54 protein-coding genes (2 of these 54 cut by a window edge) are annotated in these 57,049 nt (G+C 65.5%); 36 read left to right on the top strand and 18 right to left on the bottom strand.

The genetic code is table 11. The annotated features are described in order from the left end of the window. The 12 genes from HK353_RS09905 to HK353_RS09850 form a co-directional block, all read left to right on the top strand. Nucleotides 1-443, top strand: the 3' portion of a protein-coding gene (locus HK353_RS09905; RefSeq protein ID WP_342589880.1) for a hypothetical protein. It extends 742 nt beyond the left edge of the window; the window shows 443 of its 1,185 coding nt (coding positions 743-1,185); its start codon lies beyond the left edge, outside the window; it ends in the stop codon at nucleotides 441-443. A 182-nt stretch (nucleotides 444-625) separates the two neighbouring features. Continuing rightward, nucleotides 626-3,673: a Na+/H+ antiporter subunit A gene (locus tag HK353_RS09900; RefSeq protein WP_173155752.1), complete on the top strand. Its 3,048-nt coding sequence runs from the start codon at nucleotides 626-628 to the stop codon at nucleotides 3,671-3,673. Next, complete coding sequence (locus HK353_RS09895; protein WP_101546657.1) at nucleotides 3,670-4,305, top strand: Na(+)/H(+) antiporter subunit C; 636 nt, start codon at nucleotides 3,670-3,672, stop codon at nucleotides 4,303-4,305. Before HK353_RS09900 ends, HK353_RS09895 begins: the two co-directional genes overlap by 4 nt. After that, complete coding sequence (locus HK353_RS09890) at nucleotides 4,302-5,885, top strand: Na+/H+ antiporter subunit D (RefSeq protein WP_173155692.1); 1,584 nt, start codon at nucleotides 4,302-4,304, stop codon at nucleotides 5,883-5,885. Before HK353_RS09895 ends, HK353_RS09890 begins: the two co-directional genes overlap by 4 nt. After that, nucleotides 5,882-6,613, top strand: coding sequence for a Na+/H+ antiporter subunit E (locus HK353_RS09885; protein ID WP_245395908.1), 732 nt, complete (start codon nucleotides 5,882-5,884; stop codon nucleotides 6,611-6,613). Before HK353_RS09890 ends, HK353_RS09885 begins: the two co-directional genes overlap by 4 nt. Next, nucleotides 6,610-7,149: an MrpF/PhaF family protein gene (locus HK353_RS09880; RefSeq protein ID WP_173155690.1), complete on the top strand. Its 540-nt coding sequence runs from the start codon at nucleotides 6,610-6,612 to the stop codon at nucleotides 7,147-7,149. Before HK353_RS09885 ends, HK353_RS09880 begins: the two co-directional genes overlap by 4 nt. Further along, the gene (gene mnhG / locus HK353_RS09875; protein WP_101546653.1) at nucleotides 7,139-7,534 is read left to right on the top strand and encodes a monovalent cation/H(+) antiporter subunit G; all 396 of its coding nucleotides are present in this window, start codon (nucleotides 7,139-7,141) and stop codon (nucleotides 7,532-7,534) included. The genes HK353_RS09880 and mnhG overlap by 11 nt, the downstream gene beginning before the upstream one ends. Then, nucleotides 7,524-8,276, top strand: coding sequence for a response regulator transcription factor (locus HK353_RS09870; protein WP_173155688.1), 753 nt, complete (start codon nucleotides 7,524-7,526; stop codon nucleotides 8,274-8,276). The genes mnhG and HK353_RS09870 overlap by 11 nt, the downstream gene beginning before the upstream one ends. Next, on the top strand, nucleotides 8,273-9,748 hold the full coding sequence (locus HK353_RS09865; protein WP_173155686.1) for a sensor histidine kinase: 1,476 nt from the start codon (nucleotides 8,273-8,275) through the stop codon (nucleotides 9,746-9,748). The genes HK353_RS09870 and HK353_RS09865 overlap by 4 nt, the downstream gene beginning before the upstream one ends. After that, nucleotides 9,745-10,560, top strand: a complete 816-nt coding sequence (locus HK353_RS09860) for a hypothetical protein (RefSeq protein ID WP_342589879.1) — start codon at nucleotides 9,745-9,747, stop codon at nucleotides 10,558-10,560. Before HK353_RS09865 ends, HK353_RS09860 begins: the two co-directional genes overlap by 4 nt. A gap of 269 nt (nucleotides 10,561-10,829) precedes the next feature. Beyond that, a complete protein-coding gene (locus tag HK353_RS09855; RefSeq protein WP_173155684.1) occupies nucleotides 10,830-12,845 on the top strand; it encodes a S9 family peptidase in 2,016 nt (671 codons plus the stop codon). A gap of 29 nt (nucleotides 12,846-12,874) precedes the next feature. Continuing rightward, the gene (locus HK353_RS09850) at nucleotides 12,875-14,116 is read left to right on the top strand and encodes an N-acetylglucosamine-6-phosphate deacetylase (protein WP_173155682.1); all 1,242 of its coding nucleotides are present in this window, start codon (nucleotides 12,875-12,877) and stop codon (nucleotides 14,114-14,116) included. Nucleotides 14,117-14,193: 77 nt separating this feature from the next. Here HK353_RS09850 and HK353_RS09845 read toward each other — a convergent pair whose 3' ends face one another. After that, a complete protein-coding gene (locus tag HK353_RS09845; RefSeq protein ID WP_173155680.1) occupies nucleotides 14,194-15,864 on the bottom strand; it encodes an HNH endonuclease signature motif containing protein in 1,671 nt (556 codons plus the stop codon). Between the two features lie 229 nt (nucleotides 15,865-16,093). Here HK353_RS09845 and HK353_RS09840 point away from each other — a divergent pair, with 229 nt between their 5' ends. The 4 genes from HK353_RS09840 to HK353_RS09825 all read left to right on the top strand — a co-directional run bounded on the left by HK353_RS09840 (nucleotide 16,094) and on the right by HK353_RS09825 (nucleotide 19,625). Continuing rightward, complete coding sequence (locus tag HK353_RS09840) at nucleotides 16,094-16,576, top strand: isochorismatase family protein (RefSeq protein WP_173155678.1); 483 nt, start codon at nucleotides 16,094-16,096, stop codon at nucleotides 16,574-16,576. A 67-nt stretch (nucleotides 16,577-16,643) separates the two neighbouring features. Continuing rightward, entirely contained in the window at nucleotides 16,644-17,339 is a 696-nt protein-coding gene (locus HK353_RS09835; RefSeq protein WP_173155676.1) for a hypothetical protein, read from the top strand. Nucleotides 17,340-17,656: 317 nt separating this feature from the next. Beyond that, nucleotides 17,657-18,325 (top strand): copper chaperone PCu(A)C, encoded by a 669-nt coding sequence (locus HK353_RS09830; protein WP_173155674.1) that lies wholly within the window; start codon nucleotides 17,657-17,659, stop codon nucleotides 18,323-18,325. Next, nucleotides 18,315-19,625 carry a Dyp-type peroxidase gene (locus HK353_RS09825; RefSeq protein ID WP_342589878.1) on the top strand — a complete coding sequence of 437 codons (1,311 nt, stop codon included), beginning with the start codon at nucleotides 18,315-18,317 and terminating at the stop codon, nucleotides 19,623-19,625. Before HK353_RS09830 ends, HK353_RS09825 begins: the two co-directional genes overlap by 11 nt. 82 nt (nucleotides 19,626-19,707) lie before the next feature. Here HK353_RS09825 and HK353_RS09820 read toward each other — a convergent pair whose 3' ends face one another. From HK353_RS09820 to HK353_RS09800, 5 genes are all read right to left on the bottom strand, one after another. Next, nucleotides 19,708-20,307: a methylated-DNA--[protein]-cysteine S-methyltransferase gene (locus tag HK353_RS09820; protein ID WP_173155670.1), complete on the bottom strand. Its 600-nt coding sequence runs from the start codon at nucleotides 20,305-20,307 to the stop codon at nucleotides 19,708-19,710. 201 nt (nucleotides 20,308-20,508) lie between these two features. Continuing rightward, nucleotides 20,509-21,414, bottom strand: coding sequence for a glycine betaine ABC transporter substrate-binding protein (locus tag HK353_RS09815; protein ID WP_173155668.1), 906 nt, complete (start codon nucleotides 21,412-21,414; stop codon nucleotides 20,509-20,511). A 53-nt stretch (nucleotides 21,415-21,467) separates the two neighbouring features. Continuing rightward, nucleotides 21,468-22,367: an ABC transporter permease gene (locus HK353_RS09810; RefSeq protein ID WP_173155666.1), complete on the bottom strand. Its 900-nt coding sequence runs from the start codon at nucleotides 22,365-22,367 to the stop codon at nucleotides 21,468-21,470. Continuing rightward, entirely contained in the window at nucleotides 22,367-23,677 is a 1,311-nt protein-coding gene (locus HK353_RS09805) for a betaine/proline/choline family ABC transporter ATP-binding protein (RefSeq protein WP_173155664.1), read from the bottom strand. Before HK353_RS09805 ends, HK353_RS09810 begins: the two co-directional genes overlap by 1 nt. 351 nt (nucleotides 23,678-24,028) lie before the next feature. Then, on the bottom strand, nucleotides 24,029-24,829 hold the full coding sequence (locus HK353_RS09800; protein ID WP_173155746.1) for an alpha/beta fold hydrolase: 801 nt from the start codon (nucleotides 24,827-24,829) through the stop codon (nucleotides 24,029-24,031). A 55-nt stretch (nucleotides 24,830-24,884) separates the two neighbouring features. Between HK353_RS09800 and HK353_RS09795 the strand changes: the two genes are divergently transcribed. After that, entirely contained in the window at nucleotides 24,885-25,778 is an 894-nt protein-coding gene (locus HK353_RS09795) for a type I 3-dehydroquinate dehydratase (RefSeq protein ID WP_173155662.1), read from the top strand. An 83-nt stretch (nucleotides 25,779-25,861) separates the two neighbouring features. On the opposite strand, the gene HK353_RS09790 is transcribed toward HK353_RS09795, so the two are convergent. Beyond that, a complete protein-coding gene (locus HK353_RS09790) occupies nucleotides 25,862-26,161 on the bottom strand; it encodes a DUF4235 domain-containing protein (RefSeq protein ID WP_173155660.1) in 300 nt (99 codons plus the stop codon). Between the two features lie 247 nt (nucleotides 26,162-26,408). Here HK353_RS09790 and HK353_RS09785 point away from each other — a divergent pair, with 247 nt between their 5' ends. Continuing rightward, a complete protein-coding gene (locus HK353_RS09785; protein WP_139468999.1) occupies nucleotides 26,409-26,609 on the top strand; it encodes a hypothetical protein in 201 nt (66 codons plus the stop codon). 107 nt (nucleotides 26,610-26,716) lie between these two features. On the opposite strand, the gene HK353_RS09780 is transcribed toward HK353_RS09785, so the two are convergent. Continuing rightward, nucleotides 26,717-27,604 (bottom strand): aminotransferase class IV, encoded by an 888-nt coding sequence (locus tag HK353_RS09780; RefSeq protein WP_173155658.1) that lies wholly within the window; start codon nucleotides 27,602-27,604, stop codon nucleotides 26,717-26,719. Continuing rightward, nucleotides 27,601-28,704 (bottom strand): VIT1/CCC1 transporter family protein, encoded by a 1,104-nt coding sequence (locus HK353_RS09775; protein WP_342589877.1) that lies wholly within the window; start codon nucleotides 28,702-28,704, stop codon nucleotides 27,601-27,603. Before HK353_RS09775 ends, HK353_RS09780 begins: the two co-directional genes overlap by 4 nt. Nucleotides 28,705-29,184: 480 nt before the next feature. On the opposite strand from HK353_RS09775, the gene HK353_RS09770 reads away from it, so the two are divergent. From HK353_RS09770 to HK353_RS09750, 5 genes are all read left to right on the top strand, one after another. Further along, nucleotides 29,185-31,323, top strand: coding sequence for a M28 family peptidase (locus tag HK353_RS09770; RefSeq protein ID WP_173155656.1), 2,139 nt, complete (start codon nucleotides 29,185-29,187; stop codon nucleotides 31,321-31,323). 237 nt (nucleotides 31,324-31,560) lie between these two features. Next, the gene (locus HK353_RS09765) at nucleotides 31,561-32,022 is read left to right on the top strand and encodes a DUF3817 domain-containing protein (protein WP_173155654.1); all 462 of its coding nucleotides are present in this window, start codon (nucleotides 31,561-31,563) and stop codon (nucleotides 32,020-32,022) included. Nucleotides 32,023-32,218: 196 nt separating this feature from the next. Continuing rightward, nucleotides 32,219-34,009, top strand: a complete 1,791-nt coding sequence (locus tag HK353_RS09760) for a flotillin family protein (RefSeq protein ID WP_173155652.1) — start codon at nucleotides 32,219-32,221, stop codon at nucleotides 34,007-34,009. 18 nt (nucleotides 34,010-34,027) lie between these two features. Continuing rightward, nucleotides 34,028-34,210: a hypothetical protein gene (locus HK353_RS09755; RefSeq protein ID WP_173155650.1), complete on the top strand. Its 183-nt coding sequence runs from the start codon at nucleotides 34,028-34,030 to the stop codon at nucleotides 34,208-34,210. 82 nt (nucleotides 34,211-34,292) lie between these two features. Further along, complete coding sequence (locus tag HK353_RS09750; protein ID WP_173155648.1) at nucleotides 34,293-35,201, top strand: cation diffusion facilitator family transporter; 909 nt, start codon at nucleotides 34,293-34,295, stop codon at nucleotides 35,199-35,201. 107 nt (nucleotides 35,202-35,308) lie between these two features. Here the strand turns inward: HK353_RS09750 and menC are convergent, their stop codons facing one another. Continuing rightward, nucleotides 35,309-36,433: an o-succinylbenzoate synthase gene (gene menC / locus HK353_RS09745; protein WP_173155646.1), complete on the bottom strand. Its 1,125-nt coding sequence runs from the start codon at nucleotides 36,431-36,433 to the stop codon at nucleotides 35,309-35,311. Between the two features lie 166 nt (nucleotides 36,434-36,599). On the opposite strand from menC, the gene HK353_RS09740 reads away from it, so the two are divergent. Next, on the top strand, nucleotides 36,600-37,118 hold the full coding sequence (locus HK353_RS09740; protein WP_173155644.1) for a GNAT family N-acetyltransferase: 519 nt from the start codon (nucleotides 36,600-36,602) through the stop codon (nucleotides 37,116-37,118). A gap of 122 nt (nucleotides 37,119-37,240) precedes the next feature. Beyond that, entirely contained in the window at nucleotides 37,241-38,251 is a 1,011-nt protein-coding gene (locus HK353_RS09735; RefSeq protein ID WP_342589876.1) for an FkbM family methyltransferase, read from the top strand. 170 nt (nucleotides 38,252-38,421) lie between these two features. Here the strand turns inward: HK353_RS09735 and HK353_RS09730 are convergent, their stop codons facing one another. Next, entirely contained in the window at nucleotides 38,422-39,594 is a 1,173-nt protein-coding gene (locus HK353_RS09730) for a M20 family metallopeptidase (RefSeq protein WP_173155642.1), read from the bottom strand. Nucleotides 39,595-39,698: 104 nt separating this feature from the next. On the opposite strand from HK353_RS09730, the gene HK353_RS09725 reads away from it, so the two are divergent. Further along, complete coding sequence (locus HK353_RS09725; RefSeq protein ID WP_173155640.1) at nucleotides 39,699-41,180, top strand: glutamate-cysteine ligase family protein; 1,482 nt, start codon at nucleotides 39,699-39,701, stop codon at nucleotides 41,178-41,180. A gap of 141 nt (nucleotides 41,181-41,321) precedes the next feature. Here the strand turns inward: HK353_RS09725 and HK353_RS09720 are convergent, their stop codons facing one another. Beyond that, complete coding sequence (locus HK353_RS09720; RefSeq protein WP_173155638.1) at nucleotides 41,322-41,627, bottom strand: cupin domain-containing protein; 306 nt, start codon at nucleotides 41,625-41,627, stop codon at nucleotides 41,322-41,324. 129 nt (nucleotides 41,628-41,756) lie between these two features. Between HK353_RS09720 and HK353_RS09715 the strand changes: the two genes are divergently transcribed. The 3 genes from HK353_RS09715 (at nucleotide 41,757) to HK353_RS09705 (ending at nucleotide 44,572) form a co-directional block, all read left to right on the top strand. After that, nucleotides 41,757-42,329 carry a peroxidase-related enzyme gene (locus tag HK353_RS09715; protein ID WP_217278373.1) on the top strand — a complete coding sequence of 191 codons (573 nt, stop codon included), beginning with the start codon at nucleotides 41,757-41,759 and terminating at the stop codon, nucleotides 42,327-42,329. 133 nt (nucleotides 42,330-42,462) lie between these two features. Further along, a complete protein-coding gene (locus tag HK353_RS09710; RefSeq protein ID WP_245395928.1) occupies nucleotides 42,463-43,596 on the top strand; it encodes a pyridoxal phosphate-dependent aminotransferase in 1,134 nt (377 codons plus the stop codon). A 40-nt stretch (nucleotides 43,597-43,636) separates the two neighbouring features. After that, nucleotides 43,637-44,572 carry a DMT family transporter gene (locus HK353_RS09705; protein WP_173155632.1) on the top strand — a complete coding sequence of 312 codons (936 nt, stop codon included), beginning with the start codon at nucleotides 43,637-43,639 and terminating at the stop codon, nucleotides 44,570-44,572. Between the two features lie 142 nt (nucleotides 44,573-44,714). Here the strand turns inward: HK353_RS09705 and HK353_RS09700 are convergent, their stop codons facing one another. Further along, a complete protein-coding gene (locus HK353_RS09700) occupies nucleotides 44,715-45,074 on the bottom strand; it encodes an ArsR/SmtB family transcription factor (RefSeq protein ID WP_101546621.1) in 360 nt (119 codons plus the stop codon). A gap of 100 nt (nucleotides 45,075-45,174) precedes the next feature. After that, nucleotides 45,175-45,762: a peptidoglycan-binding protein gene (locus HK353_RS09695; protein WP_217278372.1), complete on the bottom strand. Its 588-nt coding sequence runs from the start codon at nucleotides 45,760-45,762 to the stop codon at nucleotides 45,175-45,177. Between the two features lie 151 nt (nucleotides 45,763-45,913). Between HK353_RS09695 and HK353_RS09690 the strand changes: the two genes are divergently transcribed. The 5 genes from HK353_RS09690 to HK353_RS09670 all read left to right on the top strand — a co-directional run bounded on the left by HK353_RS09690 (nucleotide 45,914) and on the right by HK353_RS09670 (nucleotide 50,758). Beyond that, nucleotides 45,914-46,180: a hypothetical protein gene (locus HK353_RS09690; protein WP_173155630.1), complete on the top strand. Its 267-nt coding sequence runs from the start codon at nucleotides 45,914-45,916 to the stop codon at nucleotides 46,178-46,180. Between the two features lie 325 nt (nucleotides 46,181-46,505). Further along, the gene (locus HK353_RS09685) at nucleotides 46,506-47,141 is read left to right on the top strand and encodes a HEAT repeat domain-containing protein (protein WP_245395907.1); all 636 of its coding nucleotides are present in this window, start codon (nucleotides 46,506-46,508) and stop codon (nucleotides 47,139-47,141) included. Nucleotides 47,142-47,349: 208 nt separating this feature from the next. Next, nucleotides 47,350-48,447 carry a MerR family transcriptional regulator gene (locus HK353_RS09680; RefSeq protein WP_342589875.1) on the top strand — a complete coding sequence of 366 codons (1,098 nt, stop codon included), beginning with the start codon at nucleotides 47,350-47,352 and terminating at the stop codon, nucleotides 48,445-48,447. Between the two features lie 161 nt (nucleotides 48,448-48,608). Then, nucleotides 48,609-50,078 carry an LssY C-terminal domain-containing protein gene (locus tag HK353_RS09675; RefSeq protein ID WP_173155626.1) on the top strand — a complete coding sequence of 490 codons (1,470 nt, stop codon included), beginning with the start codon at nucleotides 48,609-48,611 and terminating at the stop codon, nucleotides 50,076-50,078. 155 nt (nucleotides 50,079-50,233) lie between these two features. Continuing rightward, nucleotides 50,234-50,758, top strand: a complete 525-nt coding sequence (locus tag HK353_RS09670; protein WP_173155624.1) for an SRPBCC family protein — start codon at nucleotides 50,234-50,236, stop codon at nucleotides 50,756-50,758. A gap of 69 nt (nucleotides 50,759-50,827) precedes the next feature. On the opposite strand, the gene HK353_RS17100 is transcribed toward HK353_RS09670, so the two are convergent. Further along, nucleotides 50,828-51,415, bottom strand: a complete 588-nt coding sequence (locus HK353_RS17100) for a MarR family winged helix-turn-helix transcriptional regulator (protein ID WP_245395906.1) — start codon at nucleotides 51,413-51,415, stop codon at nucleotides 50,828-50,830. An 85-nt stretch (nucleotides 51,416-51,500) separates the two neighbouring features. Between HK353_RS17100 and HK353_RS09660 the strand changes: the two genes are divergently transcribed. Next, entirely contained in the window at nucleotides 51,501-52,448 is a 948-nt protein-coding gene (locus HK353_RS09660) for a hypothetical protein (RefSeq protein ID WP_173155622.1), read from the top strand. 138 nt (nucleotides 52,449-52,586) lie between these two features. On the opposite strand, the gene HK353_RS09655 is transcribed toward HK353_RS09660, so the two are convergent. Next, nucleotides 52,587-54,536, bottom strand: a complete 1,950-nt coding sequence (locus HK353_RS09655; RefSeq protein ID WP_281063470.1) for an acetate--CoA ligase — start codon at nucleotides 54,534-54,536, stop codon at nucleotides 52,587-52,589. 104 nt (nucleotides 54,537-54,640) lie between these two features. Here HK353_RS09655 and HK353_RS09650 point away from each other — a divergent pair, with 104 nt between their 5' ends. Further along, on the top strand, nucleotides 54,641-55,990 hold the full coding sequence (locus tag HK353_RS09650; protein ID WP_173155618.1) for a hypothetical protein: 1,350 nt from the start codon (nucleotides 54,641-54,643) through the stop codon (nucleotides 55,988-55,990). Between the two features lie 12 nt (nucleotides 55,991-56,002). On the opposite strand, the gene HK353_RS09645 is transcribed toward HK353_RS09650, so the two are convergent. Further along, nucleotides 56,003-56,968, bottom strand: coding sequence for an NAD-dependent epimerase/dehydratase family protein (locus HK353_RS09645; RefSeq protein WP_173155616.1), 966 nt, complete (start codon nucleotides 56,966-56,968; stop codon nucleotides 56,003-56,005). A 62-nt stretch (nucleotides 56,969-57,030) separates the two neighbouring features. Beyond that, a protein-coding gene (locus HK353_RS09640) for an alpha/beta fold hydrolase (RefSeq protein WP_173155614.1) crosses the window boundary here: on the bottom strand, nucleotides 57,031-57,049 show its 3' end. Its footprint extends 2,810 nt past the window's final position; the window shows 19 of its 2,829 coding nt (coding positions 2,811-2,829); the start codon falls outside the window, past its right edge; its stop codon occupies nucleotides 57,031-57,033.

The raw sequence follows: 57,049 nt of genomic DNA, 5'->3' as shown, positions 1-57,049 counted from the left end.
TCGACCTCGTGCGCCGCCATGCGCCGCACGCCTTCCAGCAGTCCCTGCCCACCCCCGACGAGGATGTGCTGGCCCAAGCGAGCATCGACGATCCGCTCTTCGACCCTTCCTCCCCGGTCATCCTCGACGGCTATGCCCTGCTCGTCCCGCTCGGCGAGATCGATGAATCCGCCGGCAGCCTCGAGATCCGCGTGATGGAAGCCGAGTGGGTTCCGCCGATCGTCGCCGCCCACACCGACGCGCCGCAGATCGAATACCACGTGCACTGGATGGACACCGAGTCGAAGCGCTATCAGCCGAACCAGGGTCGACGCTTCCGGCGGATGCGCGGTCGGGTGGCCGAACTGACCGACGCCATCGGAGCCGAGCTGCTCGTCGGCTCGGACGGCATCGGTCTCGACGAGAACGGCTTCCTCGTGACCAGCAGACAGCTGCGCGCGTGACCAGCCGTCGGATGCACGTGTGACCAGCTTTCGGATACGCGCGTGATCGGTGTGGTGTCGGGGCAGAGCCTGTCTCAGCTCACACCCGGCAATTGGGGAAACGACACCTGTTCGTGCGAAAATTACCTGACGAACCTTTCTCACAAACAGGCATATGACGGAGGTGGCCGCCGGTGATAGTCATGACAGGGGCCTTCTTCGGGGCATCTGTCATCGCCTACCCTCTGGTTCGCCTGCTCGGTCGCAACGCTTTCTTCTTCCTTGCTCTCGTCCCCTTCGCGGGACTTCTGTGGAGCCTGTCGACGATCCCCGAGATCTTCGGCCCCGCCGCTCAGCCGGTCGTGGAGAATCTCGACTGGCTGCCGGAGCTCGGTCTCGCCGGGATCTTCCGCCTCGACGTACTCTCCTGGATCATGACGCTGCTGGTGACCGGGGTCGGCGCCCTCGTCTTCGTCTACTGTGCACGCTACTTCTCGCCCGACGAGCCGGGACTGGCCCGGTTCGCGGGAATCTTCATGGCCTTCGCCGGAATGATGTACGGGCTCGTCATCGCCGACGAACTGCTCATGCTCTACCTGTTCTGGGAAGGCACGACTGTCTTCTCCTACCTGCTCATCGGGCACAGCCAGTCCCGCCGCCGCTCCAGGCAGGCGGCACTGCAGGCCCTCATCGTCACCACCGCAGGCGGGCTGGCCATGCTCGTGGGCATGACCCTGCTCATCACCGCCACCGGAACCGGGCAGATCTCGACCCTGGTCGACCGAGCCCAGTCGGGCATGGACACCGGCGGAATCATCATCTCCGCCGTCATCCTCATCCTCGTCGGCGCGATCTCGAAGTCCGCGCTCATGCCGTTCCACTTCTGGCTGCCCGGCGCCATGGCCGCACCCACTCCGGTGAGCGCCTATCTGCACGCCGCGGCCATGGTGAAGGCGGGAATCTACCTCGTCCTGCGCCTGGCGCCGGGCTACAACAACATCCCCGGCTGGTCCGAGGTGCTGCTCACCCTGGGTCTGCTGACGATGTTCATCGGCGGTTGGCAGGCGCTGAAGCAGACCGACCTCAAACTGCTGCTGGCCTTCGGCACGGTCTCGCAGCTCGGATTCCTCACCACTATGGCCTCGTTCGGCACTCCGGACATCACGAAGGCGGCCCTGGGTCTGCTCATCGCCCACGCCCTGTTCAAGTCGTGCCTGTTCCTGTGCGTCGGCATCATCGACCACCGTGCCGGCACCCGTGACCTGACGAAGCTCTCCGGCGGCTGGAGGGCCTTTCCCGTCGTCGCCGTGTGCGCGACGATCGCCGCCGCCTCGATGGCCGGGCTGCCCCCGCTGCTCGGCTTCGCCGCGAAGGAAGCCGCGTACTCGACCCTGCTGTCCTCACCGGACAAGGCCTCGGTCATCGCCTTCATCGGCATCATGATCGGCTCGATCCTCACCGTCGCCTACTCGGCTCGCTTCGTCTGGGGTGCGTTCTCCTCGAAGCCCGGCGTCGACGACATCGCCCGCCGCGACGAGAAGCTCACCCTCGTCGTCTCCCCGCTCATCCTCACCGCACTGACCCTGGCTCTCGGCCCGGGAGCCGGACTGCTCGACGGCTACTTCTCCGCGTGGACCTCCGGGCTGCCGGCCGTGGCCGAAGGCGATGGGCACTACCACCTCGCGCTGTGGCACGGATTCGAACCGGCGCTCGCCTTCACCGCCGTCACCGTCGCCGCAGGCCTGGCTCTGTTCATCTACCGCCGTCCCTTCGCGAAGGTGCAGGCGACGCTGCCGTCGGGCCTGGACTTCCACGAGCTCTACCGAATGCTCATCGGCTGGATGGAGGCCCTGGCGCTGTGGGTCACCGCCCGCACCCAGCGCGGTTCGCTGCCGTTCTACCAGGGCGTGGTCTACATCGTCCTCGTCGCCGGACTGGGACTGGCGATCATCACCAACGACACGTGGAACATCACGTTCCGGCTCTGGGACACCCCGCTGGACCTCATCGTCGCGGCCGTGCTCGTCATCGTCGCTATCGGTGCCACCCGGGCCAAGAAGCGGTTCACCGCCGTCGTCGTCACCGGCATCTCCGGCTACGCCATGGTCGCCTACTTCGCCTTCGTCGGCGCTCCCGACCTGGCCCTGACCCAGGTGCTCGTCGAAACCATCACGATCGTCGTCTTCGTCCTCGTCCTCCGCAGGCTGCCGGCCCGCATCGGCGAGTCCACCGGTCGACTCACCCCGGCCTGGCGGGCGATCATCGGCGGTGCCGTGGGCATCACCATGATGCTCGTGGTCCTCATCGCCACAGGTGTGCGCGTGGCCGATCCGATCTCCGTCGACTTCGGTCAGCTCGCCTACGAGCTCGGTCACGGCAAGAACATCGTCAACGTCACCCTCGTCGATATCCGGGCGTGGGACACGATGGGCGAGATCTCGGTCCTCGTGGCCGCCGGAACCGGCATCGCCGGCCTCATCTTCGTCCGTGGTCGTGAGGGCCACCTGCATCGGTTCGAGAGGAAGAGGGACGGCACCGAGGCGGCCGGCCGCATCCGCTTCCAACCCGTGGCCGAGGACGTCGTCGACCTTCACTACACCGGCCAGGGAGAGGGCCTGTCGCAGAAGCGGGCATCTTGGCTCATTGCCGGACGCACCCTGGCGCCGCGCAACCGGTCGATCATCCTCGAGGTCACGGCCCGCCTGATCTTCCACGCCGTCATCGTCTTCTCCGTCTACCTCCTCTTCGCCGGCCACAACGATCCGGGCGGCGGATTCGCCGGCGGCCTCGTCGCCGGGCTCGCGCTCGTCGTCCGCTATCTCGCCGGCGGCAAGTACGAACTCGCCGAGGCGGCCCCCTTCACTCCCTCGGGAATGCTGGGCACCGGTCTGGTGACCGCGATCCTCACCGTCGCCGGCGGGTGGATCTGGGGTGGGACGGTCTTCGAGTCCGTCTACATCGAGGGTGATCTGCCGGTGCTGGGCCACCTGTCCTTCGGTACGTCGACGTTCTTTGACATCGGCGTCTATCTCATCGTCGTCGGCCTCATGCTCGACATCCTCCGCTCCCTGGGAGCCGAGGTCGATCTGCACCAGGAGCGCGACGAGGCGATGCTGACCAATCGCATCCATGACAATGTGAACTTCTCCGAGGACATGGGCGCCACCGCCGAACACCGAGCGGTGTCCGAGATCATCGACCGGGTCAATGAACTCGACGTCGACAACGGCGCGGAAGGAGGCCGCCTATGAGCGTCTCCTTCGTCATGGTCCTGGCCATGGGCGTCCTCTTCGCCGGCGGCATCTACCTCATGCTCGAACGCTCCCTGACCCGCGTTCTGCTCGGCTTCATCCTGCTCGGCAACGGAGTGAATCTGCTCATCATCCTCACCGCCGGACGCGGCTCTCCGCCCCTGACGGACGGCAAGAACCTGTCGACCGAGGGCATGTCCGATCCGCTGCCGCATGCTCTCATCCTCACCGCGATCGTCATCACCTTCGCAGTGACGGCGTTTCTGCTGGCGATGATCTACCGCTCTTGGAGGCTCATGCGTGCCGATTCGCTGCAGGATGACGACACCGACCTCCAGGTGGCGATCACGAAGCTCATCGACTCCGAGGCGGAGGCGAGCACCGACTACGACGACACCGAGTTCGGTGACGAGGCGGAGTCACCGATCACCGGTGCCATCGACCTCGACGACGACGGCACGCCCGCAGAGCGGGAGGACCTCGCCGACGACATCGAGGACGCGTCGACCCCGGCCGAGGCCGATGCCATCGCCGAGGAGGCCGTGGACTCGCAGACGGAGGCGCACAGCGCCGAAGAGGCCGAGGTCACCGAAGAGGCCGAAGACGCGAAACGGCAGGGAGACGACGCATGATCGATCTTCTGCCCGTGCTCGTTCCCCTGCCCGTTCTGCTGCCGCTCATCGGCGCCGGAATCGCGCTCATCCTGTCGAAGCACACGCGGGCGCAGAACATCGTGTCGATCGCGATCCTGGTTGCGGTCATGGCTATCGCCACGATCATGCTCTTCGGAGTCGATGCGCATGGGCCGCAGGTCGTGGCGATCGGCGGATGGCAGCCGCCGGCGGGCATCGTGCTCGTCGCCGACCGGCTGTCGTCGCTCATGCTCATCGTGTCCTCGCTGGTCACACTGTGCGTGCTCGTCTACGCCCTGAGCCAGGACGCCAACGACGATTCGAACGAGACCCCGATTTCGGTGTTCAACCCCAGCTATCTGGTGCTGTGCGCGGGCATTGCGAACTCGTTCCTCGCCGGAGACCTGTTCAATCTCTATGTCGGCTTCGAGATGTTCCTCGTCGCCTCCTATGTGCTGCTCACCCTCGGTGCCACGGCGGAGCGGATCCGGGCGGGAGTCACCTATGTGATCATCTCGCTTGTGTCCTCGGTGATCTTCCTCGCCGCCATCGGCATCATCTACGCAGCGTGCGGCACAGTGAATATGGCGCAGATGTCCGAGAGGATCTCGGACCTGCCGGCGGATGTGCAGATGATCCTCCACGTCCTCCTGCTGCTGGGCTTCGGCATCAAGGCCGCGATCTTCCCGCTGTCCTTCTGGCTGCCCGACTCCTACCCGACGGCACCGGCCCCGGTGACGGCGGTCTTCGCGGGACTGCTGACGAAGGTCGGGATCTATGCGATCATCCGCACGGAGACCCTGCTGTTCGCCGAATCCTCCCTGCGGGTGCCGCTGCTCATCGCGGCCGGGCTGACGATGCTCGTGGGCATCTTCGGCGCCATCGCTCAGTCGGAGATCAAGAGGATCGTGTCCTTCACCCTGGTTTCGCATATCGGCTATATGCTCTTCGGCGTGGCCATGGGCACGAGTGTCGGCCTGTCTGCCGCGATCTACTACACGGTTCACCACATCATCGTCCAGACCGCGCTGTTCCTGGCCATCGGCCTCGTCGAAATGCGGGGCGGGTCCACCTCGACGAGATCGCTCGGCGGTCTCATGGTGCTCTCGCCGGTGATCACGATCATCTTCTTCATCCCCGCTCTCAACCTCTCCGGCATTCCGCCGTTCTCCGGGTTCATCGGCAAGGTCGCGCTCTTCCTCGCGGGCTTCGACGACCACGCGTGGCTGCCGACCGTCCTCATCGTCGCCGGCACCGTGACGAGTCTGCTGACCCTCTACGTCATCGGACGTACCTTCAACCTCGCATTCTGGCGTGATCCGGCGGATGTGGAGGAGCCGAACGAGGACCTCGTCGAGGAATTCACGGAGCGGAAGAAGACGCTGCTGGCGGGGAAGAAGTGGAAATCTCAGATCGGCGTTCCCCCTGCCATGGTGGCGGCCACCTCGGTGGTGGTGATCGCCTCCATCGTTCTCACCCTCGCCGCCGAACCTCTGTGGGACATGTCGAACCGGGCGGCCGAGAACCTCTCGACGCCGATCGACTACGTCACGAACGTGCTCGGAGGTGATGAGAGATGAGCCCCGACCGAGACCAGGGACAGACCCGAGCTGACGGCCGGGACCGGGACCACGGCCAAGACCGGGCAACGGCACAGGACCGGGCGATGGGCCAGGGCCGCGCAGTGGGCCAGGACCGGGCGATGGGCCCGGGCCGACCACCGGCGAACCGGTCGCGGATGAGCCGGGGCCGCGGATTCGTCCAGCAGCTCGTGCTGTTGGTCTCGCTGGTTCTGCTGTGGCTGATGCTGTGGGATTCGATCACTGTGGTCACCGTGGTCACCGGAATCGTGCTGGCCTACGTCATCACGCGCGTCTTCTACCTCCCGCCCGTTGTGCTCTCCGGACGGTTCAACGTCTGGCATGCGTTGGTGTTCGGTCTGTGGTTCCTCTATTCGGTTCTCAGCGCCTCCATCGAAGTCGCCTGGTATGCGTTCCGTCGCAAAGCGGTCGGCGCCGGGTCCGTCGTCGCCTGCGATCTGCGCACGAGCTCGGACCTCGTGCTCACCCTCATCGCCGATACCGCCAGTCTCATCCCCGGGTCGATCATCATCGACAGCGATCGTGCCATGGGCATGCTCTACCTGCACTACCTCGACTGCGATTCCGAGGAGAAGGTGCGCAAGGCGAAAGCGCAGGTCTACTACATCGAAGAGCTGCTCATCCGCACTCTCGGCTCGCACCGTGACCTCGCCGCCCTGCGGGCCAGACCGGATCCGCTGACCGAGACCGAGGGAGGCCGCTCATGAGTGAGATCGTCCTTCACTCCCTCGTCGTCGCCGGTTCGGTGCTGTTGGCCGCCTCGGTGGTCATAGCGCTCTTCCGGATCGTCCGCGGTCCGTCGATCCTCGACCGCATGATCGGCACCGACGTCGTGCTGGCGTCGATCATGTGCGGCCTCGGCGGGTATATGGCTCTGTCCGACCGGACGGATCTGCTGCCCGTGCTCATCGTGCTCGCGATGCTCGGCTTCGTCGGTTCGGTGAGCGTGTCGCGGTATGTGTCGAAGTCCGATTCGATGACTCCCGGCGCCGAGGCGGGGGCCCTGTCCGAGTTCAGTGCCTCTGACTGGCACATGCCCCGTGATGCGGACGAGCCGAGTCCAGGATCGACCTCTGTGTCCCAGGCTCGACCCAGCGATGACGTCACCGAGATCGCGGATCCCACCTACGACGCCCATGCCGACAGCGGCGGAGAGGGCGAGGGCACCGGACCCGACCCGGGACCCGATGACGCCGAGCACGTGTCGGATGGCGACGGGCAGGAGAGCAATCGTGGTTCTTGACATCATCTCGGCCGTGCTCATCTTCCTCGGCGCGGTCCTGTCCCTGGCCGCCGCGGTCGGTCTCGTCCGCTTCGGCGACCTTCTCTCGCGAATGCACGCGAGCGCGAAACCCCAGGTGCTGGGCCTGGTGCTCGTTGCCGTGGCGATTGCGATCCAGTTCCCGACTTGGGCGACGGTGACGACTCTGGCGATCATCATCTCCTTCCAGCTCGTGACGATTCCCGTCGCCACCCATATGGTCGGCCGCGCCGGCTATCGCACCAAGCACCTGCGTCGATCTATGCTGTACCGAGATGAACTCGCCGAGGCGGTCGACCGTGCCGAGGCCCGAGAGATCGCCTGGGAACGCCAGAGAGGAACCGGAACAGACCACCATGACGGCTGACAATCGCACCGAGCCCCAACCACTCGTCTTAGTCGCCGATGATGAGCCCGACGTCCTCGGAGCGGTCGTACCGTTCCTCGAGCGCTCCGGTTTCCGGGTGCTGCCCGCCAGCGACGGACTGCTCGCTCTCGACGAGATCCATCGTCACAAACCCGATGTGTGCGTCCTCGACGTGCTCATGCCCGGAGCCGACGGCCGGCAGGTGCTGCGCCGCCTGCGCCAGGAGGAGAACTGGGTTCCGGTCCTGCTGCTGACCCAGGTCGGCGAGGGTGTCGAGCGGGCGATGGCACTCGAAGAGGGTGCCGACGACTACCTCAACAAACCCTTCGATCCGCACGAACTCGTCGCGCGCATCCGTGCCGTGCTGCGCAGGACCCGCAATGACGGGCCGCCCTTGGCGACGGCACCGGTGCTCGTGTCCAGCTTCGGCCTGCGCGTCGACCGCGTGGGACGCCGAGCGTGGTTGGGGCAGCGTGAACTCGTCATCACTCCGAAGGGCTTCACCCTGCTCGAGTACCTCATGGTGCACAAGGACGAACTCATCGAACGCTCCCGCCTGCTCGAAGTGCTGTGGGGATTCGAAGAGGCCGTGGGCACCCGCGCCGTGGACTCCCGGGTCGCCGAGCTGCGTCGTGTGCTCGGCGAGGACGCCGCAGAACCGCGGTGGATCGCCACCGTGCAGGGACGCGGCTACCGTTTCGTCGGTGAGGTCCGCGGCGAGGACGGACAGAGCCGTCTATGACGAATTTCCTTGTCTTCGAGATCCAGGTCTGGCTGTTCCTGCTGCTGCTCGTCATCGTGCTCGGCGGTCTGGCCGCCGGTGCGTGGTTCGGCTGGCGGTATCTGAAGAGACGTGAGGCCGCGCTGCGGGAATCCATCGAGACGGCCGCGGCCGAGGATTCGATGACGAAGCGCAACCGGATGCTCATCCGACTCGACCATGAGCTGAAGAACCCGCTGACGGCGCTGCGCACCTCGGCGGCGAGCATCCGCGAGGTCGTCCGGGACGGCGGCACGCTGAGCGAGGTGGAGCCGGCCGCCAAGCAGGTCGACGTGTCCTCGCGCCGGGTCGCCCGACTGCTGGCCGATCTGCGCAAGCTCGCCGACGTCGAGACCCGCATCATCGAATACGCCCGCGTCGATCTCGATGCGCTCATCCACCAGGCCGTCGAGGATGCATCGACGGCGCCGGGGGCCGAGGATCGGATGATCGTGGCGACTGTCGCCCGTGCTCCGTGGCGGCTGCCCGATGTCGCCGGGGAGGAGGATCTGCTGCTCACCGCGATCCTCAACCTGCTGGGCAATGCCCTCAAATACTCGTCGCAGGCCGAAGTCGTCGAGCTGCGCGCGAATGAGCAGATCATCGACGGGCACCGCTGGGTCGTCGTCGAGGTTGCGGATACGGGCAGCGGCATCCCGCTGGCCGAACAGGAGAATGTCTGGGACGAGCTCTCCCGCGGTTCGCGTGTGCGCGCGGTCGCCGGTTCGGGCATGGGCCTCTCGCTCGTGCGTGCCATCGTCACCCGGCACGGCGGATCTGTGCAGCTCTTCAGTCAGGAGGGTGTGGGCACCTCGGTGCGCATGGTCCTCCCCGTCCTCGCCGATGCCGCACCCGTGACCGTTCCGCAGATGTCGGATCATATGGATCGGGTCGCCGCCGGTTCGCATGCGGTGCAGCCGGTGCAGCAGGCTGATCCGCGGCAGGCGCCCGGATTCCTGCCTCCGCGTCAGCCCAATGAGGCCGAACTGCAGGGACGGATCCTCGGCACTCCGCGGCGGACGTCGAAGCGTCGTCTCGAGCGGGTCGACGGGAACTTGGTCAACCGGCGGACGGGGGAATCCGTCTCCGGTGGATTCCCGCCGGATTCCGGTCAGCATTCGCAGTTCAAACCGCCGCTGCAGGCCCCGAACGGCGGAGGACAGAACCCGGGCTATGGCCAGCCGCCTGCTGGCAGCCAAGCGAACTCGGGCCCACAGCATCCCGGACAGCCTCCAGTCGGCAGCCAGCCGAACTCGGGTCAGCAGAACTTCGGTCAGCCCACAGCAGGCAGTCAACCCGCCAGCGGCCCCCACACCACCGGACAACCACCTGTCGGAAGCCAGCCCGGTTCCGGTCAGCAGATGCCTCGACACGGGTACGGACAGGCTCAGCCGAATCAGAACGGCCCGGAAGCGGGGTACCCGAACCGTCGCCAGCAAGGTGACCAGCAGTGAGATCAGTGATTGGGCTCACGGCATCGGATTCTTCCACCTGGGGGATCTTCGCTGGGAAGAAACCCGCGTCGGGGAGTTCTGACTCGGGCAGACCGGCGTCGGGAAACCCTGCCTCGGGCAGACCCGCCTCGGTGCGACGAGCCGCTGCTGCCGGCACTCTCGCCCTGACGGTCCTCCTCAGCGGATGCTCGGTCTTCCAGATCCGCACGGAGGACAAGTCTGCAGGGCCGGTGCGGATCGGCGTGCAGGAGACCGCCGGACCCGAACCCACGGGCAAGCCCACCGAAGCCGGAATCCCCGCGGGGATGACGAAGACGTCCGTGACGTTCGGCAGCAGCTGCCCGGTCGAAGTCAGCTTCGCAATCGGTGATGACTGGAGAGACAGCACCGGGAGCACCGAGCAGTTCCATGTCTTCAACCACGGCGAAGACACGACTCGCGGCGATACCATCCTCGTCAACTGCACCGACGAATACGGTGACAGTGCTCAGGAAGTCGTCGATCAGAAGAGGCGGTACAACTTCTCCGAACAGGACTCACAGGTGTTGGCCGAGCAGACGGGGTCTCTGGCCGCGGGCGAGTTCTGGAGCTATCAGGGTGAACTCGGTCCGACGGAGATCCTTGCTATCAACAACGAACCGACTTATGCCTTCGGGGTGCAGACGGGGTACAAGATTAACGGGCGCCTGGTGAATCTGTCCATCGAGATGCGCACACCGAAGACGAACACCGAAGTGGCAGAGGACTTCAAGAAGATGCTGCCTACGGTGACGATCGATGGTGAGAAGGTCCCGTCACCGAGCTTCCACTGACGTGCCAGTGAGCACCGAACGGCGTGGCGATCAGGCGCCCGGGAAGATAGTGCGCCCGCGAAGTTAATGCGCCCGCGATCCGGTCGACCGACTCGGTGACTCTGATCGGTCATCACAGGGGTCGGCCGCCTCGGTGACCCCGGTCGGTCATCACAGCGGCCGACCGCCTCGGTGACCCCGGTCGGTCATCACAGCGGCCGACCGCCTCGGCGATCCGGGGTTTCTCTGGATTTCACCCCGGAATCCGCGCTGGGATCTAGGATGGTAAGATGACGACCCACGACGCAGTGACCCGACTCCTCGACGCCCGCCGCCTGCAAGGCCTCTTGACGAATCAGAGCGGCTGCGTCGTCGCCCAGTACTCGTTCCTCAATTCCGAGGGGAATTCCTCCCTCAGCCACCTCGCCGACATCAGCGGTGAGACGCCCCGACGCATCACTCGGGGCGGTCAGTCCGTGGGACCGGCCGCGCTGAGCGAGAACGGCACGATCGTCTTCGCCTCAAAACGCAAGGGCGAGGACGGCAAGGATGCCGAATCTCCGAGCTTGTGGGCTCTGCCGGACAACGGTGAGGCCCGCAAGCTTGCCGATCACGAGGGCGGCTTCTCCCGCATCGAGGTCAAGGGCGAGACCATCATCGTCGAGTTCCCCGTCCATACATGGGCCGCCGACGAGAACGATCATCAGGAATTCAGCTCCGAACGCAGCGACGCGAAGGTCAGCGGAATCCTCCACACCGGTTTCCCCGTCCGCCGTTGGGACCATGATCTGGGTCCGGGTCGGCAGACGCTGGCCGTGGCCACCCTCGACGAGGCAGCCGCCGACTTTCCGGAAGTCAGTGACGAGCTGAGTGCCCCGGCGGGCTTGGGCTTCCGGTACCTGTCCCTGCCGTCTGGCCGACTTGTCGATTGGGCCGTCGACGATGGGGCCCGCTTCGCCCTCGTCCAGCTCGAGAAGCCGATCCCCGGTCAGCTCGAGGCCAGTGAGATCTGGCGCGTGGACCTCGACGGGGAACCCGAGCTGCACCGTCTGACGAAACCGGCTGCCGATCACAGCTTCAATATCGAGGCCATCAGCCCGGACGGGACGAAAGCACTGGTCACTCGCGTACAGAACTGGACTCCGCAGACCAATCTCGCGGCCGAACTCATGGTCCTCGATCTCGAAACCGCGGAACTGAATCCTGTGTGGCCGGATGGTGATTGCTGGTTCTCCCCGATCTGGGTGGACGGTTCGACCGTCGTGGCCACTGCGGATGATCACGGTCGCGGCAGCATCTTCATCGGTGACATCAATGATGCTCAGCCTCGGCGGCTCGTCGGGGGAGTCGATCAGAAGTATTCGTTCTCGGGGCTGGCTCTGCGCGAGGACACGGTCGTGGCGACCGCCTCGGCGATCGACGTCGCGCCGCTGCCGATCTCCGTCGACCTCGGAACCGGGGTCATCAGCGAGCTCGCGAATCCGGCGACGGTGCTCGAGGAAGAAGGCACCCTCACCGAGGTGGAGGTCCGTGCCGAGGACGGCACGCAGATCCGCGCGTGGCTGGTGCTCCCGGAGGGGGAGGGGCCGCATCCGCTTGCCGTATTCGCCCATGGCGGACCGTGGGGATCGTGGAATGCGTGGACCTACCGATGGAATCCGGGTCCCTTCGCTGCTGCCGGCTATGCGGTGCTGCTGCCCGACCCGGCGATCTCCACCGGCTACGGGCAGGCGATGATCGACCGCGGTCAGCAGCAGCTCGGCGGCACTCCCTTCACCGACATCATGGCTCTGACCGAGGCTGCAGGGGAGAGAGCGGACATCGATTCCGAACGCGTCGCCCTGGCCGGAGGGTCCTACGGCGGGTACATGGCCAACTGGGTGGCCGGGCACACCGGCAGCGCGTTCAAGTGCATCGTCACCCATGCCTCTCTGTGGAACACCACGTCGATGGGGCGGACGACGGATAATTCGTCGTGGGATCAGGCGATGCGGGAGCAGTCGGCGCAGTATTCGCCGCACCTGTTCGCTGATGACATCGAAGTGCCGATGCTCGTTATCCACGGTGACAAGGACTACCGGGTGCCGATCGGTCAGGGTCAGGAGCTGTGGCTGGACCTGCTCACTCGGGCGAAGACTCCGCTCGATGCCGATGGCGACACTCAGCATCGGTTCCTCTACTTCCCCGACGAGGGGCATTGGATCCTCGGCCGCGGAAACGCCGAGGTCTGGTACCGCACCGTGCTCGCGTTCCTCGATACGCATGTGCTCGGCATCGACGCGAATCGAGTCCGCACCCTGGGGTGAGGGTTGCTCAGAGCGATGGAAGGACCTTGATGACACAGACCGAACAGATCCCCGCCGAGGCGGTCATCCACAATGCGCGCATCCTCGACGGTGATCGGGCCACGTTCACCGAGGAGGGCGCGGACACCTGGATCGCGGTCGTCGAGGGAACGGTCACGGCACGGGGCCGCGGCGACGGCTGGAAGGACAGGACCGCCTCGGCGAGAGGTGAGGTCATCGACGCCGCCGGCGGATACGTGGCTCCCGCGTTCGTCGATATCCACTGTCACGGTGCGGGCGGTGCGAGCGCCGAGGACGGGAGCGAGGGGATCGATGCGATCCTCGACGCGCATCGGGCCCACGGCACCGGCAGGCTGGCTCTGTCCTACGTCTCGGACACGATTGAGGGGCTGTGTGAATCCTTGCGCGCGGGCGCCGGACTCGTCCGTGAGCGGGCCATGGTCATGGGTCTGCATGCCGAAGGCCCGTTTCTGTCCCCGGATTTCAAAGGTGCGCATGCGCCCGAAGTGCTCACATCGCCGACTCCGGAGGCGGTCGAAGCGATTCTCGAAGCGGCCGATGGAACTCTTGCCCAGATCACCATCGCGCCCGAACTTCCCGGTGCTCTCGATGCGATCGGTCGGTTCTCTGCGGCTGGGGCACGAGTGGCTGTCGGTCACACGGCTGCCGATTTTGCGCTGGCCGCGCAGGCCTTCGAGGCGGGAGCGAGCATCCTCACTCACGCGTTCAATGCGATGCCCGGTATCCATCACCGTGCTCCGGGGCCGGTTCTGGCCGCGGCTGAGGCCGGGCATGTCACCGTCGAACTCATCAATGACGGCGTCCATGTCGTCGCCCCGGTTGCGCGTATGCTTCACGAACTCGTGCCCGGGCGCCTTGCACTCATCACCGATGCAATGGCGGCGACCGGCCTGCACGATGGGAGCTATCACCTCGGTTCGCTCCCCGTCGAGGTCAAGGATTCGGTAGCGCGCCTGGTCACCGAGGACGGCACTCAGGGCGCCATTGCGGGATCGACGTTGACGATGGGCGAAGCTGTGAAGCGGGCTGTCGCCGAGGTGGGGCTCAGCCCGTTCGACGCTGTGCAGTCCGCGAGCCTCGTTCCACTGCGTGCGGTGGGCAGAGTGCCGGAGTCGGGTGATTCTCTGCAGGCGGCGGGCGGTGCCGCTGGTGCCGGCAGTCTGTTGGCTCCCGGAATGCCGGCTGACCTCCTGCTCCTCGATGAGGACATGAACATCCGGGCTCGCGGTTCTGAGGCTAAACCCGCCTGAACCGGGTTGAACCCGACCGGGTTGAACCCGGCTGAACTTGGAAAGTGGGCACAGCTGTCCCCTGAAAGTTGGGGCGGCTATTTGTCGAACAGGGAGTCGACGATGTCGTCCGCGATGAACCGGGCGTGGAGGATCGGCTTACGAGCCGGGTCCTTTGCGGCGGGCGGAATGTAGGCGGGTCGCCCGTCGAATAGCATCACCGTGTCCCAGTCGGTGCGGTCGAGCAGGTGGTGATGATAGCTGCACAGCAGCGCGAGATTGTTGATCTCCGTCTTTCCGCCGAGCGACCATGGAAACACATGGTTGGCATCGCACCAACCGGGAGGGGCGTCACAGCCGGGGAAGGTGCAACCTCGGTCACGGGCGGTGATCACTGCCAACTGTTTGCGATTGGCGAAGCGCTGCTCTGTGGCCACCTGCATCGTCTTGGCCCTGTCGCTCATGAGGTGGAAGAACAGCGAGCCGCTGAGGCCGTTTCTCATCAGTTCCTTGATGGGAATGGGATTGTCGGCGCCAGTGGTTCCGTGTCCTGTTCCTTTGGCCAGATCTTCGGCGGTGGCGTTGATGACGAGAGCATACGGCGCTCCTGCAGCCGTCCGCTGCTTGTCGATCGTCGTGACGAGGCCAGCGAATCGTTCGTAGATCCATTCGCGCGCCGAAGGCTGTTCGGCGCTGACGTCGACGAAATCGCCGTCCTCACGAACGCCGACGCCGGGTACGGCAGCCGAATTTCCGCTCGTGCGAGCTGCGTCGAGATCGGGTGCCGGAACTCGCTTCGCGTCATATCGGTCACCGGAGAGCACCGCATCGACGATCTCAAGCAGCTCCTTGTCAGGAAGCGGCGAGCTCGTTCCCTCAGAAGCAGCGGTTACGGTGTCGGGATTGCCCGCGGCCCTGATCCCAGGGGCGCCAGTCGCCGAGTCGGCACCGGTCTTGTCGTCTTCTCCCGCAGACTGGATTCGTGAGGTCAGCAGTCCGTTGAGAGTGCCGCCGGTGACGGGGTCGAGCAGTCCACGCAGCTCCCAGTCGCCGTTGGTCTTGGCACGCATGGACATGTTGTACGCAGAGCGGTCGGCCGAGTCGTTCGGCTCCGCGCCGTCCGGGTCGATATAGCCCATGAGCTTGCCGAAGATCTCGCGCAGATCCTTGAGACGGACCTTGGGCGCGTTGTCGACCAAGCGCGTCTCGACGTCGGTGCGGACCGTCTGACTGACCCACGTGGGCAGTTTGCGCATGCAGTCTTCGATGACAGACGCCTGGGCGGCGGAGATCGTGCCGGCATGGAGCGCATCTGCGACGACAGGGTAGAGAGGCGGCAGAGCCTGTCCGGCCATGTCGACCCGTCCGCCGAGGTTCTTGGCCATATCGGTGCGGCGATTCGCCTCGGCGCCGGTGAGGCTGAATCGGTTCTCGATGAGCGACTTCGTCGACTTGGCGCCGAAATCGCTGGGTGTTCCGACGCGTTCGCAGACGGAGAGTGCGAGCGTCGACAATGCATCGTTGATGCGTGTGATCGCCTCGACCCCATCGGCGAGCATGATGGCCTGGTCCGGTCCCATGGGGCGATCGAACGAGCGCAGCTCGTCTTTGAGGCTCATCAGCTGAGTGATCGAAGAGGTGACCTCGGGCGCAAAGCGGCTGAGATCTGCCCACTCCTCGTCGGCCAGCAGCGGGTGACCGCTGGTCTGCGGGGAGTTGTCGGCGTTCCGATCGGAATGATCGGAGCTGCGTTCGGGAGTGAGGGTCATGGAGATGAGTTCCGTTCACCAACATCGTTGTTGTTGGAATCCAGTGTACGCTCATAAAGTCTGGAATGCCATAGGTGATCTAAAAAAGTTTCGAACACAAATATGGTGTTCGCACCAGTTCGAGAAAGCTGACAAGCCTTTTTGAGTCCTTGCAGGTCAGGAGTGGTGTCGGCTGCGGTCGAGGTGATCCGGCTTCGAATGTGTCAGTCGGTCGTGGCACGATTGGAATATGGATGCCCTCCTCCTCATTGACACCGACGACGCCAGCTACCCCAGCGATGACGCCATGGAGACCCTCGGCGATATCGTCACCCGCACCCGCGCTGTGGGCGGTGTGCTCATCTTCGCGTCGACGAAGGCCGACCTCGCCGACACTCCCGATGAGGAGCTGAGCATCTTCGTTCCCGATGAAGAGGATCTTGTGCTCCGGTCCGAGAGTCCGGATGTGTTCGAAGGTGTCGATGATCTGGCCGCAGGCCTGCATGACCTCTCTGTCGACCGGGTCATCATCGCCGGCGCCGACGCCACCGCGGCGGGTACCCCCGGAGCCGTCTACGCCTCGGCGATGGCGGGTCTTGTGTGCAACTTCGACGTCGTCGTCCTCTCCGACTCCACCACTGACCCCGATGGCAACCTCGTCGCCTGGGGCGATGCTGCCGCTGATGCCGGTGCCATGGTCAAGAAGACCGCCGATACCTGGCTGCGGATGTAGGCTCAGTCGCCTTCCCGAAATTGTTCTACATTGAGTAGAATGTGGGAGCGAACTGAGAGGAGGGCCCATGACCGGATGGACGAAATCCGTACGTGCGCTCTTCGCTGCCCTCTTCACGACTCTCCTTGCGCTGCTCATGCACCTCGGTGCCGGTGGCGGCGTCTCGATTCCCGGCACTGTGGTCGTCTTCGTTCTCGTCCTCTGGGCGGCGATGATCGTCGCCGGCAGGCGCCTGGGCTACCTGACTCTGGCGGGCCTGCTCGGCCTCGGTCAGGTGCTCATGCACCTGACGATGAGCTGGTCCGCAGACACCTTCGCCCATGCAGGAGCCCACGCGGGAACCGCTCAATCCGGAAGCGGGCAGGCCGGAGCTGCAGGTACCGGTTCCACCTCCGCCGAGGCGGCCCTCCATGCCCACGCCGGACACATCGTCCCAGCCTCCGGCTCCCTTGACCTCGGTCCTGCCGCAACCGCGCTCGGACATGCGAGCCACGGGGCAACCTCGGTGGGGATGATCATCGCCCACGTCGTCGCCGTCCTCGTCACCGCCGTGATCCTCAAACGCGGTGAGGACATCGTCCTCAGCATTCTGCAGCTGGCCCTGGGCCCGGTGATCGGCGCACTGCGAGCCCTCGCCGAGGCGGCCGGAGTCCTGGCCGACGAACCGTTCCGCAAGCTCTGCGCTTCGTTCCGGGTGCCTCAGCCGGTCACCTCGGCGGTCGTCGGTCCGAACTACCGCCGCGGCCCGCCCGCGCTCGTCTGACGTCCCAATCGGCGTTTGCAGCGCCGACCCACACCTGGATTCCCGGGTGACCATCCACCTTCGGGCGGCCGCCCAGACAGCGGCGGGCCGCCCCTCGGTGACAGTCGAACACGTCCGCGCACACCGCTGCGCGCAGAGGACACGTGCCCGCACCCTGGCCAGCACATGCCCTGCGCACTTGCACTCGCACGAGTTGCGCGCAGGCAACCGTGACCGGCGCAAAGCCTCACGAAAGCGCTGCTGCCTGCGCCAGCAGGCGGCCGCGGCGCGCGCCGACATGTGCTCGACTGCACCTGAACGACGAAAGTGCAGACATCATGCGAAAGAACATCACCCTGGCCTTTGCCCTGCCCATTGCCGTCGCCATCGGCCTGGCAGGCTGCGGCCAAGACGACAGCAAGGCTGCCGGTTCGACACAGACCGACGGCGGCAGCTCCACCTCGACGGAATCCTCGGAGAGCGCAGTCGACGCCGAAGCGCTCAGCTTCGACGGCGCTTGGGTCAAGGCCGCCGACGACGGAATGACCGCAGTCTTCGGAAAGCTGCAGAACAACACAGACAAGGACATCAATCTCGTGGAAGCGAAATACCCGGACTCGGAGATGGTCGAGCTCCACGAGACCGAAAGCGACGGTTCGGGTGGAATGAAGATGCAGGAGAAGAAGGGCGGCTTCACCATCCCGGCCGGGGAGAGCCTGGACTTCGAGCCCGGCGGCGATCACATCATGATCATGGGCCTGAAGAAGGCCATCAAGCCGGGCGAGGAGATCAGCCTCGATCTCGTCACCGCCGACGGCGAGACCGTCGGGGTCACTGCCGTAGCGAAGGAGTACTCCGGAGCGCAGGAAGAATACGCGCCCGGGGAAGCCGAAGGCTCCAGCGACGACCACAGCGATCATGGTGAGCACGGCGACGACGGCGAGCACGCCGGTGCCGACAGCGACGATCACGAGGACCCCGATCACGGAGACCACGGTGACCACTGAGCCCGGTCGCACCGGCTTCAGCCGTCGAGGTCTCCTGACCTCGGCGGCCGCGGCCGGCGGCGCAGGACTCGTCGGCGCCACGACCCGGTTCGCACTCGGCCGCGGCACCGGCTCTCAGAACACGTCAGCCGATGACGGCGGGCCGCCTCGGCGAGATCTGGACGGCGCAAACGGGCCGCAGACCGAGCCGTTCTACGGCACTCATCAATCCGGGGTCGAGACCCCGCCGCAGGCCTATGCGCACTTCATCGCGTTCACGCTGAGGCCCGGGATCAAGGCCGCCGAGGCGGTGCGCTGGCTGCGCCTGCTCACCGCGGATGCGGCCGCGCTGACGCAGGGGCGGGCGCCGTTGGCCGATTCCGAATCCGAGCTCGCCGTCGACCCCGCCCGGCTGACGGTGACCTTCGGATTCGGTGCCGAGCTGGTGGCGCTCGCCGGAAAGAAGCACGTCCCGAACTGGCTGCAGCCTCTGGAGGCGTTCTCGATCGATCGCCTCGACGAGGATCGGTGCAAGGGCGACCTGCTCCTGCAGATCTGCGGCGACGACCCGCTGACCTTGGCACATGCCAGGCGCATGCTGTTCAAGGATTCGCGATCGTTCGCCGAGGTGGCCTGGCAGCGGGACGGATTCCGACGTGCCTACGGCAGCGCGGGGGAGGGGAGGACCCAGCGGAACCTCTTCGGTCAGCTCGACGGCACGGCGAATCCTGGACCCGGATCCGAGGACTTCGCGCGGATCATCTGGGGACAGGGCACCGAGACTGCTAACCCGGTGTTCTCCGCCCGCGGGGAGCCGCCGGCCGACCTCGGTGCGCATCTGCCGGTGTGGATGCGTGGGGGAACGACGCTGGTTCTGCGCGATATCGCGATGAACCTCGACACCTGGGATCAGGCCGACCGCCCGGCCCGGGAGTTCTCGGTCGGGCGGACCGTGGACAACGGGGCACCCCTGTCGGGGAAAGACGAGTTCGACGTCCCGGACTTCACCGCCGTCGATGAACGGGGGCTGACGACGATCTCTCAGGCCGCGCATATCGCTCGCGCCCGCGACGGACTGGGCCCGGAGGTGCAGATCCACCGGCGCACGTTCAACTACGAGACCGGCGCGGGCGGGGATTCCGGGCTGCTGTTCGCATCCTTCCAGGCCGATATCGAACGGCAGTTCCTGCCGATCCAGCGCCGCCTCGCCGAGGTGGACCTGCTCAACGAATGGACGACCCCGATCGGATCGACTGTGTGGGCGATACCGCCCGGAGCGAGCGAGGACGGGTACGTCGGGCAGGAGCTGTTCGACGCATGAGAGACCGGCTCGGCCGCCGGACCCATCTGAGCGGAGACGGCGGCCGCGTCGGTCGGGGGCGATTCGCAGACCGTGGGGCCGGTCAGAACAGCGGCTGCGGCAGGGCGTCTTCGAACTCGAGGAGGCGTCGCTTGGTCTCGAGCTCGTGCCCGGGCAGCCCGCCCGAATACCCGCCGAGCCCGCTACCTGCGACAACACGATGGCAGGGGACGATGATCGGGATCGGATTGAGTCCCATGATCCCACCGACAGCACGCGCCGGAATCCCGGTTCCGCTGGCTTCGGCGAGCTGTCCGTAGGTGACCGTGGTCCCTGCCGGGACCTCCTCGGCCAAGGTCGTCAACACGGTCCTCGCGACGTCCGAGATCTGACCGAAGTCCACGGGCAGATCGAAATCGCCGAGGCGACCGTCGAAGTACGCCCGCAACTGGGCGACCGCCTCGGTGAGGATCGGATCCGAGGCGGCGGCCGCCTCGGCGGGGAACTGGTCTGACCGTTCGGCCGCCTCGGCGGGGATCGAAACAGAGGGTCCCGAGGCGGCGGCCGCCTCGGCGGGGCTCGGATCGGCGGCGTCGCTCGCTTCCGAGGATCTGCGCCATTCGAGTCGGAGGATCGACCGGCCGTCGCTTGTCACAGTGAGGGGTCCGACGAAGGTGTCGACGGTTGCCGAATCGGTCGTCATGGGATGTCCTCCGTTCGGGCCCGCGCACCGATATTGGTGTCAACGGCGATTCTCAGCCGAGTCTACTCATACAGCTGTGCCCTCCCGACTCGGACGAGTCGGGAGGGCACAGCATTTCATGACCACACGCCGGGAAATGGGGAAGCCCACAGCTGAGGCGTCGATGTCGTCCTCAGTGCGGCTGCTGCCGCGGCGACAGAATCACTTCTCGTCAGGCAGCTCGCCTTCGTAGGCGTCGGGGTTGGCCTTCAGCCACTCGGCGATGGCCTTCTTGCCATCATCCTTGTACTTGTTGACGACCAGGTCCTCGAGGTCTCCGTACTGCTTGTCATCCATCTTGATCTTCCCGACGTAGTCAGCGGCATCGGAGAACTCTTCGCCGAAGCCCTTGGTCGCGGTGAAGTGGAGCTTCTCGGGATCACCCATCGCACCCTTCGGGTCCTCGAGGTCCTTGACCGGGTACTCGTTGTTGGCCCAGAACGGACGCCACAGGGTGACGACGATGTCCTTCTCCGCATCGGTCGCATTGCCGAGCTCGGTGAGCATGGCGGCGGTCGACGAGGTGACGAGTTCGTATTCGTCGTCAAGACCGTATTCGGGAATCATCGCCTTGGTGGCCTTCGTCAGACCGGCTCCGGGCTCGATTCCGATGATCTCTCCGCCGAAGTCCTTGCCCTTGCCCTTGAGGTCCTCGATCGAGTTGATGTCCTTCATGTACTTCGGGACGGCGATCGTGAGGACGGCGTTGTCGTAGTAGGCGCCGAGGTCTTCGAGGTCGTCACCGTATTCGTCGATGTACTGCTTGTGCGTGACCTCGGGCCACGAGGACGGATACATGTCGATATCGCCGTTGGCGACACCGGCGTAGAGGACGGCGGCGTCGTTGAAGGTCTCGGTCTCGACGTTGTAGCCCATCTTGCCCAGCTGGTCTTCGAGCAGGAGCGAGATGCTCTGACCGTCGGTCCAGCCGGTGACGTAGCCGAGTTTGATGTCGCCCTTGTCGCCGCCTTCGCCGCCGTCCTTCGATGCTTCCTGTGAGCAGCCGGTCAGGGCAAGGCCGAGGGCTGCGACTGCAGCGACGATCGGGGTGAGGAATCTTCTCTTCATTGTGTGTACCTTTTCTCTAGTGATCGACTATTCAGACTGTGTGGTCCATCGACTCAGGCCGCTGCGGCAGCTGCCTTGTTCTTCGCACTGCGACGACGCATGCTCGCCACGAGCGAGTTCGGGTAGTCCTTCGCGGTGCCCAGGGCCGCGGTGACGCGATCAAGGTAGACCGCGATGATCACCACGCCGAGTCCGGCCTCGACGCCGAGCGGCAGGTTCTGGGTGGCGATCGCTTCGACGACGTTCTTTCCGAGTCCATCGGCGCCGACCATGCCGGCGATGACGGCCATCGCCAGTGCGAGCATGATGACCTGGTTGATGCCGGCCATGATCGTCGGCGTGGCCAACGGCAGCTGGACTCCGCGGAGGATCTGACCAGGCGTCGCACCGAACGACTGTCCGGCTTCGACCGTCTCCGAATCGACTCCGCGGATGCCGAGCTCGGTGAAGCGCACACCTGGAGGCAGAGCAAAGATCACCGTTGCCACGAGACCGGGGACGACGCCGATGCCGAAGAAGGTGACGGCGGGAATGAGGTAGACGAAGGCCGGCATCGTCTGCATGAAGTCGAGGATCGGCTTGATGACTGCAGAGGCTCTGTTGCTGCGCGCGGCCAGAATGCCGACCGGGATGGCGATGATGATGGCGATGACGGCGGCGATGATGATCAGCGCCAAGGTCTGCATCGCGGCCACCCATTGGTCCATCGTCATGATGAAGAACATGGTGATGAGGGTGCCCACTGCCATCTGCCACGAGCGGAAGATCCAGCCGATGAGCGCCAACAGGATGATGATGACGAGCGGGTGGAGGTCGACGAGCACGTCGGTGAGGACTTCGATGAGGAAGTTGAACAGCCAGGTGACGAAGTCGAAGAACCACGCGACGTTGTCTTTCAGCCAGTCGAAGACAGTGTCGACCCAGGCTCCGATCGGAATTCTGATGTTCTCCATCAGCGCTCACCCCTTTCGCCAGCGGCCTGCGGTGCGACGGCATCATCACCTTCGGCGAGTACCTGGTCGATGATTCCGGTGTCGACCGGCTCGGGCCAGTCTTCGACAGCAGCCTCGGTGGAGGCCTCGTCATCGCCGTTCTGGTTGCCGAGGGCGGCGAGCAGGGTGGCACGAGGCACCACGCCGACGAGTTCGCCGTCAGCGTCGGTGACGGGCACCGGCAGAGGCATCTCCGCAGTCGGAAGGAAGAGATCGATGAGCAGGTCGTCCGGAGATGCGGGGTGGGCGACCGGTTTGATGATCTCGTCGAGAGTCGTGGCACCGGTGCGGATGTGTTCGATGCAGTCCCGGTCGCTGACGAGGCCGAGGAACTTCCTGTCCCTGTCAGTGACGTACACGCCGGAGGCGCCGTTGTCGCGCATCGTGCGCAGTGCGACTCGGGGGCCGTTCTGATTGCTCACGGTCTGCCGTGCCTTCTCCATGACGTTGTTGGCAGTCAGCACGCGGGCCCGGTCGACGTCGTGGACGAACTGTGCCACGTAGTCGTTGGCCGGGTCGGTGAGGATGTCCTCCGGGGTGCCGACCTGGACGATGCGTCCGTTGCGCATCACCGCGATCCGATCACCGAGGAACATCGCCTCATTGAGGTCGTGGGTGATGAAGATGATCGTTTTCTTCAGCTCTCGCTGCAGTTCGACGAGCTGTTCCTGCATCTCGCGCCGGATCAGCGGGTCGAGGGCGGAGAAGGCTTCGTCCATGAGGAGGATGTCGGTCTCCGCCGCAAGAGCGCGGGCCAGGCCGACGCGCTGCTGCATGCCGCCGGAGAGCTGTTCGGGGAACTTGTCGCCCCAGCCTTCGAGGCCGACGGCCTTGAGCCAGCGGTCGGCAGCCTTGTCCCGCTCCGCCTTCGCGACACCGCGGATCTCGAGCGCATAGGCGGCGTTGTCGCGGACGGTGCGGTGCGGGAGCAGCGCGAAGTGCTGGAACACCATCGAGATGTGTTCGCTGCGGACCTTGCGCAGTGCGGCCGAGTCGATCTTCGCGATGTCAGTGCCCAGCACCTCGACGGATCCGGCGGTGGGTGCCCAGAGTCCGTTGAGGGTGCGGATCAATGTCGACTTGCCTGAGCCTGAAAGGCCCATGACGACGAAGATCTCGCCGGCCTCGACTTCGAAGCTCGCGTCGATGACGGCGGCCGTTCCGAGTTTCGTCAGATCATCACGGTCGGCGCCCTCTTCGAGTCGTTTGACGACTTCGTTTTCACGCTTTCCGAAAACTTTGTAGACGTGTGACGCTTTGACAACGCTCACGTACTTCCTCCTTGCATTCTTGGCAGTCCGCAAGAACGAGAGGCTTCACCCCCGTTTGCACGGTTCGGTGCTCGCAGATCAGATCCGAATAGCTCAATTGCGCACGCGCCTCACCGCACACGGATATCTGATCCACCATTGTAGTTTTGTTCAGGGTTTTCGGCAGAGATTTTGTCCCCAGTCTCCGGCGCGTCATCCTTGACTGCCGCTCTGACCTGGGCAAACACAAGTTCGTGCGTTACTTGATTGTTATAATCATCGATTGGAGCATGTAGCTATGCCGTTAACGGATTTGCTACCGGATATGGGATTTTGATGCAGTAGGCGGCCTTGCCTTCAGGATTCCTGCCTTCAGGATTTCTGCAGCGATTCCGTGAGGAATCGGACCACGGCCGGAGTGACCACCTCGGCGAATTCTTCGAAGAATCCGTGTCGACCTTCCGGCAGAATCAGCAGCTGAGATCCGGGGAGGCGCTCGTGGAGGATCCGGGCATTCTCCACCGGGTTCATCCGATCGGCATCGCCGTGCATGATCAGCGTCGGGGCGGAGATCTCGGGCAGCCGGTCCCAGGCATTGTGATTGGCGCTCACGCGCAGATGGGCGGATGACTCGGCCGCCGTCATCGTGTCGTCGCCGAGCATCTTGCTGTACTCCGCCGATACCGTCCATGCGGGGGTGTAGAAGAGGTCGAAGAGGTACTGCGTGTGCTCGTCACCACGCAGCCTCGCCAGAGCTTGGCCGACCTCACGCGGACGCTTGACGGCATGCGGCCCGCCGGGCGAGGTGCACCCGAGGACCAGAGCGCTCACCCGCTCCGGATGGTTGAGTGCCAGCATCTGCGAGATCCGCCCGCCCATGGACGTGCCGTAGATCGCGGCCCGATCCGCGCCGAGGTGGTCGAGCACGTCCACGGCATCATCGGCGAAGCTCGCCGTCGACAGTTCCCCGAGCTCACCCCGGCTGCTTCCCGTTCCGCGATAGTCGAACGTGATCGTGCGGAAGTCCGGTTCGAAGTCCCCGCGCAGATCGTCCCACCACTCGTGCGAATTCGACTGGCCCTGCAGGAGGAGCAGTGCAGGAGCGTCCTCCGGCCCGCTGACCTGGATCTCGAGGGGGAAGCCATCGCGTGCGCTGATCCTGTCCACCTGCATCGTCTCCACCCGTGTCCTCCTGCCCGCGCGCCTGGTCACCGCCTACGCTTGAGAAATGAAATCCTTGCCGTTCCTCAATCCTGCCGCAGGATCGCCCGCGGTGCGCAATCCTGGGCGACCCGCCGTCATCGTGCCGACACAGGCAATCAATGCAGATGAGCTCACTGCCGAATGTGCCGCGGCCGCCGCGACAGGAATCGTCGACGCCGTCGAATGGCGCATCGATCCGCTGCTCGTCGTCGCCTCCGATCCGGCGCAGGGTGGGGTGCGCACGAGTGTGCACAGCCTCGCCGAGGCGGCCCTTCGTCTGCTTCCGAGTGCACTCACAGCGGGGCTGCCGATCCTCCTGACCGTCCGCACCGGATTCGAGGGCGGGCAGGTGGAGATCACCGAGGACGACTACACCGAGGTGGTGCGGGAACTCATCGCCGGGGTCACCGACGTCGAGGCGGCCGCCGGAACTGCTGCCGGCACCGGCCCCACCGGCACCGCCGCCTCGGGCGTTCCCGGCAGCGCATCATCGGGCGTTCCCGTCGCCATCGACGTTGAGATCGATCGGGCTGAATCGGGCTCCCTTATCGCCTCGGCGCAGGAAGCGGGCGTGCCCGTCGTCGCCTCACACCACAATTTCGAGTCCACGGACTCTGCCGAGCGCCTGCTGAAGACGTTCGCTGCGATGAGCGAGGCCGGAGCGCATGTGGCCAAGGTGGCGATGATGCCGCAGGCACCGGCCGATGTTCTGCGTCTCCTGGAGGCGACTGCCGCGGCGGATGCCTCGCTGCCGGTTCCCGTGCTCGGAATCTCGATGGGTTCCTTGGGCCGGACGAGCAGGATCATGGGCGCCGACTTCGGCAGCTGCGCCACATTCGCGCAGATCGGTCAGGCTTCGGCGCCGGGGCAGATCGAGGCATGGGTCCTCGCTGAGATCCTCGACCGCGTCACCGGCTGAACGACAGAGAAGAAGCGGCCCGCGAAGCATGAGCTTCGCGGGCCGCTTCGCTGCTGCAGAAGCAGCAGAAGGTCAGCGGAAGATCAGTCAGTGACCTCTTCGATCTGCTTGCGGTACTTCTTCGGCAACGCCTCATCGCCGAAGTTGTTGCGCACGGTGTTCGCGGCGATGCGCTGAACCACGAGCTGAGCCACGGCCACACCGACACCGGAGACGATCGTCCAGGCCAGGGCCTCGGACATCGAGATCTCGTCATCGACGGGGTTCGACGGCGCCGGGCGCTTCGTCGACTTCTCCCACGCGAAGGTCAGGGTCTTGCGAGCGACGAATGCAGCTGCGATGGGCGCTCCCACGCCGATGATCTGCCAAGCGAGCTTTCCCATGCTCGTGTCCTTTCCTTTGAACATTGAGTCCCACGACTCTTACGAGACGCGGGAACGTATTCCGTCGAAGTCAACACTAACGCAGGACGATGCGCGCGAGGCCACCCGAGAATGAACGAGGTGGAGAAAGTTCGCTCATTTCATACTTTTGGGGGATGTGCCGGGCAGACCGGGGGAGTTAGCGTGAGAGCACGCTTCGATCGGGCAAGGGAAGGTCTGGGTCGAAACGTGAAGAGAAAGGCACACGATGCTGAGGAAGTGGAAGACGCGCGTCGTCACCGGACTGTTCGTCTGTGGCGCCCTCGGATTCCTGCTTGCGCTGCTGCCGGGAATGTCCGGCGTCTTCTGGCCGGTGTGGCTGATCAGCTGCGCCGCCTGCATCCTCGGGCTCGTTCTCGCCTTCACTCTCCCCTCGGCGAAACCCGCCGACGCTCTGCCCCGAGCCTGAGGGCTCGGGGCAGCGCATCCCCGAAGCCGCCCAGAGTCCGGCCACCACGGGGCAGCGCATCCCCGAAGGCGCCTGCCGCTCACTCGGAGCCGGCGGCTCCCACGGCCTCATCGTCCGCGGATGATCTCCTGGAACCTGTCGGTCAGAGTCTGATCAACTGAGATCGCGTTCCCGTCGAGTTCGCGCAGCGCGACCGCCGTGCGCATCGACGAGACGTACCACGCCCCATCCGCCGCCTTGACGTCGTCGAGGCTCAGGTCGGCATATTCGGCGCTCAAGCCCAGTTCCTCCGCATGATCGAAGATCAGGCGCTGCGTTGTACCCGACAGCAGACCCGCCTCCGGATTCGGAGTGAGCAGGTGGTCGCCTCGGCGGATGATGAGATTCGCGGTCGGTCCTTCGAGCACGATTCCGTCATGGGAGACGAAAAGCGCCTCATCGGCGTCGTTGGCCGCGGCATAGCGGCCGGCGGCCTGATTGACCGCATAGGATAGAGTCTTCGCACCGATGAGCAGCCACGGTGCCTTGCTGCCGATATAGGCGTCGAAGCCGCGATCGAGGCTGACGGCGGTGACACCTTGCTCCCGAGCTGTCCGGATGTGGTCGTCCACGGGCACGGGAAAGGCCCACCCGCGGCCCCGGAATGCGCCGTTCGCGTCCTGCTCCCCGCGGGAGAGAGCGTAGCGGATCCCGAACTCGACATTCTCGGGATCGGCGGCGGCCACCTCGGCGATGAGGGAATCGATGACCCGATCCCACAGTCCTTGGTCAGGATCGGGCAGATCCAGCGCCGAGGCGGACGCGCGGAACCGAGTGAAGTGCCGTTCCCGAGACACCACGGTGGCACCGTGCTCACCCATGCCCACCAGCACGGTTTCGAAGATCCCGTCCCCGCGATGAGCGGAGAGGTCCGTGACGGGCAGTTGGGCGGCACCCAGGTCGGTGAGTTCGAACGTGCCGGTGGTGGGGTCGACGAGGATGAGCGGATCGGTCATGCGGTACCTCCGAAGAGCAGGCCGAGGGCGTAGGTCACGGCGGCGGCACCGAAGCCGATGCCGAGTTGGCGCAGGGCTCGGGGGCCGGGTGATTTGCCGGAGAGCAGGCCGACGATGCCGCCGGTGAACAGCAGCGCGATGCCGACGAGGCCGGCGGACAGGAACACGGCGGGCAGTCCGGACATGCCGAAGATGTAGGGCAGGATCGGGATGAGCGCGCCGGAGGAGAAGAAGCAGAAGCTCGACAGGGCGGCGCCGAGGCCGGTGCCCAGTTCGTCACGGTCGACTTCGGAGTCGAGGCTCGGCAGCCGCGGTGCCTGTTTGTTCTTCGCCGCCGCGATCGTGCGGTTGGCGCGGGCCTCGGCCTCTCGGGCTTCCATTCCGCGGGCGCGGAAGACGAGGGCGAGCTCGTTGGCGTCGATGTTGAGGTCGGCCAGAGCGTGCCGGGATTCGGGGTCGGGGGTGGAGGCGTCGAGGAGTTCGCGCTGGGAGCGCACCGAGATGTATTCGCCGGCTCCCATCGACAGGGCTCCGGCGAGCAGTCCGGACACGCCGGTGAGCAGGATGACGGTGTTCGAGACTCCAGCCGCGCCGACGCCGAGGACGAGGGCGAGGTTCGAGACCAAGCCGTCGTTGGCACCGAAGACGGCGGCACGGAAGTTCCCCGACAGGCGGGCGCGGGAACGGGCGGCCAGGGCACGGACGACCTCGGCGTGGATGCGTTCATCGGCGGCCATCTCGGCCGAGGCGGCTTCGTCTTCGTCGTACGGCGAGCTCGTCTCGGACTGCTGAGCCAGAGCGAGGACGAACACGGAGCCGAACATGCGGCCGAGGAACGCCAGGCAGCGGGTGACGAGATCGGCGGAGCGGCGCTTCTGGGCGTGTTCACCGAGCAGCGTGATCCAATGCTCCTGATGCCGGGATTCCGCTGCGGCGAGACTGAGCAGGATCTCGCGGTCCTCGCCCTTGCGGCGTTCGGCGAGGTTGCGATATACCCGTTCCTCGAGCCGTTCGTTGGCGAGGTAGCGCTGCCAGCGGCGAATGGTCCGCCTGTCGGGGGAGGCGGGCGGAGTCACACCTGCGGAGTCATTGGTCGTCACTGGTCCAAGTCTAGTCGTGCGGTCTGGTTCCGGCACTGGGTGGGCGGCGGTAAGGGGGCTGAGAAGACGGGCCGGGTTGCGCGGTGCGATGCGCGTGCTGGCAGCAGATGAGGCCGGGGAGTCGCGGGAGCGACCGGTGGTTCGGTCGCAGTCGCCGCAGAGAATCCGCATGTGAACCGCAGGCAGTCCGCGCCCGCGAAATCAATCAGTGACCGGTTGTTATCAATTCGTAACATGAAAGCCCGCTGGGGTGCGTTAGATTAATGACCAATGTGAGTTGTGTCACCGTTTCGTTATAGAAGCATGTGATTCGTTACCAACGACGAATCATGGCGAAGCGTCAGAATCGAGCTTCCCCGCAAGTGCAGCCGTAGATGGGCCGACACCGGTATGGCCGAGGAGTCATGCCGTGCCGGTCGGTTCCGGTGCGCCGTCATGTGCGATTCCTCTGGACACAGACAAAGGAGCGAAAGGAACTCCATGAAGTTGCGCACGAAGAGCTGGCTGGCGGTCACCGCCACGGCCGGACTGGTCCTCGGCGGGGTGAGCCCGGCACTGGCGGCCGGCACCGCGGGACCGACTGAACACACCGATATGGGCGTCACCGGCGACGCAGTGATGGAGCATCTGCAGAAGATCTCCGACATCTCCACCTCGCACGCGGACGAAGGATTCCGCGCGCTGGGCACGCCCGGCTACAAAGAAGCCGTGGAATATGTCGAATCGACCCTCGAGGCGACCGGTGCCTTCGACGTGAAGCGTCAGGCCTTCGACGTCGAGAGCCAGGACTTCGGCGAAGTCGACGTCAAGGTCGACGGAGAGGCAGTCAAGGTTGCGACCGCCGAATACACCGAGGGTACGACCGAGCCGCTGACCGATCTGCCCGTGGTGCTGCCGGTCGATGACGACAACAGCGACCTTGTCGGTGGGCAGCTCGGCTGCCAGGCGAGCGACTTCGATGACAGCGCCGAAGGGGCGCTCGTGCTCGTGTCCCGCGGTGAATGCGCCTTCGGTGACAAGACCAAGGCCGCCACCGAAGCCGGTGCCGCGGCGGTCATCATCTACAACAACGACAAAGCCAATCCCGACGAGGACCTCAACGCCACCCTCGGCGGTCGCATGGAGGGCAGCGCCCCGACGGTGACGGTCACCTACAACGTCGGCACCGACCTCCTTGAGAAGGTCGAAGCCGCAGGCGCCGAAGCTGGCGCTGAATCCGGGAGCCAGACCGACGCCGAGGCGGGACTCGGGCAGGGTGCCGACCAGGCCGATGAGGCCGCCGAAGACAATGAAGCCACCGAAGACGGCGCGGCCGCCGAAGCCGCGGCACTGACCGCTGACTTCACGCTCGAGACCGAATTCACCACGAAGGAGACGTGGAACGTCATCGCCGAGACCAAGGCCGGCGACCATGACAACGTCCAGATGTTCGGCGCCCACCTCGACGGAGTCGAAGAAGGCCCGGGCGTCAATGACAACGGCTCCGGATCTGCGGCACTTCTAGCTTCGGCCGAAGCGCTCGCCGAGCAGCCGACCGAGGTCGACAACGCCATCCGCTTCGGCTGGTGGGGCGCAGAAGAGGTCGGACTCGTCGGGTCGACGGAGTACGTCGCAAGCCTCGACGATGCTGAGCTGAGCAAGGTCAAGTCGTACATGAACTTCGACATGATCGGCTCTGACAACTACATCGTCGGCACGCTCGACTCCGACGGCTCCGATGTGCCGATCCCCGACGGCGTCAACGTCCCCGAAGGCTCGGCCGAGCTCGAGAAGGTCTTCACCGACTACTTTGCCGATATCGACCAGCCCAACGTCGGCACCGACTTCTCCGGGCGCTCGGACTACCAGGCGTTCATCGACAACGGCATCCCCGCCAGTGGCCTGTTCTCCGGTGCCGACGGCACGAAGACCGCCGAGGAAGCCGAGATGTTCGGCGGCACCGTCGGTGAGAAGCACGACACGAACTACCACCAGCCCACGGACACGATCGAGAACGTGAGCAAGGAATCCATCGACATCTTCGCTCCCGCTATCGGCTTCGCCGTCCACACCCTGGCCTACGACCTCACCGACGCGCCGACGGATCCTCCGACCGAGCCGACGACTCCGCCCACGGATCCCACAGACCCGCCCACGGAGACGCCGACCGAGGCTCCTGACGAACGAGCACTGAGCATCGATCCGAAGACGATCGAAGCACCGGACTTCGTCAGTGAGAAGGGCGTCCAGGTCGCGGCCACCGGCTGCACTGCTGACACCACGGCGACGATGACGGTGACCCCGAACAACGGGAAGATCGAGACGTTCGAACAGACCGCCGAGGTCGGAGACGACGGCACCGCTCGATTCGGAGTCCGCGGACTCGACGAGTCGATGGTCGACAGCTACATCGGAACCTACGATGTCACCGTCGACTGCGAAGGCGGAGACCCGCTGACCGGATCCTTCGAAGTTGTCGCCGAGGGTGACGGACCCGGAGCCGGTGACGGCGGCAACGGTGGCGGCGGAGGAGACCTGCCGCGCACCGGCAACGAAGCCCTGCCGCTGATCCTGTCGGCCGGAGCGCTCATCGCGCTCGGTCTGGCGATGACGCTGGGTTCGCGCCGCCGCCGCGGCTGAGCGACAGCCGAGACGACGTGCCCTGATCGGCACGGACGGCCCGATGCGGGTCGGTGACTGGTAACGGTCACCGGCCCGTATCGGGCCGTTCTCGTCTGCGAAGATGACGATGGCTGCGGTTCGAATCCGGCGCCGATGACGCAGCTGAGTCCGCCCTGACCCAGATCTGAGATCGAGCAACTCACCTGGCGGCGCCCCTCAGGGGGCGTTCACCTTGTCCGGGCACAATGGTCTTCCGTGACTCCCAAACGTTTCTTCACCTTCTTCGCCATCGCCGAGACCGTCACCTGGACTCTGCTGCTGATCGGCATGTTCCTCAAATACGTCACCCACACCACCGAGGTGGGGGTGCGGATCGGCGGAGGCATCCACGGCTTCATCTTCATCTGCTTCGTCATCGCCGTCATCGGCGTCGGCACCTCGCAGCAGTGGAGCAAGCGCCGCATCGCCATCGGTCTCGGGTCGGCGATCATTCCCTACGCCACGATTCCCTTCGAGCGCTCGGTCGAGAAGACCGGATCTCTCGAAGGCGACTGGGGCCTGGGCCGCAACGGCCGCACCCCGCAGACCTGGTTCGAAAAGCTCACCTCTTGGTGCATCCGCTTCCCGTGGGCGGCCATCGGCATCGGCATCATCTTCGTCGTCCTCGTATTCTCGGGTCTGCTCATCGCCGGACCGCCATGGGAATGGGGCAAGTGAACTTGATCACTGCACCGGTGGTGTGAGGGACGGCTTCCACCGCGCGATCAGCGGTCGGGTGGGCCGCCTCGGCGAGATTCTGCCCTTGAGTGCGAGGGTTTCCACCCTGTTGCCTGCCCGTGGGCTGGCCTAGGATGAAAGGGGCCGGCCGGCGATCGGTCGGTCGGCACAGCCCACTGCGATGAAAGGCCCACTGATGGACCTGCTCTTAGGCGCCGGAGGAATCGGCGTCCTCGTGATCATCATCCTGATCGCGCTGTTCGTGATCCTGCGCTCCTACAAGATCGCCTCACCGTCCGAGGCGCTCATCATTACCGGCAGGAACGCCTCGGGCGCGTCGGGAACCGGGCGCATCGTCATCGGGGGCCGCTCGGTCGTCTACCCGATCGTGCAGAAGGCGTTCATCCTTTCACTGTCCTCGCGGCAGATCTCCGTCGAGATCGACGGCATCTCCATCAACGGCATCGCTCTGCGTCTGCGCGGCGTCGCCCAGGTCAAGGTCGGCGGCACCGAGGATGACGTGCGCAAGGCCGCACAGCGTTTCCTCGACCAGCAGGACCAGATCGACCACTACTCGAAGGAGATCCTCTCCGGCACCCTGCGCGCCGTGGTCGGCACCCTCACCGTCGAGCAGATCATCCAGGACCGCGCTTCCTTCGCCGCACAGGTGCAGGAGGAATCCGCGCACTCGATGAACAACCAGGGCCTCATCATCGACACGTTCCAGATCTCTGCGGTCGAGGACGAAGGCAGCTACCTGCGCGACTGGGGTCGTCCGCAGGCCGCAGAGGTGGCGAAGAACGCCGCCATCGCCGAGGCGAACGCCGGCCGTGCTTCGGCCGTCGAGCAGGCGCAGCAGAACGAAGAGACCCAGAAGCAGCAGGCGCTGACCGATCAGGCGATCGCCGAACAGCAGCAGCAGTTGGCGCTGCGCCGGGCCGCGCTGAAGGAAGAGGCCGATCAGCGCCAGGCGACCGCCGACAACGCCGGCCCGCTGGCCGCCGCAGCCGAGAAGCAGAAACTGCTCGAGAAGGACCGGATTGTGGCGAAGGAGGCCGCGGAGTTGCGTGCCGAACAGCTCGACGCCGAGGTGCGCCGACCGGCCGACGCCGAACGCTACCGGCAGCAGGCTACGGCCGATGCCCGGGCCTATGAGATCGAGGCGCAGGGCAGGGCCGAGGCCGCTGCCGAACTGCATCGGCGGTCGAAGGACGCGGAGGCGATCCGCCTCGAAGGTGAAGCCGAGGCCGATGCGATTCGTGCCCGCGGTGAAGCCGAAGCCGAGGCGCTGCGTGCGCAGGCCGAGGCCTACAAGCAGTTCAACGATGCGGCCGTGCTGTCGAAGGTGCTCGAGGTGCTGCCCTCGGTCGCCGGGGAGCTGGTGGCGCCGTATGCGAACATCAAGGACCTCTCGATCGTGTCCACCGACGGTGAGTCGAAGCTCGCGAACTCCGTGTCGAACAACCTCTCGCAGGTCCTCGAGGTCGTGCGCGGAACGACCGGTGTCGACCTCACCGACCTCGTGGCCAAGGCAAAGGGATCGGGTGCTGACGGCGCGGCGGGCGATGGCTCGGGCGAGCCCGGTGGAAACGGCGGCTCGGGCGGGCCCGGCGGTTCCGGAGGGTCCGCTTCCGGTGGCTCGTCCGGGACGGACCGCTCCTCGGGCGAGATCGTCGACGGGGTCGTCGCGGACGATGCGTCGGCTGGACCGCGATCGACAGGCGCGGGGTTCGACCCGAAGGCTTTCCTCGATGACAGCGGCGTCGACCTCGACCGGATCGGCGACGAAGTGAAGAAGGCCACCGGCTTCGATGTGCAGGCCTATATCGATGAGGCGAAGCGCCGCCTCGACGAGAGCGGTACAGGCGCGTCCGGGGCCGGCTCGGAGGCGGGTCCGGACTCGGCTTCGAACTCGGGCGAAGGCAGCGCCTCGCCCGACGGCGATGAGTCCGGCGACGAACAGGACGACGACGGCAAGGGCACCTAGAGCTGACAGCCGCCCCAGGTGAGGGGCGCCCAGCTCACGCAGGCATCGGCCGCCGAGGACATCCTCGGCGGCCGCTTCTTTCGTCGGGGACGCCGAGGTGCCGACCGGCCGGGTGGTGAAGTGCCCTGCGGGTGGATCCACCTCGATTTCCCGAACGAGCTCGAGGCGGATCCACCCGCAGGAGACGCAGTCGGGGTCTGATGTGCTCCGGATTCTGCGTCGGGGTCGACTAGATGCATAAACAAATGTGCATATGTTAATGTGTTGAGTCGAGGAGGTATCTATGGCTCACGATCATGCGCATGGTTCGGGTTCGCGGCGGCAGCTGCGGATCGTCTTCGGCATCGTCGCGACGATCTTCGTGTTTCAGCTCATCGGCTCGGTCGTCACGGGCAGTCTCGCGCTGCTCATCGACACCGGCCACAACGCCGTCGATCTCATCGGCATCGGCATCGCGCTCTTCGCGGCGAGCTTGGTCAGCAAACCGACGGGCGGACAGAAGACCTGGGGGTTCCGCCGGGCGGAAGTGCTCGCGGCCGGCGCCCAGGCGACCTTGCTGCTGGGGCTCGGCGTCTACAGCCTCATCGAAGGCATCCGGAGATTCTTCGTCCCGCCGGAGGTGCCCGGCCCGGGCCTGCTGCTCTTCGGTGCCATCGGCCTTGTGGGCAACCTCGTCTCCATCGTCATCCTCAGCTCTTCGAAGGGAGACTCCCTCAACCTCAAGGCCGCGTTCCTCGAGGTCATCGCCGATGCGCTCGGCTCGGTGGCCGTGATCGTCGCGGCTCTCGCGATCTGGCTCTTCGGTTGGGAGCGCGCCGATGCGGTGGCTGCTCTGGTCATCGCGGCGCTCATCGTCCCCAGGGCGTTCGCCATCCTGCGCGAAACCGGGTCGATCCTGCTCGAAGCGGCGCCGAAAGAGCTCGACCTGGACAAAGTCCGCGAGCACCTCGAGGCAGTCGAGCATGTGCGGGAAGTTCACGACCTCCACATCACCCGAATCGACTCGAACCTTCCGGTGCTCACTGCGCATGTGGTGCTCGCCGATGAATGCTTCTACGATGGGCACGCCCCGCGCATTCTCAAGGCTCTGCAGGAATGCCTGGCCGAGCATCACAAGATCGCGATTGAACACTCGACCTTCCAATTCGACCGGGCAGAGGACGCTGCCGAGGAGACCCACACCCACGACTGAGGCGGGGGCCGCGCGCGACTGCGCACCCGGACGGCCCCGCACACAAAGGCGGCCCACCCAGCCGGTCGGTGACCGGTGAGGGGAGGGCCGCCTCGGCGAATCTTGTCCTAATGGGCGGGCAGGATCTCCACTGATTCGGTGCGGAAGCGTTCGAGCTTGGCCGGGTCGATGGAGACGCCGAAGCCGACGCCGGTGGGCACATCTACCTTGCCGTCGTACATGACGATCTCCTCGGTGATGTCCTCGTGGAAGAACCGATTCGAGCCGGAGATGTCGCCGGGCAGGGTGAAGCCCGGCAGTGATGCCAGCGCCGCATTCGCCGCCCGCCCCAGGCCGGTTTCGACCATTCCGCCGTGCCAGACGGCGACGCCGTGGGCAGCGGCGAGGTCGTGGATCTTCTTCGCCTCGATGAACCCGCCGACCCGTCCGGGTTTGATGTTGATCACCGAGGTGGCGCCGAGCATGATCGCGTCCGCGGCAGCCTCGGCGGAGACGATCGACTCGTCGAGGCACATCGGGGTGTCCATGAGCTTGGCGAGCTCGGCGTGCTGGCGGATATCGGCTTCGCCGAGGGGCTGTTCGATGAGCAGGAGACCATACTCGTCGAGGCGACGCAGGTGTGCGGCGTCGACCAGCGTATAGGCGGCGTTCGCGTCGACCTGGAAGCCGAAATCGTCGCCGAAGGCCTTGCGCACCGCGGCCACCGGGGCGATGTCCTTGCCGGGTTTGATCTTCAACTTGATCCGGGCGTAGCCCTCTTCGAGGTAGCCGCCGATGACCTTGACGGTCTCCTCGACGGAATCCTGAATGCCCACCGAAACTCCTGAAGGCACGGAGTCGACCACTCCGCCGAGGTAGTCCTTGAATGACTGGTTGTTGAGCTTGAGCTGAGCCTCGATGACGGCCATCTCCAGAGCCGACTTCGCCATCGGGTGGCCGATGACGTGACGCAGGTGCCAGCCGACGGTCTCCGCAGTGAGATTTTCGACGTCGAAGAGCAGCGGTGCCAACCAGCGGCGAGTGACATCGATGCCGGCGGCCACATACTCGGAGGAGTAGAGCGGGGAGATCATCGCCACGGACTCTCCCCACCCGGTGATCTCACCCTGCGGGGTGTCGAAGACAGCCTCGACGAGGTAGCAGTCCTTCTCCGTCTCCCGCATGAACGAGGTCTCGAACGGGGTGACGAGAGGAATCGAGACTTGGTGGAGGGTGACTGACTTGAGCTTCATATGCCGGGCTCCTGCTTCGCAACGGGCGGATGGGTCTTCGCTTCCACCTTATGTCAGTCGATCGCCCGGAGATGATCTGTACTGCCCGTGGCCGCAGACGTAATCCTTGACCCCTGGTCCGAACCCGGAGACGATCAGGGCATCTGAATACGAGGAAATCCATCCCATGATCAAGTTGAAAGCACTGACGCCAGCCGACATAGTGGCCCATAACCTCGGCGAGGATGCCGAGACAGTTCGCTGGTTGACTGGCGAGTATGGCACCGAGGAGTCAACCCGTCAACACTTCGAACGATTGGCGAACAACGCGTCCAGCGGACTCGGTGCCAGAGGATTCGGGGTTTGGGCGGAAGAACGTTTGGCTGGCTATATTGAGTGCGATCCGGACCTCGCTGACTTGCCTGCAAAAGGCGATGTCAACGTGTCATACTCAATCCATCCTTGGGCGCGCCGCCGAGGAATTGCGACTGCCGCGGTAGAAATCATCTGCGAATTCATCGCAGCCGTGGAACTCGGGTCGCGCGCGATCGCACGGATCGAGGCAGGAAACACGGCTTCGATCGGCGTTGTGAGCAGACTGGGATTCGAATTCATGGGCACGTATCGATCCAGGACCGACCGGCACCTTGACGGTTCGCCAATGGTCTACCAGGTCTACAGTCGGGATCTTCATCGTCGAATCTGATCATGCCTGGTGCTAGCTTGATGGGTGGGCCTCGGCTTGAACCTAATGAAGAACCCTGGAGCGGCGGGCCGGCGATTGATAGTGTGAACAAAAGTCTTCCTGTCAGCAAGGGGGCCACTGTCGTGAATGATCACCTGCGCACTTTCACCGCGCGCAGACAGTCCTGGTTCGGCCTCAAGCTGCCGGTCAAAACCGCTCTCGCACAACCGGCGCTCCACCCGCTGCTGCGAACGATCGCGCCCCGGATCAGAGGGCTGAAGATCGGTCGCCTTCCCGCACCCATCGAACTCACCGAGATCCGTGGAAGAGCAGGCGGAGCGGAGTTCATCCTCGTCGAGCCCTTCCGGTGCGAGATCGCCAAGGAGTTCTACTGGGGGAGGGGCCGACGCACCGAACCCGAAGACGCGTTCGCCCTCGACCTCATGGTCGCGCTCAGCGCCGATGCCGATGTCTTCCTCGACATCGGCGCCTACACCGGGGTCTTCACCATCGCCGTCCTCGCGGCGAACGAAAATGTGCTCGCCCACGTCTTCGAGATCATCCCCGCCGTCGTCGCGGGCGTGGAGAAGAACGTCGAACGCAACGGCTTCAACAGTCGCGTGACCGTCCACCCGACCGGAGTCGGCAGCCCCGACACCTGGATGAAGGTGCCGATCGGGGACGGGGGATCGGCGCTGCCGTCGTTCTACTCCTCCGATATGCACTTCGATTCCGACGCCGAGGTGCGCTTCACCTCCCTCGACGCACTCCTGCCCGAGGTGCTGGAAGAGACCTCGGGGCGCGATGTGCGGTCGCACGCCGGCGAAGACGTCACGAACGTTTCAGGTCGAGGCGAGGCACCGCGGGTGACGGTGAAGATCGATGTCGAAGGCGGTGAGAACGACGTATTCGCTCACGGGCAGGACTTTCTCGCCGCGCTGCACCCGGACATCCTCTGCGAAGTCCTCGATGACCGCGCGAAACCACGCGAACTCGTGGGCCACCTCGGCGAGCATGGCTACCACTACTACCTCGTCGGCGAAGATCGATTGTACACGCGGACGACGATTCGGCCGGATCCGCAGCTGCGCGACTGGCTGTTCACGCTGAAATCACCGGATCAGATGCGCGCGGCGGGTTACCCAGTCGATTAGCCGCCGAGCTGACCGCGGTTACCGACAGTTAACTGTGCGCAGATTGCACATTCTCGGCTCGAAACTGGCAATCTGCGCACACTTAACTGCGTATGGGAGGCCCCGGCGCATTGGCAGCGGGACTGGGTGGTGGCAGCGGGACTGGGTTGCGGCAGCCCGCCCGACCCGCCTCAGCTCTGCAGCTGATCGGCGATGAGAGCAGCCAGCAGCGCGGTGCGCGGGGCGATCTCGTCGACGACGGCGTGTTCGTGTTCGGCATGCGCCCCATCACCGACGGCGCCCAGACCGTCGAGGGTGGCGATGCCGTCACCGGCGGTGAAGTTCCCATCCGAGGCGCCGCCCACCGACACTCCCTGCGGCGCGGGCAGTCCGAGTTCGCCCGCAAGGGCCGTCGCCCGGTCGAAGAGCGCAGCCGACTGCTCCCGTTCGAATGGTGGCCGGTTGATCCCGCCGAGCACCTCCGTCGTCGAGCCCTCCACCTGCGGCTTCGCGGCCAACTCACGGATCTGCGCATCCACTCGTTCGAGCTCAGCCGCAGTACGGGCGCGCACATCGATGTCCACCCGCGCCTCGGCCGGCACAGTGTTCGACGTGGTCCCCGCGCTGATCACGGTCGGCACCACCGTTGTCCCCGCCTCGGCGTCGGCCAGATCGGCCACCAACGGCAGAGTCAGGGCTAGGGCCATGCCTGCGTTGATGCCCTTCTCCGGTTCGAGGCCCGCGTGCGAGGCCTTGCCGGTGAACTTCAGCACGTAGTTGCTCGTCCCCTTGCGCTCGAGTTTGAGCGCCCCGCCCGCGCTCGCCTCCATGACGAACACGGCCTTCGCCTCGGCCGCCTCGGCGCGGATGAGGTCCGACGAGGACACGGAGCCGATCTCCTCATCACCGGTGACGAGGATCGACAGACCGTCCAGTCCGCCCTCGCCGAGGTGGTCGGCCACCATCGCGGTCGCGTGCACGCTCATGATCGCCCCGGTGAGCATGTCGAAGCTGCCGGGACCGTGGAGGATGCCGTCCTCGGTGGAGAACGGGATGCGGTCGAGGGTGCCGTGCGGCCACACCGTGTCCTGGTGGTTGAGCAGGACGACGCGTGCGGGCCCGGTGCCGAAGCGCAGGCGCAGGTGGGCGGTGCCGTCGACCTCGAGCAGTTCCGCCTCGGCGCCGAGGCGGTCCCCCAGGAGCGCGGCGAAGTCCCGTGCTCCTGCGGCCACGGCCGCCTGGTCATGTGAGGGGGTCTCGATGGAGATGACCCGTTCGATGTCGGCGAGCATGTCGGGCAGGCGTCGCTTCGCCTCTTCGACGAAGTCGGCAGGCTGGGACGTGGGTGAAGTGGTGGTAGTCATAGGGCGAGTCTACGGAAGGTCGGTTGCCGGCATCGCAGGTGTCCGGATGGTGCCTGTGGACGGCGGCCGCGCACAAACCCCGCTGTCTGTGGTTTGCTAGTCCTATGGGTGAGGCAGTCAGCTCGAAGCGGTACACGCCGGAGGAACGCACACTGTATCGGGAGAAGCTCGCGGAGAACCTCGAGCTCTTCGATACCTACCTTCGTCATGCGGATTTCAAATCGGCGGGCACGATCGGGCTCGAGCTCGAGCTCAACCTCGTCGGCGAGGGCAATCAGCCGAGCCTGCGCAACAAGGAGGTGCTCGATCGCCTCGATGACGAGTACCAGTCCGAGATCGGCGGCTTCAACCTCGAGCTCAACCATCCCGTGCTTCAGGTTGCCGGGCGGGGGCTGAAGACCCTGGAGGCCGGTGTCGCCCACCGCTTGGAGAAAGCGCAGAAGGCCGCCGAGGAGGACGGACTCAAGGTGGTGTCGATCGGCACCCTGCCGACCCTGACCACCGAATTCCTCACCGACGAGAAGTGGATGACCGAGGAGAACCGCTACGAGGCGCTGAGCAACTCGGTCATCGACGCCCGCGGCGAGTACGTCCGCATCGAACTCGGTCGTGAAGAGCGGTACAAGACGGAGTTCGCCGATATCGCTCCGGAATCCTCCTGCACGTCGATGCAGCTGCACCTGCAGGTGGCGCCGAACCGGTTCGCCGACGCGTGGAACGCCTCGCAGGCGATCGCCGGGGCGCAAGTGGCGATGGCCGCGAACTCACCGCTGTTCGTCGGCCGCAAGCTGTGGCACGAATCCCGAATCCCGATCTTCGCGCAGTCCATCGACACCCGCACGCCCGAACTCGTCAACCAAGGTGTGCGTCCCCGCGTATGGTTCGGCGAACGGTGGATCACCAGCGTCTTCGACCTCTTCGAGGAGAACGTCCGCTACTTCCCGCCGCTGCTGCCCGAGATCAAGGACTTCGTCGAATTCCGTGCCGCCGATGCACCGAAGCTCTTCGAACTCAATCTGCACAACGGCACGGTGTGGCGCTGGAACCGCCCCATCTACAACTCCGGAGACGGAGGCGCGCACATCCGGGTCGAGAACCGACTGCTCCCGGCCGGTCCGACACCGGTCGACATGGTCGCCGACGCCGCCTTCTACTACGGACTGGCCGAGTTCCTTGTCGGGGAGAACCGTCCCGTGTGGTCGCGGATGTCGTTCGCCGAGGCGGAGGAGAACTTCAACGCCTGCGCCAAAGACGGAATCGAGGCCCGGGTGACCTGGCCGAAGATCGGACGCATCGGCGTGGCCGACCTCGTGACAGATGTGCTCGCACCGCAGGCCAGGCGCGGACTCTCACGACTGAACATCGACGAGGACGTCATCGACGAATACATGTCGATCATCGAAGGTCGTGCCGAAAGCCGTGTCAACGGTGCAACCTGGCAGCTGAAGGCCCTCGAGTCCCTCGCGCCCGGCAGCCGCCAGGACTCACCCGAACGCGCCGAGGGCATCACGGCGATGATGGACGCCTACCTCGCGAACCAGACGAAAGGGAAGCCCGTCCACACCTGGGAGATCCCTACCCGCTGAGGCTGATTTCTCGTCGCCTCTGAGGCGCTCGGGTGGTGTGCCTCGAGCTGGATTGTCTCCTGTGGGTGGATCCACACCGATATCGCAGCAGAATTCGAGGTGGATCCACCCACAGGGAACGTGCTTGATGAACGACTTCGTTCAGAGGCTCTCGACCTCGACGAAGACGACGTCGGCGCTGCCTCCGGGGTTCGAGACCTCGTGTTCCGATCCTGCCGGACGCGTGTAGGAGACTCCGGCCTCGAGTTCGGCGCGGATCTCGGTGCCGTCCGAATTGCGTACGAGCATCGTGTCCGTGACCATCGGCACGACGACGTATTCGTACTCGTGCTTGTGCATCGGGATGACGCCGTCGGGGCGGATCGTCCACTTCGTCACTCGGAACACGCCGTTGTCGAGCTGGACCTCGCCGGTCGAACCGGTGTCTGCTGCATTGTCTGCGGTCATGGTGATCTCCTTCGATACGCGAGCGGCTCCGGTGGAATCGAGTGGAAGCTGGGACGGACCTGACGTCTTCACTGTATCGCCCTGAGATGGCTCGACTTGAACCGATCCACCCGGGCTAGCATGAGTGATATGCGATACCCACTTGCTGACATCGACAACGTCGACGATGACATCCGCGCCCAGATCCTCGAAGTCGCCGAGAAGTCGGGCTTCGTGCCCAATGTCTTTCTCGCCCTGGCCCGCCGGCCGGACGAATTCCGCGCTTTCTTCGCCTACTATGACGCGCTCATGGAGAAGGAGACGGGGAACCTGACCAAGGCCGATCGGGAGATGATCGTCGTGGCCACCTCGGCGATCAATCACTGCCTCTACTGCGTCGTCGCGCACGGAGCGATGCTGCGGATCTTCCAGAAAGACGCGCTCATCGCCGATGTCGTCGCCACGAACTACCGACAGGCTGATATCAGCCCACGTCAGATGGCCATGATCGACTTCGCCGTCAAGGTCTGCGAGGAACCATGGGCCGTGGGCGACGCCGACCACCAGAGGCTTGCCGACCACGGATTCGACGCCGAAGACGCCTGGGACATCGCCGCGATCACCGGCTTCTTCGGCCTGTCCAACCGCATGGCCCACATCTCCGGAATGCTCCCGAACCCGGAGTTCTACACCCTCGGCCGCCTCCCGCGTGAGAAGAAGTGAACCGATGACCTCATCCACCCCCGCCGAGGCGGACCCCACCACCCGTGCCAACGCCGTGTCCGGTCCGGCCGCCTCCGCCAAAAACATCCCGGCTGCCTCTGCCCGGTCCGGGCTCGTCAAACCGTTCGCCGCGATGGGCATCGTCGCCACCGTCGGGCAGATGCAGCGCGCCGGTCGCGACACGATCGCCATGTGTCTGGGCGAACCGACCCAGGGCGCGCCCAGCCCCGTGCTCGCCCGTGCCGCCGAGGTCATGACCGACGGCACCGGACTCGGATACTCGCCGATCTTCGGCATCCCCGAACTGCGCGAAGCCATCGCCTCCCACTACCGCGACTGGTACGGACTCGACATCGCACCCGACCGCATCGCCGTGACGACCGGATCCTCCGGCGCCTTCCAGACGACGTTCCTCACCTGTTTCGACGTCGGCGACCGGGTGGCCCTGGCCCGACCCGGCTACGGCGCGTACAAGAACATCCTCGCGGCACTCGGCTGCGAGGTCGTCGAACTCGACTGCGGTGCCGACGAAGGGTTCCAGCCCACCGTCGACCTCTTGGCCGCCGCCCATGCGAAGGCCCCGCTCAAGGGGCTCATGCTCGCCTCGCCTGCGAACCCGACCGGCACGATGATCGGCCCCGAGGCGCTCGGCCGCCTCGTCGAGTGGTGCCGGGACAACGGGGTGCAGGTGATCTCCGACGAGATCTACCACGGCATCAGCTACATCGGCACCCGCGGAGAATGCGCACTCGCCCACGACGACAATGCGATCGTCATCTCCTCGTTCTCCAAATACTGGGGCATGACCGGTTGGCGCCTCGGCTGGGCGATCCTGCCCGAAGCGCTCGTCGCCCCGGCCCAGAACGTCACCGGCAACCTCTCCCTGTGCGCCCCGGTTCCGGCGCAGTACGCGGCGGTCGCGGCTTTCACGGACGAGTCCTATGCCGAATGCGAGGCCGCAGTGGCTTCGTTCGCCGGTGCACGCGAACATGTGCTGGGTGCCGTTGCCGACCTCGGCTTCGGCGAGATGGCCCCACCCGACGGCGCCTTCTACATGTACGCGAGAGTCGACGACATCCTCGACCGCGCAGGACTCGCCACCGCCGGCCAGTGGTGCGCGCAGGTGCTCGACGCCACCGGCGTCGCGCTCGCCCCCGGTGACGACTTCGACTCCGTAGACGGCCCCCGTTCGGTGCGCCTGTCGCTGGCCGTCGGAGCGGACCGCACGGCCGAAGCCATCGACCGCATCCTCGACTTCATGGGCTGAGCCCCGAACGTCGTGAGATGAGTTCCGACAAGGATATCCGATGAGCGCCGAGGATGTGCCGTCGGGAGGGCCGCCTCCAACGCCAAAGTCCTTGCCGGTTCTCGGCATCATCCTGGCCGCCGTCCTGCTCGGATCGGCCGGATTGTTCGTCATCCTCGCCGAGGCTACCGCTCCCACCGCTGCCTTCCTGCGGTGTTGGATAGCGGTCATTGTGCTCGCCCCGTTGGCGGTGCTCGAGCTGCGCCGGCACGGCCGTTTCCCGCCGAAGGCGATCCTCATCGCCGCGGTCTCCGGAGCGGCGCTCGGAATCGACTATGTGCTGTGGGCGCAGAGCGTGCTCGACGCCGGTCTGGGCGTGTCCACGGTCCTCATCAGCGTGCAGGTCATCGTGTTCCCGGCGCTGGTGTGGGTGTTCGGCGGGTCCCGGCCGGGATGGCTGTTCATCTGCTGTGTGCCGATCATGATCATCGGCATGCTGCTGACCGGGGGAGTGTTCGGCGCCGACGAGACGGCAGCGAATCCGATGCGGGGAGCGATCTTCGGGGTCCTGTCCGGTGTGCTCTACGGCGTCTACATCTTCGGCATCCACCACAGCCGGAAGGTCGCCGGAGACTTCGTCGTCGCCCCGGTCCAGGTGGGCACGATTGCCGCCGGGATGATGACCGCGGTCGCCGGGCTGACCCTCGGCGGACTCGACTTCGACCTCGGCTGGGCCGGTTGGGGCTGGATGATCGCCCTGGCCGTATGCGGTCAGGCGCTGTCGTGGGTGCTGCTGAGCATCTCCAGCCCGCTGGTGCCGGTGCCGATGACCGCGGCGCTCATGCTGCTCCAACCGCTGTCCGCAGTGGTGCTCGGATCCCTCGTTGCCGGGGAGCGGCTGCAGGCGGGCCAGTGGATCGGCGCCGTCCTCGTGGCCCTCATCGTCTGGGTCGTCGGTGGAGGACCCGAGGCTTTGACACGTCGGCGCCGTCGGTAGGGGTGGGCTGCCTCGGCGAGGGATTCGCTGCTGTGGGCTGGGAACGGTGGGCCGCCTCGGCCAGAGATTCGCTGCTGTGGGCTGGGAACGGTGGGCCGTCTCGGCGAAGGAATCGCTGCGGAAGCAGCGCCCCGGGTGGAACTCAGTGTTCGTGGGCCTCGATCGTGTGGGCGATGGCGTCGACGATGATGTGGGCGACGTGGTCGTCCTTGAGCGAATAGTAGGCTTCGCGGCCGATCCGATTCACTCCGACGAGGTGGAGTCCGCGGAGGAACTTCAGGTGCTGGGACACCAGCGGCTGGGACAGTCCGGTCGCCTCGACGATGTGGGTGACAGTGGCCTCGCCGTGGGTGAGGACGAGCAGCATCTTCAGCCGGGAGGGTGTGGCAAGTGCCTTGAAGAGGTCGGCAGTCTCGGTGATGGCTTCGAGATGGTCCTCGGGATTGAGCAGGAGCTGCTCGACGTCGTCATTGACGGGAACGGAATCGGGAACGGAAGCCATGAGTGCAGATTACCGGACAACCGGGGTGGTCGTGCGATATCCGGCACTGTGGAGTGGTCGTGGCTGTCGCGGGGTTCGGGCGGTCGGAGCTGCCCGCGCCTCAGTCGAGGGCTTCGACGTCGGCCTGCGATCCGAGGAGGTCATGGGCCAAGGACTCCCACTGCCCATAGGCATCTGGCAATGCTGAGCGCTGCACGGACTGTGCGGCTTCGGTCGGCGACATCGAATCCCAGCCGTCGATCTGATTGAGGCCGGGGTTCTCGACCTCGGGGTTGATCCCATAGAACGCCTTGGCCGCGTAGATGGGATCGGTGAGCTGATGGGGCTCGCCCCAGCCCTGTGAAGGACGCTGCTGGAACAGGCCCACCGAATCACGATCGCCGGAATCCAGATTGCGCAGCGAAGACTCCTGCAGCGCCGTCATCAGGGCGATCCTGATCGCATGGTCGTCGAAGTTGCCGCCGCGGCCGACGCCGATGATGAGCCGAGCATTGTCGATCTGCTGCTGACTGAGCTGGTTGACCGAAGCCATCTGCATCTGCCTGATCTTCGTGGACCCGAACGAAATGGGGGAATTGAGGATGATGACGGCGCCCACGACCAGTGCCATCACTGCAGCCCCGAGCCCGATGAGGGCACCAGTGAGCACGGACCGGCGGCCCTTGCGAGATGATGTCAGACGAGGCATGAATATAACGATAATGCAACAAACTTAAGACTGCATGAGGCAACGCCGAGGTTCTTATCACAGGAAGGTCACGGCCGAGTGGCGGTGAGGGGGCGAGCGGAGCCGAGTGCGGACCGGTTTCGGATGACCCCGCACAGCTTAGGCTTGAACCATGGTGAGAATCGTTCGGCGCAACAACCGCCCACCTCTGATGACCTGCCTCATTGTGGTCTTCTCCTTCGTCGCTCTCGGCATCCTGACCGTTGCCGGCATCCTCGTCGCCGTCATCTTTCTGTCTTCGGAATCGTCGTCGACAGGTTCATCGCCGACCTCGGACTCCTCGTCGATCGGATCCTCATCCTCCGATTCCGACTCGGACGGCGGCCCCGGTCCGAGCACCACTGCTCCGGTGTCCGGAGGTTGGACGAGCGGAGGCTGAGTCTCGGGCCGCGGCTGAGTCCCTGGTAGGACGGGCGAGCAGCATCGTCGGCACCCATAGGCGAGCGGATAGAGGCCCGTCAGCGCCGATGCGAAATCCGGCGAGGTGTTCGAGTCCCCGGGGCCATCGATCATGAGGTACTGCGATTCCGGCACCTCGATGAGGTCGAATCGCCCCTGCTTCGCGCAGAAACTCGGCAGCGATCTCTTGAAATCGATCTTGTCCATTCGAGGCTCCGCTCCAGGGGTGGGAATGAGTTCAGTCTGATCTGCTTGACCTTGACACGATGTCAGGGTCTTCACTGAGTGACAAGGAGGTGGAGACCATGACACATCCACTCAACAGCCACCAGCGCCTGCAAGCGGCGATGGCTATCGGCACCCGGGCCGAGCCCCGTGACCTCGACGTGCTCATCGCCCGGTGCCGCATCGAACCGGACTTCTTCGTCCGCGACATGCTCACCTGGGCGCTCACTCGACTGCCCGCCGACGACACCGTTGCCCGCCTCGTCGCCGAACTCGACTCGCCGCTGCCGCAGGCGATCAGCCAATCCCTGCACACCCTGTCGAAGATCGGTGACGTCCGCGCCTGGCCGGCCATGGACCCGGCCCGGATCGGCAACGCCCTCATCGCCCATGCCGACACCGAGGTGGCCCGCAGCGCGTGGAGAGCCGCCGTTGCCCTTGTGCCCGGTGAAGATCGTGATGAGCTGGCATCCGCCCTGGTGGCGCAGTTGGGGCGAGGGGATCTCGAGATGCAGAAGAGCCTCAGCCGAGCGATTGTGGCCCTCGGCGAGGATCTCGTGTCAGTGGTCGATGAGAGGCTTCACGCAGAGGACGACACAGTGCGGGCTCACGCCATGGCGACCCGGGACATGTTCGATGACCCGGATGCCGGCTTCGCCCACGTCTTGGACGCAGCCAAGCGGGTGGTCGCACTGGGGTCCGAGACCACGGTCTAGATCGGCACAGGGAAGGTCCGATCGTGCGTGTGCCGACGGGTGGGGCAAGCCCGCCGACACACGGCCGAGGTCTCGGATCCCTTCCTTCAGGGCGCTGTTCCAGCACCTGTGCGAAGTCCGCCTGCGACCGTTGAGCGATGTCCGAAAGGTCCCAGGCATCGGTGAACTTCGGAACAATGCACCCGGAGCGCCGCGATTGCGGCATAGAGTGGCTGACAGCAGAGAAGAGGTGACAATGCTCATCGGCGAAGTGGCCCGGCGCTCCGGCGTGAGCGCACGCATGCTGCGCCACTACGAATCATTGGGCCTCGTCTCGCCCAGCCAGCGGACGCCTGCCGGCTACCGGGAGTACTCCGATGCCGATATCGGGCGCATCTTCCACATCGAGGGTCTGCGCAAACTCGGGATGTCTCTGACCGAAGTCGGTCGGGTGTTGTCCGAGCCGGACTTCGACCCCGGCACAGTGCTCGGGGACCTCATCGACCAGGCACGTGAGCGGATCGCGGCCGAGCAGCGTCTGCTCGACCACCTCCAGTCCGTCGCTCGGCTCGGTCGAGCCGACGGCGAGTCTCTCCTGTACACCATCGATCTCATGCGCTCTCTCGAATCCGGCGATGCCATCCAACGGCACAAGGCCGCACTCGGCAGCGGAGTCGACGGAGGAATGCCGATCGAGGCCCTGTCGCAGGCAGTCCTGCAGGAGACCGTGCTCAACGCGGCCGGGGCCATGCGGTGGGCGCTCGCCCAGGCCAGTGCCGAGGCCGTGCCCCATGTGGTGGTCGGAATGGACGACGCATCTGCCCAAGTGCGTCGCAATGCACTGCTGGCCCTCGACGAGATCCGCAGGACCACACCTGATGAGAAACTCGACTCACGCTCGATTTCGATGATCCGGCAGGCGCTGGACAAGGGACTCGACGATGTCGACCCTGATATCCGCAGCATCGCCGCACTCACCCTCGGCCGCTCAGGTGATGAGAAAGCTGTACCCGTGCTGCTCGACATGGCAATGAATGGACCGAAGGACATCGAGGCCGCCGAGACACTCGGCTTCATCGTCGACGCGACCGGACCGACTGCCGACATCGGCGAACGGGTACTCACCGAACTGCACCGACAAGCGGACTCGAACGATCCGCAGATACGGTTCCGAGTGCTCCAGGTCCTCCTCGAGATGTCCGGCGACCGCAGCGGTGACCTCATTGCCGAGCTCAGCGACGACGACAGCCCGGAGCTCGCAGCCACCGCTCTCGCCGCACTCGGTCGCCGCCGACGGGAGCAGACATCGAGCAAGGGACGAACCTGACCGATTCCGGTCGGGCCGCCTCGGTGAGGGGAAGACGGGAATCCGCGTTCCGGCCGCCTCGGTGAGGGGAAGACGGGAATCCGCGTTCCGACCGCCTCGGCGAAGGGATGTCGGGTCTTCCTCATTCCGGCGGCTGAGCACTGATCACTAAACTGGCCCTCATGACAACGGGCGGGACGACGGACGGAACGGATGCGGCCGGTGCGGCGGTCGGGCAGAAGCGGCGGCTGAGGCAGCCGTTCGTCTATCGGCGACACCACTTCACGCCCACCGGGGTGCTCGACTACCTGTTCTTCCTGTTCGCCGGCGCTGCCTCGACTTGGCTGGCGCTGCTCATCCTGCTCAAGGGATTCAGCCTCGGCTGGTGGCAGGTGCTCACGCTGCTCGTATTCTGGGGAGTCGTGTCGTACCTGGCTCTGCCCCGGCTGCACCGCATCCTGTCCCAGATCTATGTGCCGAACTACTTCATTGGCCGCACTCGCACCTCTGACGGTCTGCTCGGCGATCCGGTCAATCTCGCCTGGCGCGGTGAGGAAGCGCAGATCCACCATGCGATGCGCGAAGCCGGATGGATCCTCGCCGACAGCATCACTCCCGCATCGACGTGGGAGATCATCCGGTCGACGGTGACGAAGCGCAGCTACCCGCAGGCTCCGGTGTCCCCGCTGCTGCTGTTCGGCCGCCGTCAGGACTTCGCCTACCAGCAGGAAGTCGACGGAGACCCGGGCCAGCGCCACCATGTGCGGTTCTGGAAATGCCCGCGCGGATGGCTGCTGCCCGGCGGACATCAGGCCGATTGGCTGGCCGCCGGTACCTATGACAAAGCCGTCGGCATCTCCCTGTTCACCCTCCAGCTGACCCACAAGATCGAAGAGAACACCGACGTCGAACGAGACCATATCGTCGACACAGTCACCCGTGCCAATGAAGTGATCGCGGTCGATCGGATCAAGGACTTCTCCACCGGATACCATTCCCGCAACGGCGGCGGCGATGCGATCATCACCGACGGGCACCTGCCGATCGTCGACGTCACCGAGGTGGTCGCCGACGAGGCCGATCACCCCGAACGCCTGGAGCTGGCGCTCGACGCCACCCGCATCTACTCTGATTCACGCAGCGTGTCCGAAGTCACGAAGACGCTGTGGCGACAGCGCCCGCTGCAGACCGTCGTCGGGGCTGCCCTCGTGCTCGTCCTGCTGCTCTTCCAAGCGTGGGATGTGATCAGTATGCTCCTCGATTGGAACGGACTGCGCTCCGAAGTCGTCGGCTACAGCTCGGACATCGCAGCCATCAGCGACGACACGGCCACGCGCATCGTCGCTGGAGTCCTCGTCGGCGTCAGCCTCCTCATCGGGTGTCTGCAGGTCATCGCCTCGACGTCGGTGTTCCGCGGCAGCAACCGGGCCAGGCTGTGGATCCTCACACTCTCGACGATCTCCGTGATCGTGTCGATGACGAACTACTTCACCGGAGACCGCGACCTGGCGACGAACATGTATGCGCTGACGACCATCGCCATGCAGGTGGCGGTGCTGCTGGCGCTGTCGAGCGACTCCTCCCGAATGTTCACCCGGTTCAGCACGGCAGCTCTGCGTGCCGAACGACAGGACCGCGCCCTCGAGGACTGACGCGGCGGGTTCCCGCCCTCGAGGACTGACGCGGCGGGTTCCCGCCCGCGAGGAACGGGGCGGCGGGTCCGTGTATTCTGACCGTGTCCGATCCACTCCGCACTCCGCACTTCAGCTTGACGACGAGGTTGGACCACGCACGAAGGCAGGACTCCATGACCGAGCAGACCCCCGATGCTTCCGTGTTCGATTCGATCGACCCGGTCCTCAAGGTCGTCACTGCCGAGATCGAGATCTCAGCTCCCGCCGAGGCGGTCTTCGAACTCATCGCCGACCCGCAGCTACAGCCGGAATGGGACGGCAACGACAACCTCGGCTCGGCCGTCGAGGGCCAGCGAGTGCAGGGGGCCGGGGGCTCGTTCATCGCGACTCTGACCAAGGGCGTGGACCGGGAGAACCACATCGTCGACTTCGCCGAGGGCAGGCGCATCGCCTGGAAGCCCTCCGAAGTGGGTGGAGAGCCGTTCGGTCAGAAGTGGGTGTGGGACATCGAACCGACCGGGGACGATACGGTCCTGGTTCGTCACACCTATGACTGGACCGAGCTGCGCGATCCGAAGCGTCTGTCGCGGGCGCAGTCGACGACCGCGGCGAATCTGCTCGCCTCGCTCAAGAGACTCAAGCAGCTCGCCGAAAGGCTGAGATCAGGCGCCTGGCTGACAGCCGCGGCCGAGGCCTGACTGCTTACCGCATCCGAGAGCCCGTTCCGCCGGGACAGCAGTCCGGTCAGAACAGACGGATAGCGGCGCTCACTTCGGCCAGGCGTCGGCGAGGCGCGTGAGCAGCGATGCCAGCTGTGCCCGTTCGTCCTCGGTGAATGTGCTCAATGCCTGATCGACGTTGTCACGCTGGGCGCCGCGGAATCTGTTGGTGATCGCGCGGCCCTTGTCCGTCAGCGCGATGAGGGTTCGCCGGGCATCATCCGGGTCTGCCTCGCGACGCAGTAGGCCGAGCTCGACGCCTTGGGATACGAGCCTGGACGCTCGCGGCTGATCGACGCCGATCGCATCGCCGAGTGCGCTGACTCCCAGCGCCGTGCCCGCCTGGACGAGTGAGACGAGCAGACGGATGAGCGCACGCCCACGGCCGTGTGCGGCGAACGGTCCACCGGGATGACGCTTGCCGCCGAAGGGGAAGTCGTCTGAGTTCCGGCCGCCGCCGAATCCACCACGGTCTCCGAATCCACCGCGTTCACCAGAGCCCCCGCGCTGGCCAGGGCCGCCGTGCTCTCCGAACCCGCCGAAGGGGCCGAATCCGCGCGGACCGCCGGGCCCGCGCCGCCACTGCAGGCGGGTGAGCGCCTCGGCGATCGCCTGAATGTCATCGTTCGTGCTCATGATTCGATTTTACATGCCACTTGACATGCAATCGAATTGCATGTCATTCTGCATATACATGTCAGATGACAACTGAGGAGATGACATGACTGCACACAATGACTTCAATGACGACAACGACGACTTCACCACCCCGACCGGAGGAGCCGGTGCAGCAGGTGCCGATGACCGGAAGGACTCGCCGAATACCGACGAGAACACTGCTGCCGGCGATGCATCGCGCCCCGAGGCCGATCGCGACCGATCCGGCGAAGCGGACAAGGCCGAGGCGACAGAGAATGATTCGGCCGCACGCACTGAGCCCGTGAACGACGCCGAATCCGGCGACGGCAAGGGCGATGACACCGAGGCCGATCTGCCGCAGCTGCTGCGCGAGTTCAGCCACGTGCTGCGTCGCGAATTCCGTGCGGCCGCCGCCGACTCCGGATTCGACCCCCGCGAATTCGGACGTATGCGGCGAGGGCGTCGCCGCTGGGATTCCGATGAGGTCGTCGCCGACGGTGCCGCCTACCCGGAAGAGCCTGTGACCTACGGTCCGCCGCGTGGCCGAGGTGGATGGGGACCATCGAAGAACATCGATCCCGAAGAGCTGCGCCAGCGCTTCCGGGATATGCGCGACGGAGTCGGCGACCGCGTCGAAGAGGTGCTCACCTCCGAAGAGTTCGAGAACCTCAAGGCCTCGCTGTCGAAGATCGTCGACAACTTCGGTTCCGACCGCTGCGGAGACGACTCGGACCGCCATGACGGACCGCACGACCGCGAACACCCCCACGACCATGACGATCACCGAGGCGGCCCTGACCGTCGCAAGGCTCATGGACCCCGCGGTGGGAACGGCGACCGCGACCGGCGCCGCGGGGGAGGCCGCGGACGGCGGGGGTTCGGCCCGAGCTTCGGTCCCGGCTTCGGCCCGGGCCGACGAGGATTCGACCCCTTCGGCTGGGCCGATGAGCGCCGCAGCCGCGAGCAGGAGGTCCAAGAGGCCTTCGAACGCGGATTCGCCGCGGGCTTCGAAAAGGGACGCAACTCGTAAGCGGCTCCGCCGGTGGAGTGCTCTCCGCCGGCGGCCGCGTCTGCGTCTGTGCGCCGAGACTCCCGGCACGGTGCCCAGGTGTGTCCACGGCACTTTTGCCGGAGCAGCGGTCATGCGACGGTACGGGCCGCTGACCGCTCAGCCGCGGGAGAGCACCGCCCCGATGTCATCGAGCACGCTGCGATCCTCGATCGTCGACGGCACTGCCGGATCGTCGACGCCATCGGCGATCTGGCGCATCGTCTTGCGCAGGATCTTGCCCGACCGGGTCTTCGGCAGACCCGCGACGATGTCGACCCGTTTGAATGCGGCGACCGGCCCGATCTCTTTGCGGACGAGCGCCACGAGTTCGTTGATGACGGTGTCCGGGTCGGCCGCCGCGGCGGAATCCCCGAGTACGACCAGCGCACGTGGGATCTGTCCCTTCATGTCATCGTGGGCGCCGATGACAGCGGCCTCGGCCACGGCCGGGTGGGAGGCGACGACCGCCTCGATGATGCCGGTGGACAGGCGGTGCCCGGCGACGTTGATGACATCGTCGGTGCGACCCATGACGAAGACGTACCCATCCTCATCGAGATAGCCGGAATCGCCGGTGAGGTAATAGCCGTCGAAGGCAGCGAGGTAAGAGGAGATGAACCGCTCGTCGTCACCCCACACCGTGGCCATGGTGCCCGGAGGCAGCGGCAGCCGGATGACGATGAGTCCTTCCTCCCCAGCGCGAACGGGCTGACCGCCGGGGTCGACGACCTCGACGTGGAAGCCGGGATTCGGCTTCGTCGAGGACCCCGCCTTGAGCGGGAACCGGGTCAGTCCCAGCGGATTCGCCGTGATCGGCCAGCCGGTCTCCGTCTGCCACCAGTTGTCGACGACGGGGACGTCGCGTCCGGTCGCCTCGGCGAGGATCTTCGTCGTCCACTCATACGTGTCAGGATCGAGGCGCTCGCCGGCGAGGAATTCCGCACGCAGACTCGACAGATCGTACTTCTTCATCAGCTCGCCGTTCGGGTCCTCCTTGCGCACCACGCGCATGGCGGTCGGGGCGGTGAAGTGGACGTTGACCTTGTGCTGCTCGATGGCGCGGAAGAAGGCTCCGGCATCGGGTGTGCCCACGGGTTTGCCCTCGTAGAGCACCGAGGTGACGCCGGCCAGCAGGGGTGCGTAGATGATGTATGTGTGCCCGACGACCCACCCGACGTCGGAGGCTGTGAACATCGTGTCGCCCGGGTGGAGGCCGAAGACGGTCGGCATCGAGAAGGCTCCGGCCACCGCATATCCGCCCGAGTCGCGGACGATTCCCTTCGGTTTGCCGGTAGTGCCCGAGGTGTAGAGGACGTAGAGCTCGTCGGTGGCTTTCACGGTCACCGGGTCGATGCCCTCGGGCGTCTGGGCGAGCAGTTCGGCGTAGTCGAGGTCGTTCTCGCCGAGTTCGCAGCGATGCTCGTCGCGTTGGACGATGACGGTGAAGTCAGGTTTGTTCTCAGCGATCTCGATGGCCTCATCGAGCATCGGCTTGTATTCGAGGACTCGGCTCTTCTCGACTCCGCAGGAAGTGGAGATGACGGCTTTCGGGGCGGTGTCGTCGATGCGCACGGCGAGCTCGTTCGGGGCGAAGCCGCCGAAGACGACCGAGTGGATCGCGCCGAGGCGGGCGCACGCGAGCATGGCCACGGCTGCCTCGGGGATCATCGGCATGTAGATGACGACGCGATCGCCCTTGGTCACCCCTCTGTCCGCCAGAGCCCGAGCGAAGCGGGAGACCTCGTCGAGAAGCGCGGCGTAGGTGATCGAACGGACGGTGCCTGTGACCGGCGAATCGTAGATGATGGCTGCCTGGTCGCCGCGGCCGTTCGCGACATGTCGGTCGAGCGCGTTATAGCAGACGTTGAGCTCGCCGTCGGGGAACCAGCGATAGATCGGCGCATTCGAATCGTCGACGGCCTTCGTCGGCTCGGTGACCCAGTCGATGTGGTTCTTGGCCTGCTCGAGCCAGAAACCGTGCGCGTCCTCGGCGATGCGGGCCACGATGTCGTCGTAGCTTTCAGCGGAGTTCTCGATGGTGGTGTTCATGCTCCTATTGTGACTCATGGCACAGTTGCGTGCCGAGGTGGGGCACATCCTCGGGGATAGCCACCGGCACGAAAGTGGACCCATTTCCCTGCACTCGGACCAGGAGAGGGCACAATGGGGATATGAGATTCCTGGTTGCACTGATCCTCGGCCTCGCCGTCATGTTCGGTTTGAACGCCATCTTCGACTTCTTCGCGATGGCACGACCGTGGGGTTCGATCCTCATGGGCCTCATCGTCGGGCTGACCATGCTCGTCGTCCTGCTCATCTGGGAGGCCGTGCGCCCGACCCAGCCGAAGGGCGAATCGGCGAAGGCCAAGGCGAAGGCGCAGAAGAGCGAAGACGAGCGGGCGAAGGCCCGTGCCGAACGACGTGCCCGACTCGCCGCCGAGGCGGGAGTGAGCCTCGAAGGCATCGACGGCGCCCTGCCGGGCTCGACCGCCCGATCGTCCGAGGCGGCCCCGTCGGTTGGGTCCGCCGAGGAGGCTTCCACTGAGGGCGCATCGGCTCAGTCGACACCCACCGAAGCGGTTCCGACTTCAAGCGAGTCCGCCGGCAGTGCGACGGCTGAAGGCTCGGACGTGGCTGAGGCCGCGGAGACGACCGAGGGCGAGGAATCTGCTGAGACCAGCGCCGCAGCCGACGGTGCGGCGACCGCTGCGCCGAACGAGGCGACGACCGCTGGGTCGGACGAGGCGTCTGAGACCGACGCGGCCGAGCACGCAGCTGAACAGAACAGTGAGAAGGACTCGTCCCTGGAGTCGGACGGAACCGAAGGCGACGAGGCCTCGACGGACGGGGAGCGACCCACCGATTCTGCGAAGCCCGCAGTGGTGGTGAAGCCCGCGCAGTCGGCAGCGCCCGTCGCCTCCGCGCAGCCATCCGCCTCCGCACCGTCCGGTGGCTCCGAAGCCGCCGACGCCAGCGGCGCAGACACCGAAGCGGGAAGCACCCGCGTCGGTGACACCGAAACCGCCGGCACAGCCGCTGTCAAGGATGAACCGGATCTGCCCGCTGAAAAGCCTGCCGCGCACCCAGAGGATTCGCCCGAACTGCCGCCGCCTCCGCCGATTCCGCCGTCGTTCCCGGCTCAGCCCACCAGCGCCCCACAGGCCGGTGCACCCGATACGAAGAACGACGACATGTCCGCGGCTCCGTCGCTGAATAAGGACGATGTCAGTGACAGCGGGTCCGCCTCGGCGTCCGACCCCGAACTCGAAGGACCGGCCGAAGACCCGGCGACGCTCGCCCCGGGGGAATTCGACGAATCCGCCAGCGGCTCCTCGCTCGAGGAACCGCCGATCGGTGAACCGGGGATGTCAGCCGACGCGCTCTCCGGCAAGATGCCGGACGAGGCCAAGGAGTCGGCGGACTCGGCCGAGGAAGAGCTTGCCGAAGACGAAACCGCGGACGACCAGTCTCCTGAACGGGAGGAACCGTCGGCCGAGGAGAACAACCAGTACCGGCTCTGAGCCGGCACACCCTCAGGCGTAGTGCGCGGCGAGGATCTGCAGGCCCTCTTCGATGCTGACGCGGGGAGTCCACCCGAGGACTTCCTGCGTCCGCCGCTGATCGAACCAATGCGCGGTCGACAGCTGTTCAGCGAGGAACCTCGTCAACGGCGGTTCGTCGTCATGCTCTCCGAGCTCCCACACCTTTTCGACCACAGACCCTGCTGCCAGCGCCGGCGCCACCGGAATGCGAAGCTTCGGCTCCGCCGCACCGCCGGCGATCGCGATGCGTGACATCAGCTCACCGATCGGCCGAGGCTGGCCGTTCGTCACCACCAATGCCTCACCATGGGTGGAATCGACTGCGGTCACCGCCGTGACGATCGCCTCCACTGCATTGTCGACGAACAGAGTGTCGACCAGCGCCGCTCCCGAACCGAGCATCGGCATCCGTCCCGATCGCGCACGGTCGATGACCCGTTCAGTGAGCTGGGCATCACCGGGACCCCACATGAGGTGCGGACGCAGGACGAGCACCCGGAAGTCGGACGAGTCCGCGCCCAGAGCAATCCGCTCACCGGCCCCCTTCGTCCGCGCATACTCGCCGCGCGCGAACTCGGGAGACGCCGGTTCGGCACCGTCGCCGATGATCGACTCACCGGTATGCGCCACCGACGGCGAGGAGATATGGACCAGCCGCTGTACGCCGGCGGCCCGAGCAGCGTCGACGAGGGTGCGGGTGCCGCCGATGTTCACGGCCTCGAATTCCTTGGGATCGCCCATCATGGACACCTTCGCGGCCAAGTGCACGACCGCCTCGGCGCCGGTGACGGCCTGATCGACGGCAGCCGCATCGGTCACCGAACCGATGACATCGACGGCACCGTCGACCCCTGAGGGACGGCGCTGCAGGGTCGTGACCTCGTGACCGGCGGTGACGAGCGCACGGGCGACGGACGAACCGAGCAGCCCGGAGGCTCCGGTGACGGTGATTCTCACTTCAGCTCCTCGTGAATGGGGACGACGCAGATTCGGGGGTGGCGCAGATATCGGCGATGCCTCTAGACGCTTCCCCGCACC

It is taken from the genome of Brevibacterium permense (assembly GCF_013280495.1).
Lineage (GTDB): Bacteria > Actinomycetota > Actinomycetes > Actinomycetales > Brevibacteriaceae > Brevibacterium > Brevibacterium permense.
Note: the sequence above shows the minus strand (reverse complement) of the source record. Positions and strands in the feature narration are given on the sequence as shown.

Coding starts and splice junctions, on each gene's coding strand:
- HK353_RS09900 (WP_173155752.1), top strand. CDS start 626: ATGACAGGGGCCTTCTTCGGGGCATCTGTCATCGCCTACCCTCTGGTT.
- HK353_RS09895 (WP_101546657.1), top strand. CDS start 3,670: ATGAGCGTCTCCTTCGTCATGGTCCTGGCCATGGGCGTCCTCTTCGCC.
- HK353_RS09890 (WP_173155692.1), top strand. CDS start 4,302: ATGATCGATCTTCTGCCCGTGCTCGTTCCCCTGCCCGTTCTGCTGCCG.
- HK353_RS09885 (WP_245395908.1), top strand. CDS start 5,882: ATGAGCCCCGACCGAGACCAGGGACAGACCCGAGCTGACGGCCGGGAC.
- HK353_RS09880 (WP_173155690.1), top strand. CDS start 6,610: ATGAGTGAGATCGTCCTTCACTCCCTCGTCGTCGCCGGTTCGGTGCTG.
- HK353_RS09870 (WP_173155688.1), top strand. CDS start 7,524: ATGACGGCTGACAATCGCACCGAGCCCCAACCACTCGTCTTAGTCGCC.
- HK353_RS09865 (WP_173155686.1), top strand. CDS start 8,273: ATGACGAATTTCCTTGTCTTCGAGATCCAGGTCTGGCTGTTCCTGCTG.
- HK353_RS09855 (WP_173155684.1), top strand. CDS start 10,830: ATGACGACCCACGACGCAGTGACCCGACTCCTCGACGCCCGCCGCCTG.
- HK353_RS09850 (WP_173155682.1), top strand. CDS start 12,875: ATGACACAGACCGAACAGATCCCCGCCGAGGCGGTCATCCACAATGCG.
- HK353_RS09845 (WP_173155680.1), bottom strand. CDS start 15,864: ATGACCCTCACTCCCGAACGCAGCTCCGATCATTCCGATCGGAACGCC.
- HK353_RS09840 (WP_173155678.1), top strand. CDS start 16,094: ATGGATGCCCTCCTCCTCATTGACACCGACGACGCCAGCTACCCCAGC.
- HK353_RS09835 (WP_173155676.1), top strand. CDS start 16,644: ATGACCGGATGGACGAAATCCGTACGTGCGCTCTTCGCTGCCCTCTTC.
- HK353_RS09830 (WP_173155674.1), top strand. CDS start 17,657: ATGCGAAAGAACATCACCCTGGCCTTTGCCCTGCCCATTGCCGTCGCC.
- HK353_RS09820 (WP_173155670.1), bottom strand. CDS start 20,307: ATGACGACCGATTCGGCAACCGTCGACACCTTCGTCGGACCCCTCACT.
- HK353_RS09815 (WP_173155668.1), bottom strand. CDS start 21,414: ATGAAGAGAAGATTCCTCACCCCGATCGTCGCTGCAGTCGCAGCCCTC.
- HK353_RS09810 (WP_173155666.1), bottom strand. CDS start 22,367: ATGGAGAACATCAGAATTCCGATCGGAGCCTGGGTCGACACTGTCTTC.
- HK353_RS09800 (WP_173155746.1), bottom strand. CDS start 24,829: ATGCAGGTGGACAGGATCAGCGCACGCGATGGCTTCCCCCTCGAGATC.
- HK353_RS09795 (WP_173155662.1), top strand. CDS start 24,885: ATGAAATCCTTGCCGTTCCTCAATCCTGCCGCAGGATCGCCCGCGGTG.
- HK353_RS09790 (WP_173155660.1), bottom strand. CDS start 26,161: ATGGGAAAGCTCGCTTGGCAGATCATCGGCGTGGGAGCGCCCATCGCA.
- HK353_RS09785 (WP_139468999.1), top strand. CDS start 26,409: ATGCTGAGGAAGTGGAAGACGCGCGTCGTCACCGGACTGTTCGTCTGT.
- HK353_RS09780 (WP_173155658.1), bottom strand. CDS start 27,604: ATGACCGATCCGCTCATCCTCGTCGACCCCACCACCGGCACGTTCGAA.
- HK353_RS09770 (WP_173155656.1), top strand. CDS start 29,185: ATGAAGTTGCGCACGAAGAGCTGGCTGGCGGTCACCGCCACGGCCGGA.
- HK353_RS09760 (WP_173155652.1), top strand. CDS start 32,219: ATGGACCTGCTCTTAGGCGCCGGAGGAATCGGCGTCCTCGTGATCATC.
- HK353_RS09750 (WP_173155648.1), top strand. CDS start 34,293: ATGGCTCACGATCATGCGCATGGTTCGGGTTCGCGGCGGCAGCTGCGG.
- menC (WP_173155646.1), bottom strand. CDS start 36,433: ATGAAGCTCAAGTCAGTCACCCTCCACCAAGTCTCGATTCCTCTCGTC.
- HK353_RS09740 (WP_173155644.1), top strand. CDS start 36,600: ATGATCAAGTTGAAAGCACTGACGCCAGCCGACATAGTGGCCCATAAC.
- HK353_RS09730 (WP_173155642.1), bottom strand. CDS start 39,594: ATGACTACCACCACTTCACCCACGTCCCAGCCTGCCGACTTCGTCGAA.
- HK353_RS09725 (WP_173155640.1), top strand. CDS start 39,699: ATGGGTGAGGCAGTCAGCTCGAAGCGGTACACGCCGGAGGAACGCACA.
- HK353_RS09720 (WP_173155638.1), bottom strand. CDS start 41,627: ATGACCGCAGACAATGCAGCAGACACCGGTTCGACCGGCGAGGTCCAG.
- HK353_RS09715 (WP_217278373.1), top strand. CDS start 41,757: ATGCGATACCCACTTGCTGACATCGACAACGTCGACGATGACATCCGC.
- HK353_RS09710 (WP_245395928.1), top strand. CDS start 42,463: ATGGGCATCGTCGCCACCGTCGGGCAGATGCAGCGCGCCGGTCGCGAC.
- HK353_RS09705 (WP_173155632.1), top strand. CDS start 43,637: ATGAGCGCCGAGGATGTGCCGTCGGGAGGGCCGCCTCCAACGCCAAAG.
- HK353_RS09700 (WP_101546621.1), bottom strand. CDS start 45,074: ATGGCTTCCGTTCCCGATTCCGTTCCCGTCAATGACGACGTCGAGCAG.
- HK353_RS09695 (WP_217278372.1), bottom strand. CDS start 45,762: ATGCCTCGTCTGACATCATCTCGCAAGGGCCGCCGGTCCGTGCTCACT.
- HK353_RS09690 (WP_173155630.1), top strand. CDS start 45,914: ATGGTGAGAATCGTTCGGCGCAACAACCGCCCACCTCTGATGACCTGC.
- HK353_RS09685 (WP_245395907.1), top strand. CDS start 46,506: ATGACACATCCACTCAACAGCCACCAGCGCCTGCAAGCGGCGATGGCT.
- HK353_RS09675 (WP_173155626.1), top strand. CDS start 48,609: ATGACAACGGGCGGGACGACGGACGGAACGGATGCGGCCGGTGCGGCG.
- HK353_RS09670 (WP_173155624.1), top strand. CDS start 50,234: ATGACCGAGCAGACCCCCGATGCTTCCGTGTTCGATTCGATCGACCCG.
- HK353_RS17100 (WP_245395906.1), bottom strand. CDS start 51,415: ATGAGCACGAACGATGACATTCAGGCGATCGCCGAGGCGCTCACCCGC.
- HK353_RS09660 (WP_173155622.1), top strand. CDS start 51,501: ATGACTGCACACAATGACTTCAATGACGACAACGACGACTTCACCACC.
- HK353_RS09655 (WP_281063470.1), bottom strand. CDS start 54,536: ATGAGTCACAATAGGAGCATGAACACCACCATCGAGAACTCCGCTGAA.
- HK353_RS09650 (WP_173155618.1), top strand. CDS start 54,641: ATGAGATTCCTGGTTGCACTGATCCTCGGCCTCGCCGTCATGTTCGGT.